General features: G+C 31.0%; 48 protein-coding genes, 12 tRNA genes and 1 other annotated feature (2 of these 61 running past the window's edge). Of the genes, 11 read left to right on the plus strand and 49 right to left on the minus strand.

From position 1 onward, the window contains the following. From A7L45_RS21465 to purR, 40 genes are all read right to left on the minus strand, one after another. Positions 1-1,087, minus strand: the 5' portion of a protein-coding gene (locus A7L45_RS21465) for a glycine--tRNA ligase (protein WP_071614661.1). Its footprint begins 305 nt before the window's first position; the window shows 1,087 of its 1,392 coding nt (coding positions 1-1,087); the start codon lies at positions 1,085-1,087; its stop codon lies off the left edge, out of view. A gap of 43 nt (positions 1,088-1,130) precedes the next feature. After that, positions 1,131-1,296 (minus strand) — a binding site (T-box leader). Between the two features lie 107 nt (positions 1,297-1,403). Then, positions 1,404-1,478, minus strand: a tRNA-Asn gene (locus tag A7L45_RS21470). A 168-nt stretch (positions 1,479-1,646) separates the two neighbouring features. Then, positions 1,647-3,131 carry a lysine--tRNA ligase gene (lysS, locus tag A7L45_RS21475; protein ID WP_372445268.1) on the minus strand — a complete coding sequence of 495 codons (1,485 nt, stop codon included), beginning with the start codon at positions 3,129-3,131 and terminating at the stop codon, positions 1,647-1,649. 245 nt (positions 3,132-3,376) lie between these two features. Further along, on the minus strand, positions 3,377-3,859 hold the full coding sequence (gene greA, locus A7L45_RS21480; protein ID WP_071614663.1) for a transcription elongation factor GreA: 483 nt from the start codon (positions 3,857-3,859) through the stop codon (positions 3,377-3,379). A gap of 463 nt (positions 3,860-4,322) precedes the next feature. Further along, entirely contained in the window at positions 4,323-5,294 is a 972-nt protein-coding gene (gene dusB / locus A7L45_RS21485; RefSeq protein ID WP_071614664.1) for a tRNA dihydrouridine synthase DusB, read from the minus strand. Between the two features lie 57 nt (positions 5,295-5,351). Then, on the minus strand, positions 5,352-6,131 hold the full coding sequence (locus A7L45_RS21490; RefSeq protein ID WP_071614665.1) for a type III pantothenate kinase: 780 nt from the start codon (positions 6,129-6,131) through the stop codon (positions 5,352-5,354). A 306-nt stretch (positions 6,132-6,437) separates the two neighbouring features. Further along, positions 6,438-8,108: a formate--tetrahydrofolate ligase gene (locus A7L45_RS21495; protein WP_071614666.1), complete on the minus strand. Its 1,671-nt coding sequence runs from the start codon at positions 8,106-8,108 to the stop codon at positions 6,438-6,440. A gap of 327 nt (positions 8,109-8,435) precedes the next feature. After that, a complete protein-coding gene (gene ftsH, locus A7L45_RS21500; RefSeq protein ID WP_071614667.1) occupies positions 8,436-10,265 on the minus strand; it encodes an ATP-dependent zinc metalloprotease FtsH in 1,830 nt (609 codons plus the stop codon). A gap of 100 nt (positions 10,266-10,365) precedes the next feature. Continuing rightward, positions 10,366-10,902: a hypoxanthine phosphoribosyltransferase gene (gene hpt, locus A7L45_RS21505; RefSeq protein WP_071614668.1), complete on the minus strand. Its 537-nt coding sequence runs from the start codon at positions 10,900-10,902 to the stop codon at positions 10,366-10,368. 2 nt (positions 10,903-10,904) lie between these two features. Next, positions 10,905-12,299, minus strand: coding sequence for a tRNA lysidine(34) synthetase TilS (tilS, locus tag A7L45_RS21510; protein WP_318011225.1), 1,395 nt, complete (start codon positions 12,297-12,299; stop codon positions 10,905-10,907). Positions 12,300-12,513: 214 nt separating this feature from the next. Further along, positions 12,514-14,904, minus strand: coding sequence for a stage II sporulation protein E (gene spoIIE / locus A7L45_RS21515; RefSeq protein WP_071614669.1), 2,391 nt, complete (start codon positions 14,902-14,904; stop codon positions 12,514-12,516). A gap of 304 nt (positions 14,905-15,208) precedes the next feature. Continuing rightward, positions 15,209-15,285, minus strand: a tRNA-Met gene (locus A7L45_RS21520). Positions 15,286-15,290: 5 nt separating this feature from the next. After that, a tRNA-Met gene (locus A7L45_RS21525) sits at positions 15,291-15,366 on the minus strand. Positions 15,367-15,374: 8 nt separating this feature from the next. Continuing rightward, positions 15,375-15,460 (minus strand) — tRNA-Leu (locus A7L45_RS21530). Positions 15,461-15,528: 68 nt separating this feature from the next. Beyond that, a tRNA-Met gene (locus A7L45_RS21535) sits at positions 15,529-15,604 on the minus strand. Positions 15,605-15,608: 4 nt separating this feature from the next. After that, a tRNA-Leu gene (locus A7L45_RS21540) sits at positions 15,609-15,697 on the minus strand. A 70-nt stretch (positions 15,698-15,767) separates the two neighbouring features. After that, a tRNA-Met gene (locus A7L45_RS21545) sits at positions 15,768-15,843 on the minus strand. Between the two features lie 68 nt (positions 15,844-15,911). Then, positions 15,912-15,987 (minus strand) — tRNA-Met (locus tag A7L45_RS21550). 132 nt (positions 15,988-16,119) lie between these two features. After that, positions 16,120-16,196: transfer RNA gene (locus A7L45_RS21555), tRNA-Met, on the minus strand. A gap of 5 nt (positions 16,197-16,201) precedes the next feature. Beyond that, positions 16,202-16,277: transfer RNA gene (locus A7L45_RS21560), tRNA-Met, on the minus strand. Between the two features lie 5 nt (positions 16,278-16,282). Further along, positions 16,283-16,371: transfer RNA gene (locus A7L45_RS21565), tRNA-Leu, on the minus strand. 154 nt (positions 16,372-16,525) lie between these two features. Further along, complete coding sequence (locus A7L45_RS21570; protein ID WP_071614670.1) at positions 16,526-16,939, minus strand: S1 domain-containing RNA-binding protein; 414 nt, start codon at positions 16,937-16,939, stop codon at positions 16,526-16,528. Positions 16,940-17,020: 81 nt separating this feature from the next. Beyond that, the gene (locus A7L45_RS21575; protein WP_071614671.1) at positions 17,021-17,293 is read right to left on the minus strand and encodes an FtsB family cell division protein; all 273 of its coding nucleotides are present in this window, start codon (positions 17,291-17,293) and stop codon (positions 17,021-17,023) included. Between the two features lie 93 nt (positions 17,294-17,386). Further along, complete coding sequence (yabQ, locus tag A7L45_RS21580) at positions 17,387-17,791, minus strand: spore cortex biosynthesis protein YabQ (protein WP_071614672.1); 405 nt, start codon at positions 17,789-17,791, stop codon at positions 17,387-17,389. A gap of 7 nt (positions 17,792-17,798) precedes the next feature. Then, positions 17,799-18,092, minus strand: coding sequence for a sporulation protein YabP (gene yabP / locus A7L45_RS21585; RefSeq protein WP_071614673.1), 294 nt, complete (start codon positions 18,090-18,092; stop codon positions 17,799-17,801). A gap of 139 nt (positions 18,093-18,231) precedes the next feature. After that, positions 18,232-18,492 carry an RNA-binding S4 domain-containing protein gene (locus A7L45_RS21590; protein WP_071614674.1) on the minus strand — a complete coding sequence of 87 codons (261 nt, stop codon included), beginning with the start codon at positions 18,490-18,492 and terminating at the stop codon, positions 18,232-18,234. 239 nt (positions 18,493-18,731) lie between these two features. Beyond that, a complete protein-coding gene (locus A7L45_RS21595) occupies positions 18,732-19,007 on the minus strand; it encodes an HU family DNA-binding protein (protein ID WP_071614675.1) in 276 nt (91 codons plus the stop codon). A 98-nt stretch (positions 19,008-19,105) separates the two neighbouring features. Beyond that, on the minus strand, positions 19,106-20,551 hold the full coding sequence (gene yabN / locus A7L45_RS21600; RefSeq protein WP_071614676.1) for a bifunctional methyltransferase/pyrophosphohydrolase YabN: 1,446 nt from the start codon (positions 20,549-20,551) through the stop codon (positions 19,106-19,108). Positions 20,552-20,569: 18 nt separating this feature from the next. Continuing rightward, the gene (locus A7L45_RS21605) at positions 20,570-22,108 is read right to left on the minus strand and encodes a putative polysaccharide biosynthesis protein (protein WP_071614677.1); all 1,539 of its coding nucleotides are present in this window, start codon (positions 22,106-22,108) and stop codon (positions 20,570-20,572) included. A 165-nt stretch (positions 22,109-22,273) separates the two neighbouring features. Then, positions 22,274-22,825 carry a stage V sporulation protein T gene (gene spoVT, locus A7L45_RS21610; protein WP_071614678.1) on the minus strand — a complete coding sequence of 184 codons (552 nt, stop codon included), beginning with the start codon at positions 22,823-22,825 and terminating at the stop codon, positions 22,274-22,276. A 244-nt stretch (positions 22,826-23,069) separates the two neighbouring features. Continuing rightward, positions 23,070-24,065 carry a peptidylprolyl isomerase gene (locus tag A7L45_RS21615; RefSeq protein WP_071614679.1) on the minus strand — a complete coding sequence of 332 codons (996 nt, stop codon included), beginning with the start codon at positions 24,063-24,065 and terminating at the stop codon, positions 23,070-23,072. A 71-nt stretch (positions 24,066-24,136) separates the two neighbouring features. Further along, the gene (gene mfd / locus A7L45_RS21620; RefSeq protein ID WP_071614680.1) at positions 24,137-27,658 is read right to left on the minus strand and encodes a transcription-repair coupling factor; all 3,522 of its coding nucleotides are present in this window, start codon (positions 27,656-27,658) and stop codon (positions 24,137-24,139) included. Positions 27,659-27,719: 61 nt separating this feature from the next. Then, positions 27,720-28,283 carry an aminoacyl-tRNA hydrolase gene (gene pth, locus A7L45_RS21625; protein WP_071614681.1) on the minus strand — a complete coding sequence of 188 codons (564 nt, stop codon included), beginning with the start codon at positions 28,281-28,283 and terminating at the stop codon, positions 27,720-27,722. A gap of 132 nt (positions 28,284-28,415) precedes the next feature. Beyond that, the gene (locus A7L45_RS21630) at positions 28,416-29,618 is read right to left on the minus strand and encodes a S1C family serine protease (protein WP_071614682.1); all 1,203 of its coding nucleotides are present in this window, start codon (positions 29,616-29,618) and stop codon (positions 28,416-28,418) included. A gap of 49 nt (positions 29,619-29,667) precedes the next feature. Beyond that, a complete protein-coding gene (locus tag A7L45_RS21635; RefSeq protein WP_071615084.1) occupies positions 29,668-31,062 on the minus strand; it encodes a sensor histidine kinase in 1,395 nt (464 codons plus the stop codon). A gap of 28 nt (positions 31,063-31,090) precedes the next feature. Then, entirely contained in the window at positions 31,091-31,777 is a 687-nt protein-coding gene (locus A7L45_RS21640; RefSeq protein ID WP_071614683.1) for a response regulator transcription factor, read from the minus strand. A gap of 292 nt (positions 31,778-32,069) precedes the next feature. Continuing rightward, positions 32,070-33,041, minus strand: coding sequence for a ribose-phosphate diphosphokinase (locus A7L45_RS21645; protein WP_071614684.1), 972 nt, complete (start codon positions 33,039-33,041; stop codon positions 32,070-32,072). A gap of 201 nt (positions 33,042-33,242) precedes the next feature. Then, complete coding sequence (glmU, locus tag A7L45_RS21650) at positions 33,243-34,613, minus strand: bifunctional UDP-N-acetylglucosamine diphosphorylase/glucosamine-1-phosphate N-acetyltransferase GlmU (RefSeq protein ID WP_071614685.1); 1,371 nt, start codon at positions 34,611-34,613, stop codon at positions 33,243-33,245. Between the two features lie 179 nt (positions 34,614-34,792). Next, complete coding sequence (gene spoVG, locus A7L45_RS21655; protein WP_071614686.1) at positions 34,793-35,113, minus strand: septation regulator SpoVG; 321 nt, start codon at positions 35,111-35,113, stop codon at positions 34,793-34,795. 103 nt (positions 35,114-35,216) lie between these two features. After that, complete coding sequence (gene purR / locus A7L45_RS21660) at positions 35,217-36,038, minus strand: pur operon repressor (RefSeq protein ID WP_071614687.1); 822 nt, start codon at positions 36,036-36,038, stop codon at positions 35,217-35,219. A gap of 280 nt (positions 36,039-36,318) precedes the next feature. On the opposite strand from purR, the gene murC reads away from it, so the two are divergent. The 8 genes from murC to A7L45_RS21700 all read left to right on the plus strand — a co-directional run bounded on the left by murC (position 36,319) and on the right by A7L45_RS21700 (position 43,275). Then, positions 36,319-37,698 (plus strand): UDP-N-acetylmuramate--L-alanine ligase, encoded by a 1,380-nt coding sequence (gene murC / locus A7L45_RS21665; protein ID WP_071614688.1) that lies wholly within the window; start codon positions 36,319-36,321, stop codon positions 37,696-37,698. 145 nt (positions 37,699-37,843) lie between these two features. After that, complete coding sequence (locus tag A7L45_RS21670) at positions 37,844-38,167, plus strand: hypothetical protein (RefSeq protein WP_071614689.1); 324 nt, start codon at positions 37,844-37,846, stop codon at positions 38,165-38,167. Between the two features lie 252 nt (positions 38,168-38,419). Beyond that, positions 38,420-38,495: transfer RNA gene (locus A7L45_RS21675), tRNA-Pro, on the plus strand. A gap of 172 nt (positions 38,496-38,667) precedes the next feature. Continuing rightward, positions 38,668-40,014 (plus strand): [Fe-Fe] hydrogenase large subunit C-terminal domain-containing protein, encoded by a 1,347-nt coding sequence (locus A7L45_RS21680; RefSeq protein ID WP_071614690.1) that lies wholly within the window; start codon positions 38,668-38,670, stop codon positions 40,012-40,014. 90 nt (positions 40,015-40,104) lie between these two features. Next, positions 40,105-40,629: a phosphatase PAP2 family protein gene (locus A7L45_RS21685; protein ID WP_071614691.1), complete on the plus strand. Its 525-nt coding sequence runs from the start codon at positions 40,105-40,107 to the stop codon at positions 40,627-40,629. A gap of 40 nt (positions 40,630-40,669) precedes the next feature. Next, the gene (locus A7L45_RS21690; RefSeq protein WP_071614692.1) at positions 40,670-41,323 is read left to right on the plus strand and encodes an HAD family hydrolase; all 654 of its coding nucleotides are present in this window, start codon (positions 40,670-40,672) and stop codon (positions 41,321-41,323) included. A gap of 114 nt (positions 41,324-41,437) precedes the next feature. Then, positions 41,438-41,890, plus strand: coding sequence for a hypothetical protein (locus tag A7L45_RS21695; protein WP_071614693.1), 453 nt, complete (start codon positions 41,438-41,440; stop codon positions 41,888-41,890). A 527-nt stretch (positions 41,891-42,417) separates the two neighbouring features. Continuing rightward, positions 42,418-43,275: a hypothetical protein gene (locus A7L45_RS21700; RefSeq protein ID WP_071614694.1), complete on the plus strand. Its 858-nt coding sequence runs from the start codon at positions 42,418-42,420 to the stop codon at positions 43,273-43,275. Positions 43,276-43,331: 56 nt separating this feature from the next. Here A7L45_RS21700 and A7L45_RS21705 read toward each other — a convergent pair whose 3' ends face one another. Beyond that, a complete protein-coding gene (locus tag A7L45_RS21705) occupies positions 43,332-44,888 on the minus strand; it encodes an ABC-F family ATP-binding cassette domain-containing protein (RefSeq protein WP_071614695.1) in 1,557 nt (518 codons plus the stop codon). A 357-nt stretch (positions 44,889-45,245) separates the two neighbouring features. Between A7L45_RS21705 and A7L45_RS21710 the strand changes: the two genes are divergently transcribed. Beyond that, complete coding sequence (locus A7L45_RS21710) at positions 45,246-46,424, plus strand: class I SAM-dependent rRNA methyltransferase (RefSeq protein WP_071614696.1); 1,179 nt, start codon at positions 45,246-45,248, stop codon at positions 46,422-46,424. Between the two features lie 212 nt (positions 46,425-46,636). Here A7L45_RS21710 and A7L45_RS21715 read toward each other — a convergent pair whose 3' ends face one another. The 5 genes from A7L45_RS21715 to A7L45_RS21735 form a co-directional block, all read right to left on the minus strand. After that, the gene (locus A7L45_RS21715; protein WP_071614697.1) at positions 46,637-47,341 is read right to left on the minus strand and encodes a 2-phosphosulfolactate phosphatase family protein; all 705 of its coding nucleotides are present in this window, start codon (positions 47,339-47,341) and stop codon (positions 46,637-46,639) included. A 362-nt stretch (positions 47,342-47,703) separates the two neighbouring features. Beyond that, positions 47,704-48,654 carry a PucR family transcriptional regulator gene (locus A7L45_RS21720; RefSeq protein ID WP_071614698.1) on the minus strand — a complete coding sequence of 317 codons (951 nt, stop codon included), beginning with the start codon at positions 48,652-48,654 and terminating at the stop codon, positions 47,704-47,706. A gap of 13 nt (positions 48,655-48,667) precedes the next feature. Further along, a complete protein-coding gene (locus A7L45_RS21725; RefSeq protein WP_071614699.1) occupies positions 48,668-49,777 on the minus strand; it encodes an ABC transporter ATP-binding protein in 1,110 nt (369 codons plus the stop codon). Between the two features lie 166 nt (positions 49,778-49,943). Further along, positions 49,944-50,873 carry a tRNA modification radical SAM protein MnmL/YtqA gene (gene mnmL / locus A7L45_RS21730; RefSeq protein ID WP_071614700.1) on the minus strand — a complete coding sequence of 310 codons (930 nt, stop codon included), beginning with the start codon at positions 50,871-50,873 and terminating at the stop codon, positions 49,944-49,946. Between the two features lie 115 nt (positions 50,874-50,988). Then, positions 50,989-52,068: an LptM family lipoprotein gene (locus A7L45_RS21735; RefSeq protein WP_071614701.1), complete on the minus strand. Its 1,080-nt coding sequence runs from the start codon at positions 52,066-52,068 to the stop codon at positions 50,989-50,991. A 210-nt stretch (positions 52,069-52,278) separates the two neighbouring features. Here A7L45_RS21735 and A7L45_RS21740 point away from each other — a divergent pair, with 210 nt between their 5' ends. Next, on the plus strand, positions 52,279-53,355 hold the full coding sequence (locus tag A7L45_RS21740) for a YkvI family membrane protein (RefSeq protein ID WP_071614702.1): 1,077 nt from the start codon (positions 52,279-52,281) through the stop codon (positions 53,353-53,355). A 71-nt stretch (positions 53,356-53,426) separates the two neighbouring features. Further along, positions 53,427-54,365 carry a radical SAM protein gene (locus tag A7L45_RS21745; protein WP_071614703.1) on the plus strand — a complete coding sequence of 313 codons (939 nt, stop codon included), beginning with the start codon at positions 53,427-53,429 and terminating at the stop codon, positions 54,363-54,365. Positions 54,366-54,501: 136 nt separating this feature from the next. On the opposite strand, the gene A7L45_RS21750 is transcribed toward A7L45_RS21745, so the two are convergent. From A7L45_RS21750 to A7L45_RS21760, 3 genes are all read right to left on the minus strand, one after another. Beyond that, complete coding sequence (locus tag A7L45_RS21750; RefSeq protein WP_071614704.1) at positions 54,502-56,301, minus strand: heme NO-binding domain-containing protein; 1,800 nt, start codon at positions 56,299-56,301, stop codon at positions 54,502-54,504. Positions 56,302-56,522: 221 nt separating this feature from the next. Beyond that, positions 56,523-57,188 carry a S24 family peptidase gene (locus A7L45_RS21755; RefSeq protein WP_071614705.1) on the minus strand — a complete coding sequence of 222 codons (666 nt, stop codon included), beginning with the start codon at positions 57,186-57,188 and terminating at the stop codon, positions 56,523-56,525. A gap of 165 nt (positions 57,189-57,353) precedes the next feature. After that, a protein-coding gene (locus A7L45_RS21760) for a DUF3783 domain-containing protein (protein WP_084647545.1) crosses the window boundary here: on the minus strand, positions 57,354-57,671 show its 3' portion. The gene runs 60 nt beyond the window's last position; only the last 318 of its 378 coding nucleotides appear in the window; its start codon lies off the right edge, out of view; the stop codon is at positions 57,354-57,356.

Genomic DNA, 57,671 nt, shown 5'->3' on the forward strand with positions numbered 1-57,671 from the left:
GAAGCACCGTCCTTACGTCTCCACCTTCAAGTTCTTCTTCATCGTATGCATTGACTAAGAATGCAAGAACAACTCTATCTGCTCCAAGTGATGGCTCTATACAATATGGTACATATTTTTCATTAGTCATAGGATCTAAGTAACTTAAGTCATTTCCTGAATGTTCCATATGTTTCTTTAAATCATAATCAGTTCTATCGGCAATTCCCCATAACTCTCCCCATCCAAAAGGAAACAAGAATTCTATATCACAAGTAGCGTTGCTATAAAATGATAATTCCTCTTTATCATGGTCTCTAAATCTTAAATTTTCTTTCTCCATTCCCAAGTTATATAAGAAGCTAGCACAATGTTCTTTCCAATATTTAAACCATTCTAAATCTGTACCCGGCTTACAGAAAAACTCCAATTCCATTTGTTCAAATTCTCTTGTTCTGAAAATAAAGTTTCCTGGTGTTATTTCATTTCTAAAAGCCTTACCTACTTGACCTATACCAAATGGAATCTTTTTTCTTGATGCTCTTTGGACATTTTTAAAGTTTACGAAGATACCTTGAGCAGTTTCTGGTCTTAAATATATATCCGATTTTCCATCTTCCGTTATTCCTTGAGATGTTTTAAACATTAAATTGAACTTTCTAATATCAGTGAAATTATTTTTGCCACATTTAGGACATACTATTTTATTTTTCTCCAAATAATCTTTTAACTCTTCATTTGTCCATCCATCGGCAGTAGCTACTTCTGCTCCAAGACTTGTCATATGATCTTCTACTAATTTGTCTGCTCTAAATCTAGCTTTGCATTCTTTACAATCCATTAGTGGATCTGAAAACCCTCCAACATGACCTGTTGCAACCCATACTTCAGGATTCATTAGTATAGCGCAGTCAACTCCTACATTATATGGACTTTCTTGAACAAATTTTTTCCACCAAGCTTTTTTTACGTTATTTTTAAATTCAACCCCTAAAGGACCATAATCCCAAGAGTTAGCGAGTCCTCCATATATATCAGATCCCGGAAATACAAACCCTCTAGTTTTGCACAAAGTGACAATCTTATCCATGCTTTTTTTTAATACCATTTTAATACCTCCTAAATTTTCAATATAAAAAAAGGACTATACCGTAAGGGACGAAATTTACTTCCGCGGTTCCACCCTTATTGGCACATGCCCTACTCTAAGTTTTATACACTCAAAAGTTCCTTTCACAATAATACTTTGATTGTTTACACTAGCCACAATCTCTCTTATAAAGTATTACTACTACTCTTCTTTATCATAGTGAAATATTTTATTATATTAATGTATCATTAAATCTCATATTATGTTTAGTTTATATAATTATAGTGTTTATATAAGTAGCTTAATTACTATAATATATATTTCAAATAAAAAATGGCTCCGCGAAAAGGATTTGAACCTTCAACCTATCGGTTAACAGCCGAGCGCTCCACCGTTGAGCTATCGCGGAATAACATTATTTTTAACTCTAATGACATTATACCACGTATAATTAAAAATGCAATAGTTTTATTTTTATTAAAACAAAATATTGAAAATCACTAGGTTAATATTTTATATACTAATAACTATATTTAAAACAAAAGGGCATTTTAGTTTAACTAAAATACCCCTTATATTACTGAATTGGTTTCATTGTAGGGAATAGTATAACATCTCTTATTGAATAAGCATCAGTTAGGAACATTACCAATCTATCAATTCCTATACCAAGACCTCCTGTTGGTGGCATTCCTGTTTCTAATGCGCTCATAAATTCTTCATCTATTAAATATGCCTCATCATCGCCTAATTCTCTTTCTTTAGCTTGTTGCATAAATCTTTCTCTTTGAACAACTGGATCATTTAACTCTGAATATGCATTGCAAATTTCTCGTCCAAATATAAAACCTTCAAATCTCTCTGTAAACTCTTCATTCCCTCTCTTCTTCTTTGTAAGAGGGGATATTTCTACAGGGTAATCACATAAGAATGTTGGTTGAATTAATTTTTCTTCCACATATACTTCAAATAATTCATTTAGGATATCTGCTTTTGTACAATCTTTTAATTCTTTTTTAAATTCTAGATGTTTTTCCTTAGCTATAACTCTAGCTTCTTCATTAGTAGCTATTTTAGCAAAATCTACACCTGAATATTCTCTTACTGCATCTACCATAGTAATTCTCCTCCATGGTGGTGTAAAATCTATTTCAGTTCCTTGATAATTTACTTTTGTTGTTCCATGAATTTTTTCACAAACATAAGCTATCATATTTTCAGTGATTGCCATCATATCATTATAATCCGCAAAAGCTTCATATAATTCTATCATTGTGAATTCTGGATTATGTCTTAAATCAGTTCCTTCATTTCTAAAGTTTTTACCCATATCATATACTTTTTCAAAGCCAGCAACAATAAGTCTTTTTAAATATAACTCAGTAGCAATTCTAAGATACATATCAATGTCTAACGCATTATGATGTGTCATAAATGGTCTTGCTGCAGCTCCTCCTGCTATTGGTGATAGTATTGGAGTTTCAACTTCTAAAAAGCCTTTATCATCTAAGAATTGTCTAATAGCCTTGACTATCTGTATTCTCTTTAAAAAGGTATCTTTAACTTGTGGGTTAGATATTATATCTACTTCTCTTTGTCTATATCTTAAGTCAGGGTCTTTTAATCCATGCCATTTTTCTGGAAGCGGTTTTAGGGCTTTTGCTATTAGCTGAAAATCAACTATATGTAGTGATATCTCTCCAGTTTGTGTAACAAACGTTGTTCCAGTAACACTTAAAAGATCTCCTATGTCAAAACTTTTATATTCTTTTAATTTTTCTTCGCCTACTGCATCTATTTTTATGTATAATTGGATTCTTCCATATCTATCTTGTAAATCAGAAAAACCAGCCTTACCATGAACCCTTTTAGACATAAGTCTCCCTGCTACAATAACCTGAGTTCCTTCTAATTTCTCATAATTGTCCTTAACCTCTTGAGATGTATGAGTTCTCTCAACTTTGTACACATCAAATGGATCCTTGCCTTCTTCTTTTAAAGCAGTTAACTTTCGTCGTCTTATGGTCACCTGTTCATTATATTTAGATTCAAGTTCATGCATGCTTTTTTCATCGTTCTTTTCTTCATTCTTTTTTTCGTTTGACATTACTACCCCTCCTACTTTTCTCTAGGTCAGAAAATAATTATTAATAATTAAGTCTACCACAGTTTTTATATATATGTGTTTTATATATGTATATATTTCTTTAGGGCACCTACCAATTATAAATTGTTAAGTACCCTTATTGTTTGTAACCGATTTATTGTTTATAAATACTCGTTCTATAATAAATGACTTTTAAATAATTACCCACGTCGTACTTCTAATATTTCATATTTACTAATACCATCCGGTACAGTAACCTCTATAATTGCTCCTACCTTCTTACCAACAAGCGTTCTTCCAACTGGCGATTCATATGATATTTTATTTACCATTGGATCTGCTTCTGCTGATCCCACTATATAAAATTCAACCTCTTCATCAAATTGATAGTCCCTTACTTTGACTATAGCTCCAATACTCACTACATCTTTTTTAATATCGTTCTCATCTATGACATTTGCATTTCTAAGCATATTTTCCAATTGTAGTATCTTTCCCTCTACAAACGCTTGCTCATTCTTAGCATCATCATACTCCGAGTTTTCACTCAAGTCTCCATATCCAAGTGCTACTTTTATCTTTTCTGTTATATCTTTTCTTTTGACGGTTTTAAGAATTTCTAATTGTGCCTCCAACTTTGTAATTCCCTCATAGGTCATCACGTATTGTTTTGGTTCACTCATATATTTCTCCCCTTTTAAATTTTTATTACATAAGTTAATAACTATTTATAAAATCCACTATAAATTAACAATCCCATGATATGTTGCTCCCCCATCACGATATTGTTTTTTAAGTATATCCGAAATCCACTTTATATAATATAAGACTAATAAGTCAAATTAATGAATTATTCGGTCTAAAATTTATTATTATAATAACAATCATGTAACCATTTAGCCATTATAAATCAGAGAGTCGATATTGTCAATATATTTTATTGACATATGCTAACTTATCACATTCTTATTTAATTTTATATATGCTGTTTTAATATCATAAATTTCATCATTTGTTACATTTAGAGCTACATATAAAATTGGATTCATCCATACACACCTTATAAATTAATGTATTACTATCTTATTCAGTGTTAAATCTATAAATTCATGTTTTAACTATATATTTATAGTCTTCTATTAAACTTTAAACAATCTTCAAAAACTCTTTGTACTCTAAAAGCAATTGCTTAACCTCACCATAATTTTTTTTAGTATTAATTTTATTCTTAATTTCTGTGCAATTGGTAAGGCCTTTAATATACCAAGCTGTGTGTTTCCTCATTTCTCTAACTGCCTTAATTTCTTCATAATATTTTACAGCTAAATCCAAATGCCTTATGCACATATCTATTTTCTCATCCTGCGTAGGGTATATGACCTCTTCTTTATTTATTGCCTGCATAACTTCTCTAAAAATCCATGGATTACCCATAGCCCCTCTTGCAATCATTATAGCATCGCAACCAGTAATTTCTTTTATCCGAATAGCATCCTCTACAGAAAATATATCACCATTACCTATCACTGGTACTTTAACACTTTCTTTCACAGCCCTTATAATATCCCAATCAGCTTTGCCTTCATACATTTGTTCGCGAGTCCTGCCATGCACCGCAATAGCATCTATACCAGCATCTTCCATGTATTTAGCAAATTCTACAGCATTAATACTATCTGAATCAAAACCTTTTCTAAATTTGACTGTAACAGGCTTTGTAGAAACCTTCTTCATTTCTTTTATTATTTGAGCTGCAAGTTTAGGATTTTTCATTAAAGCAGATCCCTCACCATTTTTCACTATTTTATGTACCGGACACCCCATATTTACATCTACAATACATATATCATCCCTTGTATTGAAAATTTCACAAGCACTAGCCATAATCTTAGGATCATTTCCAAATATCTGAATAGCTACAGGTTTCTCCTCGCTCGATATTCGCATAAGCGACTGCGTATTACTACTACCATAATACATTCCTTTAGCACTTACCATCTCAGAATACAAAAGGCCACAACCTAGTTCTTTGCATAACCCTCTAAATGCAATATCTGTGATTCCTGCCATAGGAGCTAAAAAAACATCACTTTTAAATTCGACATTTGATATTTTCATTAAATCCTCTCCTTGGTCGCTGTAATATTAATGACTTCTGAAATGTCATTAAAGCCCCTATTCCCTATTTTTCTCATAAATCATTCTAAGCCCTTCTAATGTGAGATTGGGATGGAACTCATCAATAGCCGAAGAGTTTTTGGTTATTAAGTTTGAAAGCCCTCCTGTTGCAACTACAAAAGGTTCTTCTTCTCCCACATTAATCATTTCACTTTTCATTTTATTAACAATATACTCTACCTGTCCAATATATCCATATATTATCCCCGACTGCATACTTGCAACAGTATTTTTGCATATAACTGTATCTGGTTTTATAAGCTCCACTCTCGGTAACTTTGCAGCTCTCTCAAACAAAGCTTCTGAAGCTATTTTGATACCAGGGCATATTGTTCCACCTAAATAATTAGCATCTTTACTTATAGCACAAAAGGTTGTAGCAGTTCCAAAATCAATCAAAATTAATGATCTATTATAAATTGCATGAGCAGATACAGCGTTAACAATCCTATCTGCACCTACTTCTTTAGGATTATCGTATTTTACATTTATACCAGTCTTTATACCTGGTCCAACTATCATAGGTATTAAATCAAAATATTTTCTTATCATATGTTCTAGTGAATACATAATATTTGGAACAACAGAGGAAATTATTACTCCTTTAATGTGTTCTACCTTTATGTTTCGCTGATGAAATAATTGCATTACTTGAATCCCATATTCGTCAGCAGTTCTTTTTGCATCAGTAGAAAGTCTCCACTCCACAAGTAATTCCTTTTCCTTAAAAACTCCTAATACAGTATTAGTATTTCCAACGTCTAAAACTAAAATCACTTTATACACCGCCTATATAATATAAAACGACTTACAAGTCGCTTTATGATTTTCCTATGTTAAAACATATAATAACACATCAAATACAATAAAACATCTATATAAAACATTGCTAATTTATCAATCTAATTCTAACAATTTGAATATATTTGTCAAGTTAAATATTTATAAAATATTTTATATCAAATACATTTCATCAAAGTATTTATTTTCATTTTTAATGATATATATTGTCATCCAAAAATAAGGATGTTATAGATATAGTCTACAACATCCTTATCAAAATAAAGCAATAACATTAATTTTTTAGAATAGACCTGTAATAGTACCATCTTCAAAGATATCCATCTTATTCGCCGCTGGGATCTTTGGAAGACCAGGCATTGTCATTATATTTCCCGTTAAGGCCACAATGAACCCAGCTCCATTAGATATAGTAATTTCTTTTATATTTATTGTAAAATTTGTTGGTCTTCCCAAAAGCTTTGGATTATCTGACAAAGAGTTTTGAGTTTTAGCAACACATATAGGAACCTTGTCTAACCCAAGTTTTTCTATTTCAGCAATTTGCTTGTTTGCAGAAGGACTGTATTCTACGCCATCTGCTCCATAAATTTCCTTGGAAATAACATTTATTTTTTCTTTTATAGAAAGTTGCACATCATATAGAACCTTAAAATTACTTTTATTATTTTCAATAGTGGCTATTACTTTACTCGCGAGTTCTAGTCCTCCATCTGCGCCATTTTCCCAAACCTCAGTCAAATCTACTTTAACACCTTTTTTAACACAAAAGTCTTTTATACATTCGATTTCTTTTTGCGTATCTGTAACAAATTTATTTATTGCTACTATTACCTGAACTCCATATTTTTCAATATTCTCTATTTGTTTTTCTAAGTTTCCAATTCCTTTTGAAAGTGCTTCCACGTTAGGTTCGTTTAATTTATCTTTTTTTACTCCACCATGATGTTTTAGTGCTCTTATCGTAGCCACAAGAACCACGCAATCTGGTTTTAATTTGCCATATCTACATTTAATATCAAAGAATTTTTCGGCACCTAAATCTGCTCCAAATCCGGCTTCAGTTACAACGTAATCTCCTAACTTTAAAGCCATTTTTGTTGCTAGTAGACTATTGCAACCATGAGCGATATTAGCAAAAGGTCCGCCATGTATTATGGCTGGAGTATTACCTAATGTCTGAACTAGATTTGGTTTTATAGCATCCTTCATAAGTAGTGCCATCGCACCATTAACAGCTAAATCTTTACAATAAACCGGGTTACCCCCTAGGTCATATGCAACCAATATTCTACCCATTCTTTCCTTTAAGTCCATAAGGTTACTCGCCAAACATAAAATAGCCATTATTTCAGACGCGACAGTTATCATAAACCCATCTTCACGTGTAAATCCATTAGGTTTACCACCAAGTCCAACAATAATATGTCTTAAAGCCCTATCATTCATATCCATGACTCTTTTAAATATAATTTTTCTGCTATCAATTCCAAGAACGTTACCTTGCTGAATATGATTGTCTATAGCTGCTGATAATAAATTGTTAGCGGCAGTTATAGCATACATATCACCTGTAAAATGCAAATTTATATCCTCCATTGGCACTACTTGCGCATATCCACCGCCAGCAGCTCCACCTTTAATACCGAATACTGGTCCAAGTGATGGTTCTCTTAAGGCTATCACTGCATTTTTACCTTGTTTGCATAAGGCCTCGGCAAGTCCTATTGTAACAGTAGATTTCCCTTCGCCTGCTGGAGTAGGATTAATAGCTGTAACTAATATTAACTTCCCATCTTTTCTATTTTCATTTCTTCTTAGTACATCAAGCGAAATCTTTGCTTTATATTTTCCATATAAATCAATATCATCTTCACCTAATCCCATCTTCTTTGCAACTGCACTTATATGTAACATCTTAGCACTTTGTGCAATTTCTATATCACTTTTCATATACTTCACCCCTTATATATAAATTAAACAGAAAGCATTCCTTTATAGAAATTATTCCTGTTATAGTTCTAAATATAATTTTATTATCATCTCTTGTGGTACATATATATATTTTTTAATTTACTTAATTGTATTAATTACTAAAATTCATACATGTTTATTCCCTTATAGAACCAACATTTTATATTATATCACAACTTATATCAAATGTTTAAATAGAAGTTAAGTAAATCTTCAGAAGATTCTTATGATAAAATATTATTTAATTTATTTTTAGGCTAAAAAAAGACATACAGTAATTTCTGTATGTCTTTTAACTTCAATAATCTATGATAATTCTATTTCAGATGATTCTGTTCTAGCAATTATAGCCTCAAATTCAGCACCCTCTAATTTTTCTTTTAAAAGTAATTCTTGAGCTACCGCATGAAGTTTACTTATATTCTCAGCAAGAATCTTTTCGGCTTTTGCATATGCTTCGTCAATAAGATCTTTAACTTCTGAATCTATTTGGAAAGCTACTTGTTCACTAAAGTTTCTACTTTTACCTAAATCTCTTCCAAGGAATACTTCATTATGGTCATTACCAAAAGATATTGGTCCAAGCTCATCACTCATCCCATACTCCATGACCATTTTTCTTGCGATAGCTGATGCTCTATCAATATCATTTTTAGCACCAGTGCTAATATCTTTCATTATTAGTTTTTCTGCAACTCTACCACCAAGCAGTCCAACCATCTCATCTTTAAGCTTTAACTTTGAAGTATAAGATGTATCTTCTTCAGGCAAATGCATTGTATATCCACCTGCCATACCTCTTGGTATAATGCTTATTTGATGAATAGGATCTGATAACGGTGAATACTTCATTACCACCGCATGCCCTGCTTCATGATATGCAGTTAATTTTCTATCTTTTTCACTAATGACCCGGCTCTTTTTCTCAGGTCCTGCAATAACTCTAGTTACCGCTTCATCAAGCTCTACCATTTCTATAATCTGTTTATTTTTTCTTACAGTAAGCAATGCAGCTTCATTCATTAGATTTTCTAGATCTGCACCAGTAAATCCTGGTGTTCTCTTAGCTAATACATCAAGCTTTACCTCATCTGCTAATTGCTTATTCTTAGAATGTACTTTAAGAATCTCTTCTCTTCCCTTAACATCAGGTGCACCTACTAATATATGTCTATCAAATCTGCCCGGTCTTAAAAGAGCCGGATCTAGTATATCTGGTCTATTGGTTGCAGCTATCATGATTATACCTTCATTAACACCAAATCCATCCATTTCAACTAATAACTGATTTAGAGTTTGTTCTCGTTCATCATGACCACCACCAACACCAGCACCTCTTTGTCTACCTACTGCATCAATCTCATCAATAAATATTATACAAGGAGCACTTTTTTTGGCTTGCTCAAATAAATCTCTTACTCTTGAGGCTCCAACCCCGACAAACATTTCTACAAAATCAGATCCCGATATACTATAAAATGGGACTCCTGCTTCTCCTGAAACAGCTCTTGCAAGTAAAGTCTTACCTGTACCTGGTGGACCAACAAGTAATATTCCTTTAGGAATTCTTGCACCTGCATCTAAGTATCTTTTAGGTTGTTTTAAGAAATCTACAACTTCTGCAAGCTCGTCCTTTTCTTCATCTTCACCCGCCACATCATCAAATGTAACTTTCTTCTTATCAAGCGTTGCAATCTTGGCTCTACTTTTGCCAAAATTCATTACCCCTCTATTACCGCCACCGCCGCCGCCTTGCGATTGTTGCATATACATAAACCAAAACGCTACTAGCATTAAAACAATAAGAAGTGTTGGTACTATTTGCAACCACATCGGCATGCTTGCTGGTTTTATATATGTTTCTGTAACTTTGTCATTTGGATGTTCATCCATAACTTGCATTAATCTCGATAGTGGAACTATCGTTTCATATTGCGTCCCGTCAGTTAATTCTCCCGTTATTGTTTTATCTTCTCTTACTTGAACACTTTTAATATCTTTCTTAATCCACTGTTCTTGGAATTTATCAACACTGAGTGTGGTATCCTTTTTATCAGCATCTTTAAAGGTCACCGCTGCAAAAATCACAAGCACAAATACTACGAGCCAAACTGATGCACTAGAAATCTTTTTCATTAGAACCCCCCCTCTCTTTTCATTTATTATGAAATTTTATCACATTAAAAAGCACTTGACAATAATATATATATTAATAAGTAATTATTATAATACACACTTATTTATAAATTTCATCTTTTAATATTCCTATATACGGTAAATTTCTATATCTTTCTGCATAGTCCATGCCAAACCCTACAATGAAAAAGTCCGGTACATCAAACCCTACATATTTAACATCTATATCTACCTTTCTTCTTTCTGGTTTATTAAGTAAACATATAATTTCTAAACTATTTGGTTTTCTTGCAGATAGACACTTCATTAGATATTTGAGTGTAACACCTGAATCTATAATGTCTTCTACTATAAGTACGTCTTTTCCTTGAATTTCAAAGTCTAAATCCTTAAGTATTCTTACAACTCCTGAAGTTTTAGTTGAATTTCCGTAACTCGATACTGCCATAAAATCCATTTTACATGGAATTGTAATTTCTTTTAACAAATCTGACATAAATATAACTGAACCCTTTAAAATACCAATAAGTATAAGATCCTTACCATAATAATCTTTACTTACCTTTTCACCCATTTGCCTGATTTTGTCCCTTAATTGTTCTTCATTGTAAAGTACCTCTTTAATATCGTTATTCATTTTTATTCCTCTCTTCCAATTCTAATCTGCAATACATTTTTAGTATCCTTTGACACCTTGAATTTTTCACTAACCCTATACCCAACTACCCAACTTATATCATCCCCAAAACATATTAAAGGTATTTCATTTCTTTGAGACTTAGGTATTTTTAAATCAATAAACAAATCCTTTATTTTTTTATTACCATTCATACCAAGTGGCATGAATTTATCCCCATTTTTTCTATGCCTTAGTATTATCGGCTCTTTTATCTGATCATAATCAAAATATTTAATATAATCAGTTCCTGTAAATTCAGTAGATTTTAGTTTGGGTATAACATCAATTTTTACTACCTTGTTTAAAGAATGAATAATATTCTCCTCATTAATGTTTAAGTAATATAGATTATCATTAGCTTCACTCTCTTTTACACATATATGTATATGTATATCTCCATAACAATTTTCAACTATTATGTTTTTCGGCAACATTATATTTTTGCCTGTATCATGTTTTTGAAGTTCTATAATACTTAATACATGAATTTCTTCAAAATTGTATAAATTATGATTCACAGCAAGTAAAGCCCCTCTAATTATTCTACTTAGAATTGCTTCATGCAAACTAAATGCACTCTTATTTATTATAACTCTTTGCTGACTTATCTCACAATGTTTTTCATATTCTTTCTCAGAAACAATTTTCAAAAAATCATTGTCTTTTTTCACAATGTTTGATAATCGATTTAATGTTTTAATTATATCTTTATTAAAATTTTCTTCCATGTATGGAATAAGCTCAAGCCTAACCTTGTTTCTTGCATAAATATTTTCTAAATTTGATTTATCTATCCTAGGATTAATGTTATTAGTAGAATTGTATTTTTCAATTTCTTTTCTACTAAGTTTAAGTATGGGCCTTACATATATTTTGTCGCGAACTGGTTTAATACCAACCATTCCCTCAATGCCTGTTCCTCTCATTATCCTCATTAAAATAGTCTCAGCTTGATCATTTGCATTATGGGCTAGTGCAACCTTATTAGCATTTAATTTAATTATAAGTTCCTCAAAAAAATTATATCTAACTTCTCTTCCTGCCATTTCACAAGATAAGTTTCTTTCCCTAGATACTTTATGTATATCCACTTTATTACTATAAAAAGCTATATTCAAACTCTCGCAAGTTTTTTTTGCATATTCCTCATCCTTATCTGATTCTTCTCCGCGAAGACAATGATTCAAATGTGCACCTATAAGTATAATTCCAAGTTTATCTTTAAGTTCATTTAAAATATAAAGCAAACATGTGGAGTCAGGTCCACCAGAAACCGCAACTATAACTTTATCGCCTTCATCAAACATTGAATTTTCTTTTATAAAACTCATTACCTTTTCTGACAAAACTTTCACTTCCCAAATTTATTTTTGAAATGTTCTACGCTATATCTATTTTGTAGATATTAATCCCATATTACTATATCATACTACAATATAATATAGTAACATATATCCTCCATTTTTTTAAACATTTTTTAAGCATCATTCTAAAAAGATAAAAATGAAGAATCTAAAGAAGGCTATCGCCTTCTTTAATTATTTTCTCCATTTTAATTTTTTGTATATATTAATATAAACTATATATTTTTGAAACTAGGACAGTCATATCATCCTTTACCTTATTTCCGCTTAATTTTTTTGCCTGTGCGAGCAGACCTTCAGCTAAATCCTTAGGATTATTACATTTGTTTTTACCCAAATAATCAACTACCCAATCTACTCTACCTACATTTTCATCATTATAATCTAGTACTCCATCACTAACCATAACTATAACATCCCCATTTTTTATCTTCATTTGTTGAATGTCTATATCTGCCTTATCTAAAACACCAATGGGAAGCGATTTAGATTTTATGATCTCTAAACTATCACCAGATTTTAAAAATGTTGCAACTGCTCCTACTTTTAAGAAATCAATTTTGCCAGTATATAGATCTATACTACTTAAATCAATTGTTGAAAATTTTTCTTCTTCAGAAAATCTCAATGTCATTATCGAATTTACAGTATTAATAGCCGTAATTTTACTAAATCCTGCCGATGTAAACTTTTCTATTAATTCAACAGCAGCCTCGCTCTCTTTACCTGCTTGGGGACCCGATCCCATGCCATCGCTGATAACTGACATATAGCTTCCATCGGAAAGCTTGCCAAAGCTATAACTATCTCCGTTTTGTTTTTCCCCTTCTTTACACTGCCTAGCCACACTTGATACTACATGAAACTTAGGTGTTTCTTCAATATTTACCTTACACATGTTCGTCTTTGAATCTATGCAGCACCCCTCATCACTAACGCACATAGATTTCGCTGTAACTCCATTTATAATAGGTAATAAATCCTTAACACACATTTGCCTTCCACTACAAGCATCAAGCGATAATTTAATACTAAGTCTTCCTAGTTTATCATTCAAACACATAAGATCATTGTGCTTAATTCTATTTTTATCTAAAGCTCTGCATACAAGTTTCTCCATAGCAGAATCTATTTGAATTTCAGAATTAAAATCCTCAACAATTTCCCCTACAGAATCTGCCATATTACCAATCTGATTTGCTAAAAGCTCCCTCCCCTCGCTAAGTCTTGTTCTCCACATTTCATTTATAATGTGTTTATTAACAATATCCTCTGTATTTTTAAGTATAGCAGTTCTCTTTATACATTTTCTTTCAATTTCATTAGGTACAATATTACTTTTTTTCTCGAAATTACGAATTAATTCTTCGAATGCTGCATATGTATAATGTAATTCTCTTTTCCAGCACATCGATTTCATATTGCAATTACTACACACCCTATCTGCAAGATTTTCAACGAGCGCGCTACTTTTACCTTTCATAGCTAACTTATCATTATCTACTAGATTATTTACTATATCCGACATATTAGAAAGTACATCCGAAAAATTATTTAGTCTCCCTACAAATGTATCCTTAATTTTATTTATATAACCCTGCTCTATGCTTTGCTTTTTTTTATCCGAATTAAACTCTATGGATAATTTATCGTAAGTGTTTTGTGGTATTAGTAGAAATATTACCCCTGCCACAAACGCTTCAAACAATATAAATGTAGATCCAGTATTACAATATATCTTTATTATTGAAAAAGCTACTAAATAAGATATAACACTTAAAATTTTTCCAGTCTCCTTAAAAATTCCTGTTATTAAACCACATATGCCATACATTCCTATAAACACAATCATATTTGGCGATGACATGCCTACAATGATACCCATAGCAACTCCCGACGCAGCACCTGCTCCACTTCCATTAATGTATGCTATCATTATAACAAATGTCAGACCTAAAATATTTGTGATTGATATAGTGAAAACACTGAGCCCCCAAGTACCTGCTATAATTAATGAACTTATAATTGACATGCTTATTATTTCTTCATTTGAAAATATATGTTTTGTTCTAATCTCATTAAAGCATAAAAGACTATAATCAAGAATAAAATATAAAGGAAAGATACATAAAACCAGAAAAAACGAATTTAGAAACGCCATTAAAGGACTTATCCTAACTATAAAAAAATTATAGATAAACAATTCGAACATAATAATAACAAGCATACTAGCTAAAGCTCTAGTTTTAACTTCCATTTTTTTAAATACACGGCTTAAAAGGGCAATAGTAACTATTATTACTAAATATGATGGTAAATTGTTTAAATTTTTATATAAAGTAATATAGCCTAAAAATGTACCGCTTGCTGTGATTATTGGAATTTTATCATCATTTACAAATATTATAGCTATTAAGAAAGCTACTCCAAATGGTGCTGTATTATTAATAAGAATAACTCTGCTTATTAATAATCCAATCGTAAAATAAAGAATTCCTCTTAAGATTAAATTAACATTCAATGCATTTTTCTTTTGTATTTCGTCCTTTACCTTTCCAACTCTTTCATATGGAAATATATCAATTCCGTATTGCATATTACAAATCACCCACCTTTAATATTTAGGTCTTCATTATAACAAATTCATATGGAAATAATTGTCATAAGGTGAGATCATTGTATATTTTTTATGAGACAATAAAATTTATATTTTTTATTACATAATTATACATTTCCCTATAATATAAAAAAACCTACTATATTAATATAGGGGGCTTTAGATTATTAAATGAAGCTTGTCATTTCTTGCAATTATATATTCAAGAAATTTATACTTATATGTTTTTTATAATCATTTTAAAATAAGCGAAAAAATAACTCATAAGTTTCCTTATGAGTTATGGTAGCGGAAATAGGACTTGAACCTACGACCCTTCGGGTATGAACCGAATGCTCTAGCCAGCTGAGCTATTCCGCCATATTTGGTTGCGGGAGTAGGACTTGAACCTACGACCTTCGGGTTATGAGCCCGACGAGCTACCAACTGCTCCATCCCGCGATATTTAATGCTGAAGACCGGAATCGAACCGGTACGGTGTTTAACCACCGCAGGATTTTAAGTCCTGTGCGTCTGCCAGTTCCGCCACTCCAGCTCATTTACTTTTAGCTATTTTTATTATAACACTTTATTTAATTACCAGATCTAATAATTTAAGTTTAATGGTTGCGGGAGTAGGACTTGAACCTACGACCTTCGGGTTATGAGCCCGACGAGCTACCAACTGCTCCATCCCGCGATATTGGTGCTGAAGACCGGAATCGAACCGGTACGGTGTTTAACCACCGCAGGATTTTAAGTCCTGTGCGTCTGCCAGTTCCGCCACTCCAGCTTTCTTAATTGTAAGTAAAACTCACTAACAACTTTTACTAAGTTTACATTTCAAGTTATTTATAACTTAATGGTTGCGGGGACAGGACTTGAACCTGTGACCTTCGGGTTATGAGCCCGACGAGCTACCAACTGCTCCACCCCGCGATATTAACACTTAAAATTGTTAACTACTTATGTTGTTTAACTGATGTAATGAGTAATCTAAAATTCATTGGTTGCGGGGACAGGACTTGAACCTGTGACCTTCGGGTTATGAGCCCGACGAGCTACCAACTGCTCCACCCCGCGACATTAATGTTTAAGGTTAAAATATTATTAACTATATTAGTATAGCTTACTACTAAATAAATTTCTAAAATCATTTATAATTATATACCAACATATAACTATTTGTCAATAGCCTTAAATAAAATATATAAATGGTAGCGGAAATAGGACTTGAACCTACGACCCTTCGGGTATGAACCGAATGCTCTAGCCAGCTGAGCTATTCCGCCATATTTGGTTGCGGGAGTAGGACTTGAACCTACGACCTTCGGGTTATGAGCCCGACGAGCTACCAACTGCTCCATCCCGCGACATTTGGTGCTGAAGACCGGAATCGAACCGGTACGGTGTTTAACCACCGCAGGATTTTAAGTCCTGTGCGTCTGCCAGTTCCGCCACTCCAGCATAATTGCTAGCGCTTTACTAATAACATATAAAACGATACCTCTTGGCAACATGTTTTATTATATCTGATGTATAAACCGTTGTCAATAACTTTTTATTTTTTAAAATAGGAACTAAATACTTAGTTCCTAAAAATGATTCTATTCACTGTTTACTAATAACTTGAAGTTTTTTTACTATATCCTCTGCCTTTTCCTTCTTGATGTTTTTTAACATCTTGAAATCTTTCTTCACTGTCTTTTAAAAATTTAGTCATTATATCTTCAAACCCACTTACATTTGATTTGCTTTTTTCTTTATCCCAATCTATCTCCATTGGTTTAATAGACTTTTTAGGAACCCCCGCCTGTTTTATGGATAAACTTATTTTACCATTATCATCAACGGAAATTACTTTAACTTTTACTATATCATTTTCTTTAAGATGGTCATTAACATTTTTAACAAATGTATCTGACACCTCAGATATATGCACTAGTCCTGTCTTACCTTCCACTTCTACAAACGCACCAAAATTAGTGATATTTACTACTTTACCTTCTACAATACTTCCAGCCATTAAGGTCATATTAAAAAGACTCCTCCTTAAAAATTATGTTTTTTATTTTATATATTAATTTAATAATAAGTATAACATTAATTATATCGTTTAGTTCTTATTGTCCATTACAGGAGTTTCACCTTCTTTAACAAGACCTAAAATTTCTCTTGCCAATTTTTCTATATATTTGTCAGTTTTAGATAACTCTACTTCATCCTGCAATGTTTTCTTTTCTTCTTTTTTCTTTTGTAATTCCACATTGTACTTTTGTAATTCTTTTTTTTGCCTACCCATGGTTGCTTGTTGCTGAATAAAAAGATAACTTACATACACAAGCACAAAAATTAATACAAGGCCTTTAATATTAAACTTTTTTTTCATATCATATACCCTTTTCCTTTCCATGGAATGAGTATTCTTTAAGTTTCCTAAACCTATTCTAATTTGTATTTCACATTACTTCAAGCTATTTCTTTATAATTTATCTTTTTTTTTTATTTTAAGCTTATAAAACAATAAATTAATAGGGTATAATACTACATTCATTGCAACTCTAAATAATTTCCCATTAAATTTTAGTGATCTATATTGCAATTTAATAAAAATTCTACTTATAAGTTTTAAATATAAGTATACCCCTATTATTAAACATAAATACACATAAAAGTTTATGTATCCCTCATTAGTATACATCAAAAACACAAAAACAACTATAGAAGTTAATGTCCAAAATAGTAAATCCTGTATTATTGTTATGATTTTATTAGGATTTTCAAATCCTCTTATCAATCTATATATATCAAAAGATATTCCTGTTATTATTCCTGATAGCAAACTAAAGATTATAAGTCTCACTTGGTCTATAATTGAAATTATCATAATGCGTCTACCTAAACAATCTTGCTATTATGCTATCTTTTTTAACTTTTCCTTTATCACTCATGTATACAAAAGAATCCACTTTTCCAGTTATTATAACGTCTCCATTTTGCACATCTAACTTATTCATCTTTAATTCTTGTCCTTTTACCATCATTATTCCAACGTCTGTGTTTAATAATATCTGATTTTCATTAAAGTTTATAACCTCTATAACACCATTGATAGTTAACTTTCTTCTATTTTCAAGCGTTAAATTACTTTTTTTATCTTCTATTTTTGTTTCTTTTTTTGCTTCCATAATATCCTCCTTATTAATTTTACCATTAAAAATCGGGAACTAAGAAGCTATTCTCAATTCTTAATTAATGACATATTATTATATTCTTATAAAATATATATGCTCATTAATCTTAATTAAGAATTATATTTAATAACATTTATTCTTTGTCTTCTTTACCTGAAATCATTTCATACATTTCTTTTGCACTTTCTTTTGTAACATGTTCTGAAATATTTATAACTTTAGCTCTTAAAATTTGATTTGCAAATTTTATTTCTATAGTATCACCTTCAGATACAACTGTACCCGCTTTGGCAACTTTATCATTTATAGATACTCTACCGCTGGCGCAGGCTTCTTTTGCAATGGTTCTTCTCTTTATGATTCTTGAAACTTTCAAATATTTATCTAATCTCATTTATACTTCCCCTTTTTAATGTTTTTTAGCATTATAAGAATTTATAAATTAAATCATCTCCTTCGGAGCTGCAATATTAACAACTTCAGAAGGAGATTTATACTGCCACTGAATTTTCTATTTGTTGAGGTATGTAACTCCCACTTATAAAAATGGGAGACTTTCCTTCTGAAATGTTGTTAAAGTTTCTAAAATAAAAAACCTAGATATACATCCAGGTTTTTTACATAATAGCAAAATTATTTATTTACTATATCTTTAAATTCTTTACCAGCTTTAAATACTGGAACTGTTGAAGCTGCAATTTGAATTTCTTCCTTTGTTCTTGGGTTTCTACCCATTCTAGCTGCTCTATCTCTTGTTTCAAAAGTTCCGAATCCAACTAATTGAACTTTTTCACCTTTTTCTAATGTTTCCTCAATGCTTTCTATAATTCCTTTTAGAGCTGCTTCCGCATCTTTCTTTGTTAAATTAGATTTTTCTGCAATACTTGTTATTAATTCTGACTTATTCACTTTTGTTACCTCCTTGTTATAAAATACGCTATTAAAGCATATTCTTCACTAATTTTGAATTTCCTTCTTTTTGACCAGTTTTTATTTTACAAATAAATTTATAATCTTTTAGATTTGTTCCATAATTTGTCCATATCTGCAAGTGACATCTGATTTAACTCCAAACCTTTATCTCTTGCATTTTCTTCTATGTACCCAAAGCGATTAATAAACTTATCTATAGTATAATTTACTGCAACTTCAGGGTCTATGTCAAGTAGTCTAGCGATATTTACTGTAGAAAACACCAAATCTCCCACTTCTTCTAGTATTTTTGCCCTGTTTTCACCTTTATATACATCCCTTACTTCTCCTAATTCCTCTATAACCTTTTCCATAGCATCTTCAAGACATTCAAAATCAAAGCCCACTTTTGATGCTTTTTGTTGAACTTTGACCGCCTTCATTAAACCCGGAAGATTTTTTGGAACATGCTTTAGAGCCTCGGTATAACTATTAAACTGTTTTTCCTTACTCTTAATAATTTCCCAACTTTCTAAAACCTGCTTCGTAGTCTTACTTTCTAAACTTTTAAATATATGAGGATGTCTGTTTATCATCTTATTTGTGATGCCACGAATAACATCATTTATATTAAAATATCCCTCTTCTTTCCCTATTTTGGCATGGAATATTACCTGTAATAATACATCACCCAGTTCTTCAATAATGTTATCCTCATCTTTTTCATCAATGGCTTCTAAAACTTCATAACATTCTTCGATAAGGCACTTTTTCAAAGATTCGTGGGTCTGCTCTCTATCCCACGCACACCCATTTTCATCTCGAAGTGTATCCACAACTTTAATTAAATCGTAAAAATCTTTTGTGGCATCTATTTTTTTTGGTATATATATTGACGTTAAATAATCAATATCCTTTTGCCTATCTAATTCATATAAATAAATCTTTCTGATACTTTCAAGATCTTTTATACCTGCTGCCCTAACAAAATAAATTTCCATATCAGCTTCATAATACTCAAGTAAAGCAAGTTTTACATCAGATGCTATAGAAAGACTATATACTTGAGTTATTAATAGTCCTACTCTTTTATCTAGAACTTGATTTTCTATATCAAAGGCATCTATAATTTTTAATCCTTCAATAGGATCTAATTTCAAACCTTGAATCACTGCATCTATAAAGCTAACCGCTGGGAAAATTTCTATATCAATTTTATTTTTTGCACATAACTCTATTAAAATTTTAACAGAAGTTTCTGCAACAAGAGGATGACCTGGAACTCCATAAACAATGTCTCCATACAGTTTATTCTTCTCAACAAGATCTTCTGCAATAGACCTATATACATCATCAAAATTGTTATTTTCTTCATATCTATTGTCATAAGTCTCAAATTCAATACACAATGTTTTTAGGTAGTCTACAGTAGGATGTTTTTCTGTTCTTAAATAAATATTTTCACTATTTTTAAGAATTTCAAGCGTCCCTATAGTTAGTGAATCTATCGCACCTGGCCCAAGCCCTACAACTTTAATCATTAACTTCCACTCCTTTTTTTACTTCTTACTTAAAAATTTATTCTTAATTTCTTGATACTCAAATACTCTAAGCAAAAATATAAATATTAAATAAACAATAACGCCTATTAATATGGATATTATACAAGATAATCCTCCGCTCATTGTATAATTATAGACAATAACATCACTAAATACAACTGCAACTATCATTATAATCGCAGCAATGGCCGGTTTAACAAAAGCATCAATTTTGTTGAATTTTATATTTAAGCTTTTCTTTAAAACATGCATATTTAATAAACAACTTGTTATATATCCTAGAATTGTTCCTATAACTGCCCCATAAATATTTACAAATGAAAACGAAACTAATATGTATGTTACAATAACCTTGACGATACATCCTAAAGCCAAATTATATACAGGTTTCATATAATTACCTATACTTTGTAATATTGCTGTACTCGTTTGCGTTAGGATTACAAAAGGTATACATATTGAAATATATTTAAGTATTTCATATCCTGCCGCATCTCTCATAAAAACTAAATGCATTATAGGATAAGCCATAAAAAACATTCCTAAAGAAGATGGCAATGATATAACATTAGACAATTTTACAGCCATATCTACCCTTTTAATCAGTTCCTTCCGCCTGCCCAAATAGAATGCCTCTGCAATTATAGGCACTAGAGATGCGCACAGCGCCACAGAAAGAGCTAAAGGTACATTCATCAAGGTAAATGCTTTCCCCGTCAATTGACCATACATAACAGCTGATTGTAAATGTGAAAACCCTGCTTTTAGAAGTTGTTGTGGTACTAATACAGAATCTATTAATGACATAATAGTCCCTACTGCCGCACCAAGTGATATTGGAATTGCAGCCTTACCCAAATCTCCTAAAATATGCTTATGTTTGATTTTTTTCCTTACTGGTATTTCTCGTATCACCTTAAAATATGTTGAAACTAAATATATACTTCCCATAATAGAACCAACCAATGTTCCAAGTGCTGCTCCCCCAGCTGCATATTCAATCCCCTTTGGAAATAATAAATATGCAAACAATACTCCAGCTACAACTCTTCCAACTTGTTCTATTATTTGAGAAATCGCAGTAGGTCTTACATTTTGAAGTCCTTGAAAAAAACCCCTAAACGTGCACATAATAGATACAAAAATTGGTGCTGCAGCTATTGCCAAAAAGGCGTAATATGATTTACTATCCCATTTAAGCAATGATATAATAGGCCTTGCAAACATTATCATAAATGTAGTAAATACCGTTCCTAATATAATCATAAAAATAAGCGTTTGTCTTAATACCTGCCCAGCTCCCTCCCTGTCATTTTTAGCGTTCATCTCGGCAATAAGTTTAGACATAGCTATTGGTACTCCTGAAGCTACCGCCACAAAGAACATGTAGAGCGGATAAGACATCTGATAATATCCCATCCCCTCATCTTTTATAAGTGCTTGTATTGGAATTCTAAAAAATAGTCCTAAAAACCTTGCAAATATACCTGCCATTCCAAGTATAATAGTTCCTTTTATCAATGAATGTTTCTTCATAATAACCTCCTTATAATCCTATATTGCTGTAAATATATACATCCTATGATTATAATTATTTAATTTAAGAGACTATTATTACTAATACTTCAAAAAAATAAAAGTATATATTACTGCAAATATGTTTCAATTGCTTAGTAATATATACTTTATAACCTAATACAACTATTGTTCCATTTGTTTTCCTAAAAAAGATGCCGCAGTTTCAGCCAATTTTAATTCTAGATTCCCAAACTTTATTCCCGGCTCTGTCGACATTATTAGTACTGCACCAATTGCATCTCCTTCTGTTATTATAGGTGCGATTACTTGAGCACTGTATTTATTCTCCATTTCATCATCGTACAATGATATGACTTTTTCAAAGCCTTCGCCCAAGACAATTGGTTTTCTATTTTCCATTGCTTTTTCTAACTCAATACTAACTTTTTTATCAACATACTCTTTCTTAGGGCAACCACTTACGGATATTATATTATCCTTATCGCATACTATTATCGCATTTCCAATAGTTTGTTGTAATGATTCAGCATACTCCCTAGAAAATTCACTTAATTCACCTATAGGTGAATATTTTTTTAAAATAACTCCACCTTCTCTATCCGTAAATATTTCCAGTGGATCTCCCTCTCTTATTCTAAGAGTTCTCCTTATTTCCTTAGGAATAACAACTCTTCCTAAATCATCTATACGTCTTACTATACCAGTTGCTTTCATTTAAATACTCCTCCTTATATAAATCCTTATATAATATACTAGCTCTATTATTATCTTTCAAAACTTGAAATTTTATGCACATTTGTATATGTTTAATTTTAAAAAGGAAAATAAGGAGGATTCCGACTCAATTTATTGCTTCTTTTACTGAATAATTTTACAATTCTATATTAACAAAGTAAAAAAACAAAGAATACCTCTTTATATCGGTATTCTTTGTTTCTTAAAATTTAAAGTTTAAAATTTATAAGTTTTTATCAATTTTTGTTACATTAGCTTGTGTCGTCCATTTTGTCATTGCTGCTGTCCATGCGGTTTCTTTATTTTTTGCTAAAAGAGTTTTTTCTACTTCTGCCTTAACAACTTCAAATTTCTTTGCGGGATAATTTGTTCTTGCAACATCTTTTATCAAATGATATCCAAATTGAGTTTTAACTGGCGTCGAAACTTTACCTGCAGGTACCTTAACAGCAGCCGCCATAAACGTTGCATCCATTGAAGTATCATCGAATTTAAAAGTTCCTAACTCTCCACCAGCGGCTTTAGTTCCATCTGTCCCTTTTTCTTTAGCAAGTTTAGCAAAATCTTCACCCGCATCTAAACGTTTCTTAATAGCTATTGCCTCTGCTTCCGTTTTAACTAAAATATGAGCTAAATGAATTGTATTTGGTTTTGTTGAATATAAAGCTAAATTAGCATTATAGTATGCCTTTGCGTCTGCATCTGTAACTTTAACATTTTTTGTAGTTTCAGTTTTTAATGCATCTTGAATAACACTTGGTTTAATTCTTGCCTTTAATGCCTCTTCTGTTACACCAGCTTGCGTTAGCGCTGCTTTATACTTTGCATCCGTTCCTAAGCTTTTCTTAATCTCTAATAATTGCTTATTAATTTCTGCATTCAATTTAGCATCTGAAGGTACTAATTTGAGCTCTTTCGCCTTATAAGTTATAATCTCCTCATTAATTAAGCCTGCTAATACCTTCTGTTTTTGAGTTGTTAACTCCGTCATAGCATCGGTATTAGTTGTATAATTTGCACCGTATTGTGTTTGCAATTGTTTAATAACACCTGGTAATTGCGCTTCTATTTGTCCTTTTGTTATCTTAGTATCAAAAACCTTTGCTACTTCAGTTTTCGCAATACCTTCTGGTGTTTTTTCAATCATATTACAGCCAATTAACGATGTAGCAAACAAAGTTATTAAAGCCGCGCTAATTATTTTTTTTACGTTTTTCATTTTACTTCCCCCATTCTTATGTATATCGTAATTATAAATTTTGATACGATACCATTAATTTTAACACTAATTTACTTTATTTCAACTATACTTTTTATACGATTAACAATTTCTATCAAACTTGTAAGTACTTTTTCTTTAATTGAATTTTTAAACTTATATGAAAACGCTGGCTTATTTCCTAATTTGAATACAATACTTCTATTATATTTACTAACCAAAACTTTAACTACTTCTTTATTTATTCGTTCAGCCCTATCGAATTCTAATATTATCTCATCCTTGACCTCTTTAATTTCTATTATTCCTACTTTAGCAGCTATACATCTAAGGTATGCAATATTCATAAGGTTTTCAACGCAAGATGGTATGTCTGAGAATCTATCTTCTATCTCTTCTTGTATTTCTTGCATATCTTCCAGACAATCAATAGCTGCAATTTTTTTATAAATTTCAATTTTCTGAGACTCATCTTCTATATAAGTTCCAGGAATATATGCATCTATCTTAATTTCAACCGAGGTTTCAATAGGTTCCTTTTCAACATCGCCCCTTATATTCTTCACTGTTTCTTCAAGCATTCTACAATATAAATCATAACCTACAGCTGCCATATGACCATGTTGCGCGCCACCCATCATATTCCCAGCTCCCCTAATTTCGAGATCCCTCATTGCTATCTTAAAACCTGACCCAAGCTCCGTGAAGTCCTTAATTGCTTTAAGTCTTTTCTCAGCAACTTCTGTTAATACCTTATCTTTTTTATACGTTAAATACGCATAAGCTATTCTATTTGACCTACCAACTCTACCTCTTAATTGGTATAGCTGAGAAAGCCCCATCTTGTCTGCCTCATATATTATTATCGTATTAGTGTTTTGTATGTCTATTCCTGTCTCAATGATTGTGGTACACATCAATATATCATACTTATTCTCCATAAACTCTATCATTATAGACTCTAGTTCTCTCTCTGTCATCTGCCCATGTGCAATACACACTCTTGCTTCCGGAAGTAGATTCCCAATGTATGCCGCCATATCTTTTATTGTTTCTACCCTGTTATAAACAAAGAAAACTTGACCTTTTCTATTCATCTCTCTTAGTATAGCATCCCTTATTAATTGATCATTAAACTCCACCACATAAGTCTGTATTGGATACCTCTCCTCTGGTGGTGTTTCTATTACACTTATGTCGCGAACACCAGTAAGTGACATATGAAGAGTCCTTGGAATTGGCGTAGCTGTTAGAGTAATTACGTCTATGTTTTTTCGAAGGCTTTTAATTTTCTCCTTATGAGTCACCCCAAAACGTTGCTCCTCATCTATAATTAATACCCCTAAATCTTTAAATTTTACATCACTCTGAATAATCCTGTGCGTCCCTACTAATATATCTACATTTCCCTCTTTCGTAGCTTTAATAACAACCTTTTGCTGAGCCGGTGTTCTAAATCTACTTACCATCTCAACTTTTACAGGAAAATCTGAAAATCTTTTGGTAAGATTTTTATAATGTTGCTCTGCGAGTATTGTAGTTGGAACTAAAAATGCTACTTGTTTGCCATCCATAACTGCTTTAAAAGCCGCTCTAACGGCAACTTCTGTTTTTCCATATCCAACATCTCCGCATATTAACCTATCCATCGGTTTATCCGATTCCATATCTTTTTTTATTTCCTCAATTGCTATTAATTGATCTGGTGTTTCATCAAATGGGAATTCATCTTCAAATTGTTTTTGCCATATAGTATCTTTGCTGTATTTATGTCCCTTAAGTGTAGCCCTAGTAGCATAAAGCTTTACCAAATCCTCTGCAATATCCGCAATTGAGTTTTTAACTTTATTTTTAGCCTTAACCCATTCTGCTCCACCTAATTTGCTGATTTTGGGTGCCTTTCCTTCACTCCCAATATATTTTTGTACTAGATCTAATTGTTCCACCGGAACATAAAGTGTGTCTCCAGAATTATAGCTAAGATCTAAATAATCTCTTTTGTGACCATGAACTTCTAATTGCTTAATTCCTTTGTATACACCTATTCCATGATTTACATGAACAACATAGTCCCCCAATTTAAGTTCTGTAAAACTTTTAAGTTTACTTGCTCCCTTTTTATTAGCACGACTAACAGTTTTTCTCTTTGATCCACCAAAAACCTCTTTGTCAGATATAATGCATAATTTTAGCTGCGGGTATTCAAACCCCTTTAATTGATTCCCGAAGGTTACGATTACTTCTCCAAACTCAATTTTAGAAATACTGTCCTTATAGACACTTTCAATTCCTTTATCACGAAGTGTATCTATAAGTCTTTCGCCCCTGGTTCTTGTGCCCGATAAAATTACAGTCTTGTAGCCCTTACTTTTTTTATCCTTTATATCCTCGATAAGCATATCCAATTGGCCATGATAATCATAAATTGTAATTTGAGAAAAAGATATTATAGATCTTGGCTTAAGCATTTTTGTAGTTTTAGCAATCGCGTTTATTGTCATAACTTCAAGACTTTCTAACTCTTCATATATACGCTGCTTCTCAATTAAAACTTCTGCTTGTTTAGGAAGTATACTTCCTCGCCTTAAAGAAGTTTCATAATTTTCTTCAAACTCAAGATATACACTATCTAATTTACCTTGGCATCTTTGTGCATCATCAACTACTATAAATGCCCCTGACATATAATCTAAAAAAGTAGATGTAGTATCAAAAAAATAAGGCATATAACTATCAACGTCTTTGAAACTTCCTGTTTCCTTGAGTGCTTCTAAATTAATATTAACAAGAGACGTTATTCTTTCTATAGCTTCTTTATCCTTTTTCTTATGTAAATTTCCGATCATATTTTCTAGATTTTCCTTTATCTTGTCATAACCTTTTTTTCTACTATCCTGAGTTAGTATAATTTCTTTTGCTGGGAATATTTCTATTTTTTTTACCTTATCTATACTCCTCTGGGTTTCACTATTAAATGTCCTTATAGAATCTATTTCATCGTCATAGAGTTCTATCCGAAATGGCAACGCAGATATGGGAGGATATAAATCCATTATCCCTCCCCTTATACAAAATTGACCTTTAGTCTCTACTCTATCTACTCTCTCGTACCCACATTGAATTAATTTTTCTGAAAAGGTATTAAAATCTAGTGTGCCTCCTACCGATAATTTATAAGCATATTTTTGAAGCAAATTCACAGGTATGTAAGTAGCCGCTATTGCTTCTATACATGTAACTATTATTTTCTTACCACCTTCAGTAATTTTTTTCATTACCTTAAGTCTTTCCCATCTTAAATCCCCTGATACAGCATCTGCGTTATAAAATCCCATTTCTCTGGTTGGATAATAATACACGTCGTTTACATAAAAAGATAAGTCCTCATAAATATTTTTAGCCTCTACATCACTGTGTGTTAAAATAAGCATTGATTTATCTAGTTCTTCATATACACCATTTACTAAATAACCCTTTGCTGATTCTGAAAGTCCATATACTCCAATTGGGTATACTTTTTTTTCTATATTACTTAGGATATCTTTAAATTGATTACTTTCCTTTAAAGGCTTCATAAGCCCACTTAGTCTCATGTTAACACCTCTCACTCATTACATAAATGTATAAATAGTATTTTAATAGAATTACCTTCATTTAAGCATTAAAACCATTAAACTGATTCATAGCCTCACTGCATCCCTTTTCGATTATAGTTTGGGTTGCCTGTATAGTTGCCTCAAATGTCTTTTCCACAAGTATTCTCTGATCACTCGAAAATCTCCCTAAAACATGAGGTATTAGTGCCCTCTCTGGTTTCCCTACTCCTATTTTTATTCTAACAAACATGTCAGATGACAAATTCTCAATAATGCTTTTTAAACCATTATGTCCGCCAGCACTCCCTTTACTTCGTATTCTTAATTTACCTGGATCCAAACTAATATCATCATGTAGTATGATGATATTTCCACTCGGAATCTTATAAAATGAGGACGCTTCTCGTACACTTTCCCCACTCAAATTCATATATGTACTCGGTTTTAATAAGATAACTTTATTAGAACCTATATTAATTTCCGCGCATACACCTTTAAATTTTATCCTATTAATTGATACATTATACTTATCTGCCATCAAATCAATTACATCGAATCCTACATTATGTCTTGTATGTCTATATTCATCTCCTGGATTTCCCAGTCCAACTACTAAATACATCATTACCTCCAAATATTATTATGATTAAAGTATATATCTTTTACATAATTATTTTTTCATTTACCTTTTTTATAATATTATACCAATAAGTGTTATAATCTACAACTATACATAAAAATGCTCTACTTAATTCTAATTTGCAGCTTTTAATTCAGATAGAATTATACTAATATCTTTATATTTACCATTTCTTTGAACTTTGCACTGCACACTCCTTGCAACTTTATATTTATCTAAGATATTACTTAACTCTTCCATGTTTTTAACGCCTACTCCACCTATTTGAGTTATAATATCAGTAGGCATAATTCCAGCTTTGTATGCCCCACTACCACTTACTACTTCTTGCACATACACTCCCTCTATACCATTATTACCAACTGAGATTGCAGCTACTCCATAAATACCTATAGCAGGTCTTATAACTTTACCATAGGTCATCAAATCACTTATAATTTCTTTTGCTACATTTGTATTAATAGCAAATCCCATCCCAGAAGTTTCAGTAGCTGAACCGATTTTTAAACTATTTATACCAATTACTTCTCCGTTAATATTGCATAATGCTCCCCCACTATTTCCTTCATTTATAGTTGCATCAGTTTGTATTACTTTATATATGGTTTGCTCACCAGTCTTTTTGTCAACTATATTAACTTTCCTATCTAATGCGCTTATAATTCCTGCGGTAACTACTCCCGAAAACTGCTCTCCTAGTGGATTACCAATAGCAATAGATAAATCACCAACATTAACCTTTGATGAATCACCAAGTTTTGCCACAGGCAAATTGCTAGCTTCAACTTTTATAACTGCCAAATCTGATATAGCATCAGTCCCTATTACCTTCGCTTTCAACACCTTATAATTACTAAGCTTTACCTTTATTTCTGTCGCATTTTCAATCACATGATAATTTGTAATAATAAACCCTTCACTTTTAAATATAATACCGGACCCACTAACCTCAGGTGTTTCCTCTCCACCTGAGGTTTTAACGATTATACCAACTACTGTTGGTGATACCTTCCTTGTAACCTCTGAGATGGAATTTGAATATATATCCTTATTTTTTTCTTCTAATTTACTTTGGGTTAAATCACCGCTAATATTTTCTTGTAATTTATCTTTACTAATAACATAATTTGCTGTAATTCCTCCAGAAAGGGCAGCTATTAACATAAAAAGTATCACTTTTAAGAACATTTTAAAATAATTTCTTTTATTATTTTTTCTAAATTTAATTTCTCCAAAGATATCCTGACCCCGCTCTGCATTCTTCCATAAAGCATCTCTTATTTCTTCATTAAATTTATAGTTATCCTTGTTATCCATAGTCTCACCCGCCCTTCTTGTTATAATTACATTATGGAAGTTATTAAAATTATTCTACTTTCATTAATGTAAAAGTAAAATAGACACCTTTATCTTTGTTTTCCACCCATATATCTTCCTGTAATTGCGTTATTATATTTCTAACTATAGCTAGACCAAGTCCAGTACTGTCCTTTACTGTTCTTGCTTTATCTGCTTTGTAAAACCTATCCCAAATATGCAATAAATCTTCTTCTGCTATTTGTGGACCATCATTAAACACAGATATGAAAGCTTTCCTACCTTTAGTTTTTGAACTGATTTTTATTTTTCCACCCTCATTAACATATTTTATTGAATTATCTAATAAATTTGTAATTACTTGCACGAGCCTATCTTGATCTCCTGCTACGAATAAATTATCTTCTTCAAAACACACATCCACACAGGCGCGTTTTTCTTTAATTTTAGTTTCATTTTTTATAACTGTAAGTCTAATTATTTCGTTAATATCCACTTTAATAATCTTTAAACTAAACTCCCCAGCTTCAATTGCAGACATATCTAATAAGTCATTTACGAGTCTTGTTAATCTTTGAATTTCTTCATATGCAATGGATAAATAGTATTTTTCTTTTTCCTCTGGAATTACTCCATCTAGTATTCCTCCAATAAACCCCTTAATTGATGTTATAGGTGACCTAATTTCATGTGATACATTTGATATAAATTCACGTCTGTTTTTTTCATTTTTTTCAACAGAATCCGCCATAAAATTAAATGTTTGAGCTAGTTCTCCGATTTCATCATTAGATTTTAAATAAACCCTCTTATTAACATCCCCATTAGATATCTTCCTAGCTACAGAATTAATCTCTGCTAAAGGCTTTATGATAATTTTTTGAGAAAAGTAGTATATAACTATACAAGAAAATATTATTGCAAAAATTGCAGATATCCAAATTATTTCATAAACACGTTTTAAAGGGGAACTTATTTCGTCAATGGAATTGTATAATATTATTGATCCCTTAAAACTACCTGACTCATTAATTATTGGTGTACCGTAAACTCTTACAGTTTTATCAAATGCCCCAGCATAAGGTCCCGTAATCTCAAATGTATGTCCCTGTCTAAGTTTATCCAATTCTTCACCAAAAACTTGTTTTCCCATAAACTCCTTATGATCTTTATTAGATACAGCATAAACATAACCCATACTGTCTGTAAGCCATATATCCGACTTTATATACTTAGAAATTATGGTTATTATGTCATTTACTTGTTGAGACGTAGCGTCACCATCCCTCTCCATGTATTTCATAGCAATTCCTTGTATCATATATGACTTATCCAGAAATTGTTCTTTTTTTTGATCAAAAAAATAACTTTGGAACCAATAAGACAAAAATGACGCAATAATTATTAGGCTCATAGATATTATGATAGTGTAGGTTGCTAACATCTTAAAAAACAGCCCTTTTTTGACCACTTTACTTCACCTCAAATTTATATCCTACTCCCCAAACAGTCTCGATTTGCCAATTAGGTCCACCTTGAAGCTTTTCCCTTACTCTTTTTACATGAACATCCACGGTTCTAGAGTCTCCTGGATAATCGTATCCCCAAACTTCACATAAAAGCTGTTGCCTAGTAAACACCCTATTCTTATTAAGAGCTAAATAATGTACTAATTCAAATTCTTTAGGCGGCATTTTAACCTCTGCGCCTTTATATGTAACATTGTACGAATTAATGTCTATTTCTAGGTCTTCAAAATTCAAAACTTCTTTACCACCGTTATCTAAGTTATAACGCCTAAGTACAGCCTTTACTCTCGCAATTATTTCTTTTGGCTCAAACGGTTTTACTACATAATCATCTGCTCCAAGTTCTAGTGCTAATACCTTATCAAAAGTCTCTCCTTTAGCTGTAAGCATAATAACAGGAGTTTCATGTTCTTTTCTTATCCACTTCAAAACATCAATCCCATCAATATAAGGTAACATTATATCTAAAAGCACTAAATCTGGTTTATAACTTAAAAAGACTTCCTGCGCAGCCCTACCATCATGTGCTACTTTTGTAGCATACCCAGAGCTTTCAAGATACATTTTAATTACCTCGGCAATATTTTTATCATCATCAACTATTAGTATTTTACCTATAGTTCCTTCCATATCAGTACCTCCAAATTATTTTATCTATTATTTTTATTAATTAAATTCGAATAAATTTTCTTATAAATAATTTACCTTATTACTAATTTATCATACTTTAATGTTATCTTATTAGTTTTTTAAAAATGTTACAAATTATTCACCGTTACAATGGAGTAATTTCCTTGTTTTTCTAAATTTCATTTATGTATATTGTAATTATTTTTTAAATATCTTATAAATATCATTATAATAAAAAATAGCGATGCTTTATTATAATGATAATAAAGCATCGCTATTTTAAACTATGTAATTATATGTTATTAGTATCTTCAAATAGCTTGCTTACAGAAACATCTTCATATATTCTCTTTATAGCCTCAGCCAAAATTGGTGCCACTGATAATGTAGTGAATTTTGAGCACTGCTTCTCTTCTGGTATCTCAATTGTATTTAATATTATTAATTCTTTTATTACAGAATCGTTTATTCTTTGAATAGCGGGACCTGACAACACTCCATGACTACAACAAGCATAAACCTCTTTTGCTCCTAATTTAACTAAAGCATTAGCTCCATTAGTTATTGTACCTGCAGTGTCTATCATATCATCCATCATGATAACCGTCTTATTTTTAATATCGCCTATAACATTCATAATCTCCGCAACATTAGCTTTTGGTCTTCTCTTATCAATTATTGCTATTGGTGCATGCAATTTGTCTGCAAATTTTCTTGATCTAGCAACGCTTCCAAGATCTGGAGCAACTACAACTACATCATCCCTATCCTTAAACCCATTTTCGATATAGTATTTTGCAAGTATTGGTGTTCCAGTCATATTATCAACAGGGATATTGAAATATCCTTGTATTTGAGCTGCATGTAAATCCATGGTAAGCACTCTATCCGCTCCTGCAGTTGTTATAATATCTGCCACAAGTTTTGCTGTAATTGGATCTCTAGCTTTTGCTTTCCTATCCTGCCTTGCATATCCGTAGTATGGAATAACAGCCGTTATTCTCCCTGCTGAAGCTCTCTTAAATGCGTCAATCATAATAAGTAATTCCATTAAATTATCATTTACTGGGGCATTAGTTGATTGAACAACAAATACATCTGCTCCTCTAACTGTTTCATGAATATTAACAGATATTTCCCCGTCACTAAAAGTTCCTACTTCTGACGCTCCAACTGGTAATCCAAGTATATCTGCTATATCTGCCGCTAATTTAGGATTTGAGTTACCTGTGAAAATTTTAATGTTTTTGCCATGGCTTATCATCTGCAGTCCTGATTCTCAAAATTTTCATAAATCATACTTGAGTATAATTTATATATATTTTCATTCTATTTACTAAATAGAGTGGCAGTGTAGAGTATTAAAATCTCACATAATATATAACGTAATCTTTTATATGCCCATTCTACTGCGAAAATCAGTTTTCCACCTCCCTTTGTAATTTACTTACTGTACTTTGCTAACTTATTTATTAAGTCCTTTTTTTACAACCCAATTTTCAACGTTCTTCTGCCTTGCTCTAGCTATTGCCAAAGTATTTTTAGGAACCTCATTTGTAATTGTAGACCCAGCAGCAGTGTATGCATTATCATTAATTGTTACAGGCGATACTAAGTTAGTATTACAACCTATAAACACATTATTTCCTATTGTAGTTTTATATTTTGCTTTCCCGTCATAATTTACAACCACAGTTCCGCAACCAAAATTACATCCACTTCCAACTTCAGCATCACCAATATACGTAAGGTGAGATACTTTTGTATTATCCCCAATAGTTGATTTTTTTATTTCAACAAAATCGCCTATTCTAGCATGTTTACCTATATTGCTTTCCGGTCTTATATATGCATAAGGTCCTACAGTAGTTTTCTCTCCTATTTTGCTTTCAATTACTACAGAACTTTGAATTACAATTCCAGATTCCAAAACACTATCTGTAATTCTATTATTTGGATAAAGGACACATTCTTCTTTAATAATAGTTGTGCCTTGTAGTACATTACCTGGATATATAATAGTATCTTTCCCTATTATAACGTCGCAGTCTATATATGTATTGCTTGGATCCATTATTGTTACTCCATTTTCCATATGCTTTTCATTTATTCTTTTTCTCATAATTGCTTCAGCATTTGCAAGTTCCACCTTAGAATTAACAGCAGTAATTTCGTCGGCTAAAACATCAAATGCTCCAACTTTAAGCCCTTGATCCTTTAATATACCAATAACATCTGTTAAGTAGTATTCCTTTTGAGCATTATTATTATCTAATTTATCTAAACTAATAAGTAGCTCTTTTATGTTAAAGCAATACATTCCCGAATTTATTTCTTCAACTAATTTCTCTTCGGTGGTAGCATCCTTAAACTCAACTATCTTCTTAACCTCTCCAGTTTCATCCCTAATAATCCTACCATACTTTGCAGGGTCATTCATCCTTGAAGTTAATATAGTAGCTTTATAATTCCCTTTTTCATGATAATCTAAGAGTTCTCTAACAGTATGCTCACTAATTAATGGGCCATCTCCAACAAATATTGCGACGATCCCTTCATTACCACTTAGAAATTCTTTGGCACACATAACTGCATGGCCTGTCCCTAATTGATCCTCTTGAACAGAATAATTGATTTTTCTATCTTCTGTTCCTTTTTTAACCTCTGCGGCTCCTCTTCCAATTACCACATCTACCATATCAATATCTGCACTTCTCATGGTATCAATAACATGATTTATCATTTCTTTACCACAAACTTTATGCATAACCTTAGGAGTATTTGAGTTCATTCTTTTTCCTTCACCTGCAGCTAATATTATAGCGCATTTATACAAATAAAACACCTCTTTATACAAAAATTCGACATATTTACAGATTAAAAATTACATTAACTTTAATTAAAATACATTATATTATATTTTATATTATATTTTATAAAGCATTTAATTGCAACTAGCCTTAACTGTTTTTCATTATTTTTCTTCAAAAAACAAAAGGGGTTTCCCCCTCTTTTTTATACTTCTAAAACTTCTTCTGTTTTTTCTACTACCTTTTCTACTACTTTTGCCACTGGTTCTTCGTTTCTCACTTTTTCATACTCATCTAAAATCGCTGTTTGAATTTTCTCTCTTGTTTGAGTATTTATTGGATGAGCTATGTCCTTGAATTCTCCATCTGGTGTTTTTCTACTTGGCATAGCAATAAAAAGACCACTTTGGCCCTCTATAACTTTAATATCATGAACAACGAATTCATTGTCAAAAGTTATTGATACAATCGCTTTCATTTTACCTTCTGTAGCAATTTTTCTAATTCTAACATCTGTGATTTCCATACACTCCACCTCCAAGTTGCGTTATACGTTATATTTATACTATTTCTCTATAAATTGTATTTCTCCTTCTAAAATTATAAATAAATATTAAATATTTTGAATATTACACTTTTTCGAATATTTCTGATGGAGTTAACTCTGCGATGCCTTCATTGTTTATTCCTGTAAACTGAATAATTGATATGTACTCTTCTACTAATTTATGTCCACTTTCAATATTATCGACAAGAACACCAATACCTAAAAGCTCACTTTCAAATTCTTTAAGCAAATTAATTATGCCTATCGCAGTCCCTCCAGCCTTCATAAAATCATCTATAAAAACACATTTGCTCCCTTTTTTTATAGATTTCCTAGATAATGACATTGTTTGGATCCTATTACTAGAACCAGAAGCATAATTTATGCTAACAGTACTCCCTTCAGTAACCTTAGGATCATGCCGTACAATAACCAGTTGGACGCCTAACATCTTTGCCACCTCATATGCCAGTGGTATTCCTTTGGTCTCCACCGTAACTACGTAGTCTATATCTAACTCACTAAAAGCAGATGCAAGTATCACTCCTGCTTTGTGCACTATTTCTGGATTATACATAATATCAGTCATATATATAAAATTTCCTGGTATAACTCTATCTTTTTGTATTAAAATTTTGCATATCTCGTCTGCAAATATCCTACTTTCTTGCTTTGAGACTCCACAAATATATTTTACCCCACCAGCTGCGCCAGCTACTGTTTCAATTCTTCCCATCGATAACTCATTAAGCGTTTCCCTGACAATAACAATATCTTCACTAATTGTAGATTTAGCTGCATTAAATAATTCTGTAAAAGTTTTTAGATTTATTGTTTTATTGGGATTTTCTGTTAATACCTTTGTTATACCCGTAACTCTTTGATTTCTACTATATTTATTCATAATATATCACCCATATTTTTATTTTACGAATTTTACCTAGTAAAATTCATAATATCATTCGTATTTTAATTGTAAATCTTTTTTATCTTTATTACAATGCTTATAAATCCAATTCCAGAACGTTATTTTGTATTTTATTTAGTTTTTTTTGAATTGTATATAGTTTTTTTGTTATTTTGTATATAATTAAGAAGTGCTTATAATAATTATTTAAAATAAGCAATACTAATATAATTTACATATACTAAATAATAATAATTTTTTTTAAGGAGTTGATATAATGTCTTTTGATTTTATAAAAGATAAGAGCAAAAAAATTCATTTCATAGGTATTGGCGGTATAAGCATGAGCGGTCTTGCTGAAATACTTGTAAAAAACGGATATAAGGTTTCAGGTTCTGATATGCATTCTTCACATATAACCGATAAGCTAAAAAAACAAGATGTTGAAATATATATAGGACATAATGATTCTAATATAAAGGATGTTGATTTAGTAGTTTACACTGCTGCTATCCCCCCTGAAAATCCTGAATATATTAAAGCTATTCAATTAAATATTCCTTTAATGGATAGGGCTGAATTTCTAGGTCAAATTATGAAAGGTCATAAATATAACGTAGCGATATCAGGTACACATGGTAAAACAACTACAACTTCAATGCTTGCACATATAATTTTAAAGGAGGATGTAGATCCTACAATATTAGTTGGCGGAGAATTAGATGCTATTTCCGGCAATGTTCTAGCTGGACATAGTGACTATTTTATTACAGAAGCCTGTGAATATAAGGCTTCATTTTTAAAGTTTTTCCCATATATTGCAACAATACTTAATATAGATGCAGATCATCTAGATTACTATAGAGACATAAATCACATTAAAGACACTTTTGTAAAATTCATTAAACTCATACCAAAAGAAGGCTACTTAGTTGCAAATATAGAAGATGAGAATGTTAAAACCATTCTCCATAATAATGATTATAAATGCACTATACTTACTTATGGTCTAAATCACGGAGATCTTAGAGCAAAAGATATTATTTATAACGAATTAGGTTGCGCAAACTTTAATGTATATAAAGAAGACTTATTGCTATTTCACATAAATCTTAATGTACCTGGGCAACATAATGTTCTAAATTCACTTGCAAGTATAGGAGCTTCACTAATCCTTGATTTTTCGCAAAACTCTATCACTTCTGGTCTTTCAGCATTTAATGGTACCCATAGAAGATTTGAGTTAAAGGGAACTAAGAACGGAGTAACTGTTATTGATGATTATGCTCATCATCCTACAGAAATAAAAACAACTTTAAGTGCTACTAAGCATTACCCCCACAATAAAATTTATTGTGTTTTTCAGCCCCATACTTATTCAAGAACCTTAAGCTTATTTGATGATTTTTCAAATTCCTTTTACGATATAGATACTCTAATCCTCGCAGATATCTATGCTGCTAGGGAGAAAGATACCGGTGTTGTAAGTTCAGATATGCTTGGCGATAAAATAAGACAAAAAAACGTAAATTGCATAAATATTCATAGCTTTGATGAAATTGTAAGTTATCTTAAAACCAATTTACAAAAGGGCGATATTCTTATAACTATGGGCGCAGGAGATGTTGTTAACGTAGGCGAAATGTACCTAAAATAATTATATATTTAATCAAAATATCTTTAATAATTCATAAAAAATCATGGGCTACTTGCCTATGATTTTTTTATTTTCCATTATATTGCGTAAAAATATCATTTCGGGGTAACACTAAACTTGAAAAAATGTTTTGGAGGTATATATAATGAGAAATTTTCTAGTTTCTGCTGTAGTTGATATAGCAATAATTTTTGCCTCATATTTTTTATTTGTGCATGTTATAAGTGGACCAACCCGCCATAGATTGTACGAAAAATTTATGAGTTCTTTCGCAAAATTTGTAATTATTATTTTTGTAGCAAGTGTTTTGGTCACATCCCTTACTGCTCTAGTATTATATAAGACGCAATATATAGTGTATATTAATGTTGCCGCTCCGGTCTTAGTCTCTGTATTGGTGGGTTTTGTTATGTCTACTGTACCCACTAGAGGCACCGGCGATAAGGAAACGGACGCTAAGAAAAAGTAATTAACACATTGCTGTATTTGAATTATATACTGAAAGTACTATCTGAATTTTTTAAACACGATAATTGATAATTGTTGTGTTTAAAAGTAAATATATAAATTATCTTGACATTTATACATTTATTTTATATAATAGGTATTGTCTTCAACAAATAGAATTTGTGTTTTATAGATTTTATATCAAATATTTTTAGAAATATTCGAAATTTTTGTTGACATTTGTCATTTTATTTTGTATAATTAAAATTGTCTTCGGGGTGTAGCGCAGCTGGGAGCGCGCGTGGTTTGGGACCATGAGGTCGCAGGTTCAATCCCTGTCACCCCGACCAAAAAGAGTTGTCTAACGACAACTCTTTTTTTATTTTAAATTTTTTCACAATATTAAAATGTATAAAAAACTTCATTCTTGATAAAGTTAATAATGATACTCCATTTTATTGTGTTTTCTCAATATTATGCTAGAATCATTAAATAACTTATAACAAATTAGGAGTGATTATATTGAATAAAATGTATAACAAACTTTTTAAGGACCTAATTAAATCTTATAATGAAGATAATTTTAAAAATAAGGTTCATGAGTTACTATCTAAAGATGATGTTAATAAAAAAGACCTAAGTGCTATAATTTCTTCACTTTGTGGTGTTAATGTAGATTTTTCGCTTAACTACATAGAGGATTTAAAAAAGGCTATATCGACCTATGAAACAAATCATAAAGTTGTAAATAAAATTAAAAGTTGTACTATGAATTGTTCAGATAAACCGGGAAAAACAAGTTGCCAAGCATCTTGCCCTTTTGATGCTATATTAATAGATAATAAAACGAAGGCTTCCTATATTGATAATGATAAATGCACAGAATGTGGATTTTGCGTAGAAGCATGTCCTAGTGGTGCTTTAATGGATAAAGTAGAATTTATTCCACTTTTAAATTTATTAAAAGGAAATTCTACAGTGATAGCAGCTGTAGCCCCTGCAATTACTGGTCAATTCGGTGAAAGTGTTAATGCTTATAATCTTAGAACCGCTTTCAAAAAGATGGGTTTCGCAGATATGGTTGAAGTTGCATTTTTTGCAGATATGCTTACAATAAAAGAAGCCGTAGAATTTGATGAACATGTTAAAACAAAAGAAGATCTAATGCTTACATCCTGCTGTTGCCCCATGTGGGTAGGAATGGTTAAGAGAGTGTACAATGATTTAGTTAAGTATGTATCCCCATCTGTATCTCCTATGATTGCATCTGGTAGAGTATTAAAGAAATTGAACCCTGACTGCAAAGTAGTCTTTATAGGCCCCTGCATTGCAAAAAAAGGTGAAGCTAAAGAAAAGGACCTTTTAGGTGATATAGATTATGTACTTACCTTCGCAGAACTTAAGGATATTTTTGAGACACTTAGCATTGACCCTGAAAAGCTTGAAGAAGATGTCTCTACCGAATACGCATCTCGTGGTGGTAGACTTTATGCAAGAACTGGAGGAGTATCTATAGCTGTTGGCGAAATGATAGAGAAATTATTTCCGCAAAAACACCATTTATTAAATGCTATTCAAGGAAATGGTGTAAAAGAATGTAAAGTACTACTTACAAAAGCTCAAACTAAAGAAGTTGATGCAAACTTTATTGAAGGTATGGGTTGCGTTGGTGGTTGTGTTGGTGGGCCTAAAGCTTTGATTGACTCTACCTCTGGAAGAAACAGAGTAAATAAATTTGCAGAAGACTCAAAAATTAAAACATCCATAGATAGTGATTGTATGAAAGATATTCTAAGTAGAATTGGGATTAATACTATTGATGATTTTAAAGATAAAGAAAAAACCAAAATATTTGGTAGAGAATTTTAAATAATATTAAAAATTATATGTATAGGTTTATTTATGATACAATATACAGTAATATATATAAGTGATTTTTTATAACAAAGGGGGGAGTTTATGAAAGCATTATTTGAGTATATAAGTAATAAAGATATTAACATACTTAGAATTATAAACAATTCTTGGAAGTGTAGGTTTTTAGATATTACAATGCCATCTATGACCTACTTAGGCTCCTTCCCTTTTATGTTTATATTTTGTACTGCTACTTTTTTATTTCATAGCACTTTACTTCATACTATGGCTATTAATGCTATGATTTCAATAACACTTAGTACTGGCATTGGTAAAATACTAAAAGTAACCGTTACTAGACTAAGACCCTTTATAAAAATTCCAAACTTAAATATAAAGAAGATAGGTATTGATAAATACTCCTTCCCATCAGGGCATACAACCGGTGCATTTTCATTAGCTGTTATAATAGCCTTGTATTTCCCTATATTTGGATTTATAACTATACCCTTAGCTTTATGCGTAGGGATTTCTAGAATATACATAGGAGTTCACTACCCAACAGATGTTATTGTTGGGATATTTATTGGAACCACTTGTTCTTTACTTACTTATAAGTTCTTTTGAAGTCGTTAAAATGTATCACACTTACATAAGGGGTGATTAAATGCTAAATAATATTAAAGCTGCAATTTTTGATTTAGATGGAACCCTTGTCGACTCTATGTGGGTTTGGGATAAAATAGATGAAAATTATTTTAAATGTAGGAATATTACAATACCCAAAGATTTAAAAAGCCAGATAGAACATCTTAGCTTTGATGAAACTGCAGCCTATTTTAAAAATAATTTTGGGATATTAGACACAATAGACGAAATCAAAAAAGAATGGAACGATTTTGCTTATAATCAGTACCTTAATCACGTTAAACTAAAACCCGGCGTAGTTGAATTCTTATCATTACTTAAAACAATGAATATAAAAATTGGACTAGCTACAAGTAATAGTAAATCCCTATTAGAAGTTGTTCTTAAGTCTAATGGCATATTCCACTATTTTGATTCTATAACACTCACTGATGAGGTGTCTCGAGGCAAAAACTTTCCAGATGTATATTTACTTGCTGCTGAGAAATTGGGGGTAAACCCTGCGCATTGTGTTGTATTCGAGGATATACTTCCAGCAGTCAAAGGTGCAAAAGCTGCTGGCATGAAGGTAGTCGCTGTATATGATTCTTCATCTAAAGATCAAAAAGAAGATATTATTATAAATTCAGATATGTATATACTAGAATATAATGAATTAATTGCAGCAATTTAAAACTCATGTTTAAACATGAGTTTTTTTTACGAATTTTTTTGCATAGTATTGAATACTATATACTAATATGCAACAGACTTTAATCATATAAGTAATTTACAAGGAGAGATATTTTTGCTTATTTTTTTATTTTCAATTCTTTTGATATGCTTTGGTGTATATCATTATACGATGAACCAAAAATTATCAACTCAAAAAACTCAATTAAGGATTAGTTCTAAACAAAATAGAGATTACAAATCAAAAATTTCAAGTTTACATGATTCCGATATCCCTATAGTAATAAAATACAAACCATCTCTTTATAGGACTGGAACTACGAAAGGCACTTGCAGTCTATATCTAAGCCCCCTTGAAACTTCTCAAATTCTATCTACTGTAGTTAAAGATACTTGCGTAGAGATTAAAGATTGTGCTGAGATTTTCAACGTTTCATGGTATGAAGTAACTCTTAAATCTGAGACTAACATTAACAATAAAGGTTGGATAAAAAAAGACATCCTAATTACTCTCGATGATACTGTTAATAATCATGAAGAGACTATTTATGAAAAAAGTGCTACTTAAATCATCTCCTTCGGCGCTGCAACAGCTTCGAAGAAGATACATTGACGACTTTCCTTCTGAAATGTAGTTAAAAAACAAAGGCATATATTCATAAAATATATGCCTTTTAATTAATCTTTTTTATGTGTTTTTTTAGCATGTTTAGTTCCAGAATTATTCTCTTTCTTTTCCTTTTCTTGTTGACTCGCACAAGAATTATCTTTTTTTTCACCCATAACATTTATACCTCCTACATCTAAAATCTATTAATCCTATCATTGTAATATTTTATCCAATATACAAATTTTCAATCACTCTATTTATATCATTACTTAACTTTTTTATTTTTTAAAATACTAATTATGTTATAATTTATAAATAAGACTAACACTCTCGTTAGAACTAAAGGAGTTTAACGACATTTCAGAAGGAAAGTCTTCACTTGTATAAGTTAGAGCTATATACCCTAACAAATAGAAAACTTCAGTGGGAATATAAATCTCCTTCTGAAGTCGTTAATATTGCAGCTCCAAAGGAGATGATTTAATATGAGAATAATATCCGAAAATGACCTATGTATAAATAGGCCATATATAAATTTAAAGAAACTACCAATAAGAAGTTCCTTAAGAGTTGGTGAAATTACTGAAGCTGGCTTTAAAGGCACCTATATAATAAATCAGCATACGCAAAACTTATCCACTAATGAGAATTACATGTTACAATTTAGTAAAGGAATTCAAAAAATAACACTTGATACTGAACTACTCCATGGACTCTTATTAGTTGAAGTCAATTATTCATCTAAAAATAGTAACAAATCTTCTAAGTTCAAGGTTTACCTTGTTTTAGATTATATAAAATATTCCTTACCCTTTAGTTCATTTAAGGATATTTACGATAACTGTATGAATATCTTATCTAAAGAACTTCAAGATAAAGAAGAACTAACTTACATAAAAGAAAGCTTTGACAATTTAGAAAGTGATGAAGTCTCAGTAGATATAAAATTAAATTTAGAAAGATTACAAGAATTTAAAGATAAGGTAAACTACAAAAGAAATATATATTATTTTGTTATAAATAACATAACTTCAACTACTTCGAAGTACGATATTAACGCTAAACCTAAAGATATACTAATAAGTAATACTTTAAAAGTTCTAAGATACGATTCTTCTACAAGACTATATATTATACTAAAACCTATTGATAAAACAACTAAAACAAAATTAAATGTCACTGATATTATTTGTGACCTTGGTGAAATTGGTTTCCCAACAGTTAGCATATGCACGAGTTATGGACTCGGAAAATTATTAGATGTTAAAAATAATGTTATTCCAAATACTAATACATTATCATTATTTGCTAACATACTAGACCTTGAGATAGAAGTTTTATAAAAACGATATATAAAAAAGAGCTAGAATTTAATTTATTCTAGCTCTTTTTATATATCCTATATAATTTTAGTTGTCCACTCTTCACAGTCCCACACATCAGTTACTACATCTTGATAAAATTCTGGCTCATGACAAACTAGAAGTATGCTTCCATTATATTCCTTTAAAGCTCTTTTTAACTCATCTTTTGCATCTACATCTAAATGATTGGTAGGCTCATCTAGTATTAATATATTAGTTTCTCTGTTTAGAAGTTTAGCAAGCCTTACCTTTGCTTGTTCTCCACCACTAAGCACAGTAACTTTACTTTCTATATGTTTTGTAGTAAGTCCACACTTAGCAAGTGCAGATCTTACCTGCCCCTGAGTTAAGCTAGGAAATTCTTGCCAAAACTCTTCAATACAGTTATTTCGATTAACTCCCTTTATTTCTTGTTCATAGTATCCTATATATTGATAATCTCCTAAGTTTGTATGACCCGAAAGAGCTTTGATATCTCCCATAAGACTCTTTAACAATGTTGTTTTCCCAACACCATTAGCACCAGTAAGCGCAATCTTTTGTCCTCTTTCCATATACAAATCTAATGGCTTAGATAATGGGGTATCGTAACCAGTAACTAATTCCTTAGTTTTAAATATTATTTTTCCTGAAGCTCTTGCAGTTTTAAAGTTAAACTGTGGTTTTGGTTTATCTTGTACAATTTCCATTCTATCAATTTTATCTAATTTTTTTTGTCTTGATTTTGCCATTCCACTAGTAGAAGCTCTTGCTTTATTTTTAGCAACAAAGACCTCCAGTCTAGTAATTTCCTTTTGTTGCCTTTCATAATCAGATTCCATCTGTAGCTTCTTAGCCTCATGAACTCTCAAAAATTCATCATATGAACCTATATATCTGGTTAATTTTTTATTCTCTACATGGTATATTATATTGATTGCACCATCTAAAAATTCAATATCATGTGATATTAATATAAATGCTTTATCATAATTTTGAAGATACCTCTTGAGCCACTCTACGTGTTGCTCATCTAAAAAGTTAGTAGGTTCATCAAGAAGTAGAACATCTGGTGCTTCTAGTAGAAGTTTTGCAAGGAGCACTTTTGTCCTTTGCCCTCCACTTAACTCTGCAACATCATTATCAAGCCCAACATCCTTAAGACCAACTCCAGCTGCTACTTCATCAATCTTAGAATCAATGCCATAAAAACCGTTATTATCAAGTTGATCTTGAATTGTACCCATTCTATCCAATAATCTTTCTAATTCTTCAGGTGATGCCTCTGCCATCTTTTCTGTTACGCTAAGCATTTCCTCTTCTAAGTCAAAAAGATATTTAAAAGCATCCCTTAAAACATCCCTAATACTCTTGCCTTTTTCCAAAACAGTATGCTGATCCATGTATCCCACTCTGACATTGTTTGACCATTCAACATCACCTTCATCTGGCATAAGCTTTCCGGTAATAATGTTCATAAACGTTGATTTTCCTTCTCCATTTGCTCCTATAAGTGCTATGTGTTCTCCTTTAAGTAATCTAAAAGACACATCCTCAAATATTACTCTGTCGCCAAAACCATGGCTCATATTTTTAACTACTAATATACTCATTTGTATTTCCCCTTACTTTAGTATGATTTTACATATTTATATTTCTACATTTGTAATTATTTACTTATTTATATTAATTTGATGTTATATATCAATTTCCGACTAAAAAAATAGTCCAGTATTTACATAATTATCTTTATTTCAATTATATATATAAAAATGGCACATACATAAGTGTAATTTATAATTGACCTTATGTCAAAACAAATTTTTATATTTCATATTACAAATTAATTCTGTGTGGTATACTACTATAGATAAATAACTTGATAATTATAATTAAAACTATTATAAAACATATGAGACATAATATTTCTATATATTATGTTTCCTTAAAAAGCACAGGAGGAATTTAGAATGGCTTGTAAATTTTACTTATATAAAGGTAGAGGTACAAATTCAGAAAATGGACATCTTTGGATATATGCTAATGAAATTGAAAAATTTGATGGTGAATATGAAAATGGAGACATAATCGAAGTATATAATTTTAGAAATGAATTTATAGGAAAAGGTTATATAAATGATGTTTCTAAAATTGCCATAAGAATAATGACAAGAGATATTCACGAAGAAATAGATGAAGATTTTTTCAGAAAGAGGCTTCATGCTGCATGGGAATATAGAAAAACAGTTATAGATACTTCAAGCTGTAGATTTTTGTTTGGAGAAGCAGATTTTGTACCAGGCATGATAATAGACAAATATGAAGACTATTATGTTATTCAATCCCTAGCTCTTGGAATAGATAAATATAAAGGTATAGTAGTTAAGCTATTAACAAATGAATATGGTGCAAAGGGTGTATATGAGCGAAGTGATGCTAAAGTACGTGAGCTCGAGGGAATGGAGCAAACAAAAGGATTTTTAACAGAGCCTTTTGATACTACTATAGAAATCATCGAAAACGGAGTTAAATACAACGTTGACATTGAAAATGGACAAAAGACTGGATTTTTCTTAGATCAAAAAGAAAACAGGGCAGCTATTCAAAGATTATGTAAGGATGCTGATGTTTTGGATTGTTTTACGCACACAGGTTCCTTTGCACTTAATGCTGGTATAGCAGGAGCTAAAAGTGTTCTTGGTGTAGATATATCTGAATATGCCGTAGAATTTTCAAGAAAGAATGCAGAGCTTAATGGGCTATCAGAAACTGTTAAATTTGAATGCCACAATGCCTTTGATATATTAAGAGAATGGTCAAGAGAAGAAAAAAGACAATATGATGTAGTAATCCTAGACCCACCAGCTTTCACAAAATCTCGTTCCACTATAGATGGTGCAACAAGGGGCTACAAAGAAATTAATCTACGTGGTATGAAATTGGTTAAACCAGGCGGATATCTTGTAACTTGCTCTTGCTCTCACTTTATGAAACCTGATATGTTTGCAGATACTATTGCTGATGCAGCTCTTGATGCTAAAAGAACACTTAGACAAGTAGAGTTCAGAACTCAAGCAGCAGATCATCCAATACTATGGAATTCTGATGAATCTTACTACTTAAAGTTCTACATATTCCAAGTGGTATAAAGTAACCAAAGTATATATTACTCCAGATGCTTTCACTACGCTATGTAATTCTAAAATTTACTTTATTTATATTTACTAAAAAACACAAATAAAAATAAAGTAAATTAAGAATTAACAAAGCTAGTTCAAATGCATTTTACGTAATATATACTTTTTTATTACTTTATAAGCCACTTAATATTCAATCCCATCTGCACAATACCGTAATCTCTTTAAAGTATTACCCCATCTTTATATTCTGGAACAATGTCTATAATATCTTTTTGACAGCAATATTCTAAATCTGCAGATAGACCTAACTTCATTATTGTTTTATAGTGATTTGCATACTTTATAAAATTAAGAATATCTTCATTGTTTTTATAGATGTAATTAGAAGTTACTGCTATGTCTGATAAATCTGCTTCTGCTAGTTTTAATATGTTGTCAATTATGTATCCACTACATAAAAAGTCATCTATAGAAAATTCACCATAAGTCCCCGCATTAACTATTACTACATCCTTATTTAAAGATACTATTCTACTTGCAATGGCTTTAGCATTTAGCATTGACCCTATTAAGATGTTATTAGCACCAATGCAGCCTTTTATAGCCTTAGTACCATTAGTAGTAGTCATAACAAGTGTTTTGCCTTCTATGGACTTCCTGGTGTATTCAAGTGGAGAGTTAGAATAGTGGAAACCTTCTATCTTCAATGCATTTCTCTCTCCCCCAAGCATAAACTCTTCTTTACTATTTTTAACAATTTCAGATGCATCCTCCACCGTCAAAACAGGAATTACACCGACGCAGCCATTATTCATTGCCGTAACTATTACACTAGTTGCCCTAAGCATATCTATAACTATTACAGTCTTATTTTCTATTTTTTCCTTCTTTATATCATCCGCAGAAATTATTATATCTATCTTCATATGTCCTATCCCCTTTGTAATGCTATTTTTCTTATACTATCTATTATTATAGTACATATTTATATCCATATTATCTAATATACTGAATTTATTATATAAAGTTCCCCCTGTATATGAGTTAATATTCATATAACAATATTCTTAGGCCCTTATAAATAAACGCCACAAAGTTTATCGTTAAAGCTTTATTTCCCTTATAACAAATAAAAGACTCCACCTGGAGCATAACTCTCCTTATGAAGTCTTTACTATTTGATTTGCAATAAACTTTTTTTCCTTAGAGAACGCTATCAAAAGTATATATTGCGCGAAAGCATTCCAGCAATATATACTTTTCGATATAGCGTATCTAAGAAAAAAAGTTACTCTACTTTATTTCCTTTCCATATCAAAAAGGCTATAAGAAACACTGATGCATCTTTAAAATCTCTAATATCAAAATTTGTTTCTTTCTTAATCTTATCTAGTCTATAAATTAAGGTGTTCCTATGCACATACAACTTTCTAGCAGCGTCACTTATATTAAGACCACAATCTACAAATTGCTCAATAGTTACTATCATTTGACTATCAAAAGCATCAAATTTATCTTTTAACATGTATAACAGTTCCCGCTTAATTTTAGCATCTACATTATATACAATTTTCTCAAATAACATCTTATTATAATTAAATATATGATCTTTTATATCAAATTTTTTACCAAGTATCATGCACTCGGCTGCTTCATTATATGCCTTCTTAATTCCCTTTATATCATAATTTATATCCCCATAGCTTACATAACATTCACAATATAAATCAGATGCGATAGACTCCTTAATGCTTTCTATATGCTGCTGGACTTCAGCAAATTGACCAATTACAATAATGTTATCATTGTAAATTAAACTCACGACTTCCTCATTATCATATATTTGTTTTATAATGCTTAAAGCCTCATACTTGCTTCCATTAACACTTATTAATATGACATAACATCCATTTTTAAGAAAAGGCAAATTTATATTAATGTTATCAATTGAAATTTCTCTATTCTCTAATATATCAATAACTGCTTGTTCCTTAGATAAAAAAAGTTGGGTATACTTATTTGCTATAGTATATTTGAGCAAAGCTGTACAATTTTCATACTGCTTTTCTAAACTAATTATGCCTTTAACTCTTCCAAGCATAATAGTAAAGCTAGTTATATGTGAATTTTTAATATCTAAGTCGCTGATATATAGTGAATTACCATCCTCGGTAACTACATTAAATGGTATTTTTGAAGAATGACTTAAATTCTTTAAGAATTCATTAAAATTGTACATTTTCATTTGCCCCCTAGATTAAAGTGTTTTCAGTTTCTTTATCAAATATATGAATTTTATTTGCATCCAAAGCAATTTTAATTTTATCTCCAACTTTAGCCGTAGACGATCCATTAACCCTTACAACAATATTTGTATCTCCTTTTGACATATAAATATTAGTCTCTGCTCCCATGAGCTCTACAACCTCAACTTTAGCCTCTACAATTGAATCTTTATGTTCCTCAAGGAAAGTAATACCATCATCAATATCCTCCGGTCTTATTCCCATAATAACAGTTTTACCTATATAGGATTTTTCTCTTAAAATTTTAGCTTTATCTTCTGGAATCGCTATAGTTTCATTATTGAAATTAATAACAATTTTTCCATTTTGCTCTAAAATCTTAGCGTCCATAAAGTTCATTTGAGGACTTCCTATAAATCCAGCAACGAATATATTAACTGGGTGCTCATATATATTATGTGGAGTATCTACTTGTTGAACTAGTCCATCTTTCATTACAACTATTCTTGTTCCCATTGTCATAGCTTCTGTTTGATCATGAGTTACATATACAAATGTTGTTTGAAGTTTATGATGTAGTTTTGATATTTCTGTTCTCATTTGTACTCTAAGTTTAGCGTCTAAATTTGATAATGGCTCGTCCATTAAGAATACCTTGGGATTTCTAACTATTGCTCTTCCAAGTGCTACCCTTTGCCTCTGTCCACCTGATAATGCTTTTGGTTTTCTGTCAAGTAAATGTTCTATATCAAGAGTTTTAGCTACGTCTGTAACCTTTTGTTTTATTTCATCTTTTGGCATTTTTCTTAGTTTTAACCCAAATGCCATGTTATCATATACAGTCATATGAGGATATAGTGCATAGTTCTGAAAAACCATTGCTATATCTCTATCCTTAGGTGCCACGTCATTTACGACTTTATCGCCAATATATATTTCACCTTTTGATATCTCTTCAAGACCTGCTATCATCCTTAAAGTCGTTGATTTACCACAACCTGACGGTCCTACAAAAACTATAAACTCCTTATCTTGTATTTCAAGATTAAAATCCTTAACCGCTGTTACATTGCCATCGTAAACCTTGTATATGTGTCTTAATGATAAACTTGACATAATATATTCCCCCTATATGTTTGTTTTAAATGATTTTCAATATACCTATATTGTAATCCTTTAAATCATACTTATCTATTCCCAATACCCCCAAAAGTGGTGAAGTTAATTTGTAGAAAGACACAAATTAGTACTATAGTAATCTAGGCCTTGTTTATTAATATTGTTAACCTATAAAATTTTTCCCTTGATATAAATCTAACTCTTTCATTTTATTATCTATATCATTTAATACTTCCCATTTTTTTAAACTCCACATAGGACCTATTAATAACTCCCGTGGTGCGTCCCCTGTTAGTCTATGAATAACCATATTAGGAGGAAGCATAGTAATTGTTTTGCAAATAATATCTACATACTCATCTTGATTTAAAAATTCAAGTTTCTTTTGCTTATAGAGCTCAACCATAGGTGTATTTTCCATAAGATGAAGCAAATGTAGCTTTATACCCTTTATATCTTTATGTGAAACATAATCTATAGTTTTAAGCATGTCCTGGGCACTTTCTCCAGGAAGTCCAAATATAGTATGTACCACCACATCAATATTTCTTTTATTAAGCTCAACCAAAGTCTCTTCAAATTTATGTAACTTATAACCTCTATTAATAATTTTTGCACTTTCATCAGAACTCGTCTGTAGTCCTAGTTCTACCCATGTGTACACTTTGTGCGAATATTCCTCTATTAAGTCTAATACATCATTATCTAAGCAATCAGGTCTTGTAGCTATAGCAAGTGCCACTACACCATCTTGTGATACTGCTTCCTGATATTTTTCCCTTAACACATCAACACTTGCATATGTATTTGTATACGCCTGAAAATAAGCAATATACTTTCCGGATTTCCATTTCTTACTCATCATAATCTTTATATCTTCGAATTGTCTGGTAATAGAAAACTTTCTATTACCAGCGAAATCTCCGGAGCCCCTCTCACTACAAAACAGGCACCCCCCACTACTAATAGTTCCATCTCTATTAGGACAAGAAAACCCAGCATCTAAAGCAATTTTAAAAACCTTACTACCGAACTTTTCCCTTAGAAAATAATTTAGACTAAAATATCTTTTATCATTCCATAAATTCTCCACTAGCGTCTTCCTTTCTTTTTTAAAAAATATTCAAACAAATAACTAGCTGTTAGACTAGTTATCTATTTTATAAACTTATGTTAATTATACCTTATCTCCATAGTGAGTGTATTAATTATAGCTTTTTCACGGTAAAGTCCTTTAAATTTAATTTCCATTTTCCAATAATATCTCCTTCTGCTCCATTACTGTTTGATTTAGATATTACTTCATATGTCATATTATCCTCGCCGAAAGAAGAAAATATTATTTGGACCTTTTCTATAGGATAATCTTTTTCAAAATTAATTGGAATCATATCCCCATTGTCTACTTTATAGACTCTAATACATTTTCCTGTTTTTTCACTATTATATTGTACAAGCAAAAATTTTTCATCCATTGAAAATGTCATAAATTCGACTTTGGAGTCAAATAATAAATCTATTGGTATTAAATCCTTTCCTATTGGTTTTTCTTTAGCCATTGCACCAGATCCTCCGCCTTGTGATGATTGACCTGATTGATCTGCATTTCCCTTAGCTTGAACTTCAAGAGACTCATCGATATTGACAATACCAATAAAAGTATTTTTATTATAAGTACTAAATGCTATTTTATCTCCTTCATAGCTAAAATTCATGGGTCCAAATTCTTTTAATGGTACCATTATTTTATATAATTTTGCTCCATCATCTTTTGAGTATGAATATTTAGGGATTCCCGACACATCAATAATTAAATTTGTCTTTACATTTTTTTTATCTCGAAATCTAATGCCTGTACCTTCTATGAAAGCTTCCTTTTGTGGTGTATTCGTAATTTCGCTTATTTTATATTCGGCTCCATCCTTAACAATCTTAATAGAATATTCATCCACACAAGACAATGAACTACCTATAGACGTCCTACTAACCCTCACCTTAAAAACTCCACTTCTGCCAACCTCATTACTTTCTGTAACTTTATAACCCTTTATCTTCATATTGCTAATTGGCAAATCCGTAGCTTTACGATACAAATCTTTAGTATATAATTTTTTACCATTTTGAAAATCTTCTTTCATTATAAAATTCATATAACTTAAAACTACGTTGTTTGCAGTTTTAATTTCAAATGCATTTTTTTTTATCTTCTCTTCTTCCTTTTTATTTGAACATCCTGCAATAGACAAAATACAAAACAGTATTAATAAACAGCTTAAAAATTTTTTCAATATTTTCACTCCCTTCAATTCATTTATACTTAATATTTATAAATTAAAATAATTTATCATATTATAGTTTCCCTCAAACTAAATTTTTAATTTATATAATTATTATTTTAATTGAAATAATTGTTTTTTATTAAATAACACACATATATTTATATATATAAGCATCTTATTTAAGTGTGACTCTAAATTTAATAATTTTGTGGAGGAGATATCTTGAAAAAAACAATTGGTTTAGTATTTCAAACCGCGGCTGTATTTATTGGTACTATAGTAGGTGCAGGACTTGCTTCTGGTCAGGAAATAACTCAATTTTTCAGTACTTATGGCTATGTGAGTTTCTGGGGGATTCTTGTATGTTGTTTAATTTATATTATAGTAAGTTCAATCATTGTTTCTATTAGCCTAAAACATAAGTTAAGTTCCTATACCGAGCTTATAACTCTCGTAAGCCCAGGTTTTTTCGGTATAATCACGGATATTTTCACAAGTTTTTTCTTAGTAAGTGGTGCCGCCGTAATTCTCGCTGGAAGTGGTGCACTTCTTCACCAATATTTTGGTATTTCAAAATGGGTAGGAATTTTACTTATGGCTATAATCTCTTTATATACTGTGCTTAAGGATACTAAAGGATTAATAACTATAAATTCATTTATAGTTCCAACCTTAATTACAATTATTGTAACCATATTCGTTTTATATTTGCTATTTCACAAAGATATGTTAAGTGCTACTTATATAAAACAGATTCCCTCATATAAAGATAATATAATACCTGCTCAATGGTTTTTTTCAGCCTTGCTTTATGCAGGTTTTAATATGTTATGTTGTAGCGGTGTACTAGTCCCCCTAAGTCAAGAAATTAAATATAAACGAGTTCTTATTCCTGGTGTTATAATAGGTGCATTAGGTCTAACTATCTTATGTTATTTGATAAATACAATGCTTTTATTAAATATTCCTCAAATTTTTAAATATGAAATTCCCCTTCTTTATATAACACACCGTTTTGGCATGTTAATGCAAATTCTTCTACTTTGCGTAATCTTTTGTGAAATGTTTTCAACTGAAGTTTCCAATATCTATAGTGTTGGAAAAACTCTAGAGAAAAAGTTTGATATTTCTTATAAGAAAGCTGTTTTATTAATACTTGTTGTAGCTTTGCCTATCTCTCAAATTGGATTTAAAACTCTAATTAAAGTCCTCTATCCTGGTTTTGGTGCAATAAGTTTTATATTTTTAATTCAATGCATTTTGTTTTATAAGAAAACTACTAAAAGACAGAATTGACATTGTATATATCGAAGCTGTACAATTCTTATATATTCTAAGACTTGTAATTATAAATCAAGGAGATAAAAATGATAAATAAAAACACAAAAAAATTATACGACTCAACCTCTTTAGACATACTAAAAAAATGCAATTTATGTCCTAGGAAATGTTCTGTTAATAGATTAGATGGTGAATTAGGCTATTGCAACGCTTCTGAGTATATAAAAGTAGCTAAAGTTTCTTTGCATTATTGGGAAGAACCTTGTATTTCAGGTAAATTAGGTTCTGGTACTGTATTTTTTTCAAATTGTAATCTGAAATGTGTATTTTGCCAAAATTATAAAATAAGTCATAATAGTTTTGGAAAAACGATATCTATAAATCGCCTTAGTGAAATTTTTTTAGAGGAGCAGAAAAGAGGGGCACTCAATATAAATTTAGTTACGCCAACTCACTATGTTCCCCAGATAATAGAGTCCTTAAAACTGGCTAAACAAAGTGGTCTTAGTATTCCTATTCTCTATAATTCAAATGGATATGAAAATATAGACACCATTAAGTCACTCAAAGGATTCATTGATGTTTACCTGCCAGACTTAAAATATTATGGAGACAAATATGCTCTTAAATATTCAAAAGCACCTAATTATTTTAATACTGCAAGTAAAGTTATTACTGAAATGGTCTCACAAGTAGGGAAAGTAAAATTTGATGATAATGGGATAATTAAAAAGGGAGTAATAATTAGACATCTAATGCTGCCAGGTTTATTATTTGATTCTAAAAAAGTAATAGACTTCATACACTCTACCTTTAATGATGATGTTTATATTAGCTTAATGAATCAATATACCCCCCTACATGTAGAAACTAAATTTCCTGAAATAAACAAGACACTAAACCAGGATCATTATGATGCTTTAATAAACTACTGCTTAAACTTAGGGATAACAAAATGCTTTATTCAAGATAGTGGAACTTCCTCACCTGATTTTATACCCGATTTTAACTTAAGCGGAATATAACAAATGTCATTGTAACCTATTTCATCTTCTAATAATTAAAGGTCTCGATGATTTAATCATGGAGACCTTTAATTGTTCTATATAAGTTATGCTTTCATCTAAAATTAAATTTAAATCTTTTCAAAGAAAAATATAACTATATCTTATATTTCTTTAACTCCTCTTTAAATGAACTTGTTATCTTTTTGAACTCATATATACTGTCTATTAGCTTCTTAATTTCATTTGTATAGGTTCCAACACTTGCACTTACCTCTTCTGATGATGCGGAATTTTCCTCTGAAATTGCGGCTAATGACTCTATTGTTTCATATATGTTTGCAATAGATTTAGCTTCTCTATCTAACTCATTTATAGTATCTATCATTGCTGTTGAAACTGTTCTAACAGACATAGTGGCCTCATAACTTATATCTCTTACATCCTCTAGTCCCTTAGTCTCATTTTGCAAAATATCATATTGATCACCAATTTTATCAACAAGTACATTTATATCCTTAACAAACTCAATCAAATTGCTGTTGATTTCTTCTACAGCGCTCTTAGACTGTTCTGCAAGCTTTCTAACTTCATCTGCGACAACAGCAAATCCTTTTCCTTGTTCGCCTGCACGCGCAGCCTCTATGGATGCATTAAGAGCAAGTAAGTTTGTTTGCTCAGAAATTTGAGAAACAATCGATACTATGCTTGTTATGTCATGAGCCTTCGTTTCAAGCTTTATCCCATTATCCTTAACTTCCTGAAATTTTTCTAAAGTTCCAAGTATATTTTTACTTGTTTTATCAACACTTTCATAGCTATTGTTTATCTTTTCAAGAGCTTTTTCTAACTCATCCTTGTTATCATTCTCATTTTTAACAATATCCTTAAGCGATCTAATATTATCATTTAAGATTAAAACAGCATTTTCAGTACTCTCGGCTTGACTTACGGAAGTATCCGCCATTTGCTCAACTACTACTGATATATCCTCTGAGGTATCTTTCATTTTATTCGAAATCGTATTTATGTTTTGCGCAAAAGTATCCATCTCGTCAGTTACACCCTTAAACTCAACAAAATCTGCTCTAAATCCTTTTTTATATTTCTTAATGTTTTTGTATAACTCTTCGTACTCATCCCCAGTAACTATATCTCCATCTTCAACATAATTATTGCTATTAATCTGGTCTATAGTTTGCATGATTAGCTTCGCAGGTCTTCCCATTATAAAAGATGCAAGACATGATGCTACTCCAGAAATGATAGAGAAACCTAATACTTTTAAAATATCACCTGTACCAATTAATATCATTGCCCCAACCAAAGATACAATAAATGTAAATAGGCCTACTTTACCATGAGTATTATTAATAAAGCCTAATGATAGGATTTTATTAATTTTATATGTTTTTTTATAATAAATGTCCTTATCAAATGTAAGCTTTAAACTCAAGCTATCTGAAGTTTTATCTAATTGCTCAATTTTAACTTTTTCATTAAAATACTCACATGTACCATCTAATAGTCCTAAAAAATAATCAAACATCGCTCTTTTAGAATTATAAGTAAAAATAGCTTCCCTACTTGAAATGGGGGTTATCCCTACTAACGGTGGTTTTGCTCCAGCGAATTTTTTTGTCATTGCAACATGTATATCAAACAGCGATTTTAAAAACGAGTATACATTTTCAGTGTTAAAAAATGCAGGAAAATCTCTATGAAACGCTGTCAAATTATCTTTTCCTATGGTTCTCCACAATGCATCGATAGGTATATTTTGGTTTTTAGATATATCGCCAATTACATTTTTAACTTGGCTATCATCCACGTTCTCCACCGGTGAAAATATTTTCCGAGAATTCCACCCCACAGATTTCATCGCATTATTAACCGTATCGTCGCCATAAAGTTTTCTACATGTTTTCATCCAAGTAGCTACTACTGTTCCTTTCATAATAATATCCCCCCCTTGTTCCTCTATTGATTATCTTTTATTTTTAAAATCAATAGTTAATCCCCCATTAATTCATAGCCGTTATCACATCCTTCATGCATACTACTATTATAAGCTATCAGTAGTGATTTGTTAATACTATTAATTATTAATTAATCATTTTTATTCTATAATTAATGTTAAACTTCATTTATAAATAATATATCTACCATAAAAAATAGTTATAACTTAAACTGTATACTATCTAGTTTTGCAATTACCTTGATGTCATTGTGAGGAACTGTATCTGTTTTTAATGAAATTCTATTACTTATTAGCAGAACTTTGTTACTATCTAGTTTTTTTATCTGCCTTAACACTCTTTCTCCATTATAATCTAATAATGAAATAGAATTATTTTCAATTTCATGAGTCAAATGTGCAAAAGCAATATCTCCACTACAAATTCTGAACCCAAGCATATCATCATTTTCTATTTCTAAAAATAATACTTTATCTTGAGCGTATCCTTCTACTTTATTTGATATTATTGGCATTTGTTTCTTCCCTATAGCTTTAACTAAATCATATTTATAAATAGCAACATCTTTTAAAACTGAACTAAATGCATCGTTCCACACTTCATTTACTTTTCCTGCGATTGGTCTCTCAAGTTTTGGATTTCTTTCCTCTCTCTCCAAATCATCTTCAAATGCCACAGATCTATCTTCTATTTCTTCTCCTAAAATCTTAGATATTTTTTCTAAAAGTTTTTCATTTATAACTTTTTTTCCTAATTCAATATCATTAATAAACCCTTCAGAAACTCCAATTTTTTTACCTAATTGTTTTTGACTTACCTCTTTTGTTTCTCTTACTTGTTTAATCCTGTCTCCTACTCTACTCATAATTTCCCGCCTTTCCAATTAAATAATTGTTTTTAATCATTTGATTACAATTTTACACCATTTCTTGTCTATATAAAAATTTTTATTTAAAATTTATATTTATATATACAACGAAATATAAATCCTCTGCTTATAGCAGAAGATTTATATTTTGGATCCTGTACCTTATTTACTTTTCTTGTAAGCTTCTCTTTCTGCAATAAGATGATGCATAAGATAGCTAACTGTCCAATTAATAGATGTTGGTGTAACTGCTGCAAGTATTGTATCGCTGCTTTTAATTTGTCTTATATCGTCAATTAGCTCATACAATTCCTTATCTGCAAAGTTACTAAATATAAGTAATTTTTCATTAGGTAATTCACTATTACCCTCTGTTTTTTTAACATCTCGTAATACTTCCCTAATTGTTACGTTACCCATATTTTTCTTGATTACTCTGCAAGGTAATATATTTTGTTTTACTAGTAAATCATTAAATTT

The organism is Clostridium estertheticum subsp. estertheticum, from assembly GCF_001877035.1.
GTDB classification, from domain to species: Bacteria; Bacillota; Clostridia; order Clostridiales; family Clostridiaceae; genus Clostridium_AD; species Clostridium_AD estertheticum.

Excerpts from the sequence above, each read along its gene's own strand:
- A7L45_RS21570 (WP_071614670.1), bottom strand. The coding sequence starts at position 16,939 with ATGACCTTAATGGCTGGAAGTATTGTAGAAGGTAAAGTAGTAAATATC.
- A7L45_RS21715 (WP_071614697.1), bottom strand. The coding sequence starts at position 47,341 with ATGAAGATAGATATAATAATTTCTGCGGATGATATAAAGAAGGAAAAA.
- A7L45_RS21710 (WP_071614696.1), top strand. The coding sequence starts at position 45,246 with ATGGCTTGTAAATTTTACTTATATAAAGGTAGAGGTACAAATTCAGAA.
- A7L45_RS21750 (WP_071614704.1), bottom strand. The coding sequence starts at position 56,301 with ATGAAAGGAACAGTAGTAGCTACTTGGATGAAAACATGTAGAAAACTT.
- spoVG (WP_071614686.1), bottom strand. The coding sequence starts at position 35,113 with ATGGAAATCACAGATGTTAGAATTAGAAAAATTGCTACAGAAGGTAAA.
- purR (WP_071614687.1), bottom strand. The coding sequence starts at position 36,038 with ATGAATAAATATAGTAGAAATCAAAGAGTTACGGGTATAACAAAGGTA.
- A7L45_RS21590 (WP_071614674.1), bottom strand. The coding sequence starts at position 18,492 with ATGAGATTAGATAAATATTTGAAAGTTTCAAGAATCATAAAGAGAAGA.
- yabP (WP_071614673.1), bottom strand. The coding sequence starts at position 18,092 with ATGGAAGCAAAAAAAGAAACAAAAATAGAAGATAAAAAAAGTAATTTA.
- A7L45_RS21670 (WP_071614689.1), top strand. The coding sequence starts at position 37,844 with ATGAGAAATTTTCTAGTTTCTGCTGTAGTTGATATAGCAATAATTTTT.
- A7L45_RS21615 (WP_071614679.1), bottom strand. The coding sequence starts at position 24,065 with ATGAAAAACGTAAAAAAAATAATTAGCGCGGCTTTAATAACTTTGTTT.
- dusB (WP_071614664.1), bottom strand. The coding sequence starts at position 5,294 with ATGAAAATATCAAATGTCGAATTTAAAAGTGATGTTTTTTTAGCTCCT.
- yabN (WP_071614676.1), bottom strand. The coding sequence starts at position 20,551 with ATGATTAAAGTTGTAGGGCTTGGGCCAGGTGCGATAGATTCACTAACT.
- A7L45_RS21700 (WP_071614694.1), top strand. The coding sequence starts at position 42,418 with ATGAGAATAATATCCGAAAATGACCTATGTATAAATAGGCCATATATA.
- murC (WP_071614688.1), top strand. The coding sequence starts at position 36,319 with ATGTCTTTTGATTTTATAAAAGATAAGAGCAAAAAAATTCATTTCATA.
- A7L45_RS21725 (WP_071614699.1), bottom strand. The coding sequence starts at position 49,777 with ATGTCAAGTTTATCATTAAGACACATATACAAGGTTTACGATGGCAAT.
- A7L45_RS21690 (WP_071614692.1), top strand. The coding sequence starts at position 40,670 with ATGCTAAATAATATTAAAGCTGCAATTTTTGATTTAGATGGAACCCTT.
- A7L45_RS21755 (WP_071614705.1), bottom strand. The coding sequence starts at position 57,188 with ATGAGTAGAGTAGGAGACAGGATTAAACAAGTAAGAGAAACAAAAGAG.
- spoVT (WP_071614678.1), bottom strand. The coding sequence starts at position 22,825 with ATGAAAGCAACTGGTATAGTAAGACGTATAGATGATTTAGGAAGAGTT.
- A7L45_RS21630 (WP_071614682.1), bottom strand. The coding sequence starts at position 29,618 with ATGGATAACAAGGATAACTATAAATTTAATGAAGAAATAAGAGATGCT.
- A7L45_RS21720 (WP_071614698.1), bottom strand. The coding sequence starts at position 48,654 with ATGTACAATTTTAATGAATTCTTAAAGAATTTAAGTCATTCTTCAAAA.
- A7L45_RS21685 (WP_071614691.1), top strand. The coding sequence starts at position 40,105 with ATGAAAGCATTATTTGAGTATATAAGTAATAAAGATATTAACATACTT.
- greA (WP_071614663.1), bottom strand. The coding sequence starts at position 3,859 with ATGAGTGAACCAAAACAATACGTGATGACCTATGAGGGAATTACAAAG.
- spoIIE (WP_071614669.1), bottom strand. The coding sequence starts at position 14,904 with ATGCAATACGGAATTGATATATTTCCATATGAAAGAGTTGGAAAGGTA.
- yabQ (WP_071614672.1), bottom strand. The coding sequence starts at position 17,791 with ATGATAATTTCAATTATAGACCAAGTGAGACTTATAATCTTTAGTTTG.
- A7L45_RS21645 (WP_071614684.1), bottom strand. The coding sequence starts at position 33,041 with ATGATAAGCCATGGCAAAAACATTAAAATTTTCACAGGTAACTCAAAT.
- hpt (WP_071614668.1), bottom strand. The coding sequence starts at position 10,902 with ATGAATAACGATATTAAAGAGGTACTTTACAATGAAGAACAATTAAGG.
- A7L45_RS21575 (WP_071614671.1), bottom strand. The coding sequence starts at position 17,293 with ATGAAAAAAAAGTTTAATATTAAAGGCCTTGTATTAATTTTTGTGCTT.
- A7L45_RS21605 (WP_071614677.1), bottom strand. The coding sequence starts at position 22,108 with ATGAAGAAACATTCATTGATAAAAGGAACTATTATACTTGGAATGGCA.
- A7L45_RS21745 (WP_071614703.1), top strand. The coding sequence starts at position 53,427 with ATGATAAATAAAAACACAAAAAAATTATACGACTCAACCTCTTTAGAC.
- ftsH (WP_071614667.1), bottom strand. The coding sequence starts at position 10,265 with ATGAAAAAGATTTCTAGTGCATCAGTTTGGCTCGTAGTATTTGTGCTT.
- A7L45_RS21705 (WP_071614695.1), bottom strand. The coding sequence starts at position 44,888 with ATGAGTATATTAGTAGTTAAAAATATGAGCCATGGTTTTGGCGACAGA.
- lysS (WP_372445268.1), bottom strand. The coding sequence starts at position 3,131 with ATGCATGAACTTGAATCTAAATATAATGAACAGGTGACCATAAGACGA.
- A7L45_RS21495 (WP_071614666.1), bottom strand. The coding sequence starts at position 8,108 with ATGAAAAGTGATATAGAAATTGCACAAAGTGCTAAGATGTTACATATA.
- mfd (WP_071614680.1), bottom strand. The coding sequence starts at position 27,658 with ATGAGACTAAGTGGGCTTATGAAGCCTTTAAAGGAAAGTAATCAATTT.
- A7L45_RS21635 (WP_071615084.1), bottom strand. The coding sequence starts at position 31,062 with ATGTTAGCAACCTACACTATCATAATATCTATGAGCCTAATAATTATT.
- A7L45_RS21640 (WP_071614683.1), bottom strand. The coding sequence starts at position 31,777 with ATGGAAGGAACTATAGGTAAAATACTAATAGTTGATGATGATAAAAAT.
- pth (WP_071614681.1), bottom strand. The coding sequence starts at position 28,283 with ATGTATTTAGTAGTTGGACTGGGAAATCCAGGAGATGAATATAGACAT.